This window comes from Actinomadura barringtoniae (assembly GCF_017573505.1).
Taxonomy (GTDB): domain Bacteria; phylum Actinomycetota; class Actinomycetes; order Streptosporangiales; family Streptosporangiaceae; genus Spirillospora; species Spirillospora barringtoniae.
Genome location: NZ_JAGEOJ010000004.1, coordinates 449,725 through 505,385, shown reverse-complemented (window position 1 = coordinate 505,385; position 55,661 = coordinate 449,725). Strand labels below are relative to the sequence as shown.

Below are 55,661 nucleotides of genomic sequence, written 5' to 3'. Positions count from 1 at the left end.
CCCATGGACAGCGCGCCGCCGCGGTGCACGCACAGGTCGGACAGGCACACGACGTCGCCCGAGCGCTTGCGGTAGAGCACGAAGTCCTGGCCGAGGCAGGTGACCTTGCGCGGGGAGCGGGTGACGGCGTGCGCGAACTCGACCGCGTACCAGAAGTTCTTGAGCATGGGGCTCCTTAGCTGCCCGGCCGGCGCCGCACGTCGATCAGGCTCGGGTCGGCGTCCGGCGCGCCGGCGTCAGCCGGAGACGCACCGTCGCCGCGTACGTGGGTGTGCAGGAACGACACGACCAGGTCGGCGTAGGCCCGGCGGGCGGCGCCTGGATCGGACTCGGGGGTCAGGTCGAGGAAGGCCCGCGCGGCGGTGGCGTCGACCGGGTCGGCGATCATGAAGTGGTTGGCGCCCGGTACGGTCGCCAGCAGGTCGTCCGGCCCGGACAGGGCCTCCTGGAAGGTGCGGGTGACCGGGTCCTGGGCCGCGCCCTGCTGTCCGTAGCGGTCGGAGCTGCCCATGATCACCCCGTCCCGGCCGCCGACGCCCAGCAGGACCGGGCAGTCCACCTGGGCCGGGAGCACGGTCCCGGCGGGCCAGCCGAGCATCGTGGCGACCATGGTGTGGGTGCCCCACGCGAAGCAGGCCCGTACGCCGGGGAAGAACCGCGCCGACTGCAGCACGACGGTGCCGCCGGCCGAGTGCCCGCCCAGCGCGATCCGGTCCAGGTCGAGCACGCCCTTCAGAAGGTCGATCTCCTCCAGCGCGTTCAGCACGGCCGGGATGGTCGGGCAGGTCGGCCGCTGCCCGTAGGTCTCGGGCCGCGCCGCCTCCAGATCGACGCCGGGCGTGATCCCGACCTGGCCCCCGAACAGCTCGGCCACGCGGTCGAACGTCACCACGACGAACCCGGCGGACGCGATCTCCGCGGCCAGCCAGCGGTAGGCGTCCTGACCGACGTTGATCCCTGAGCAGAAGACCACGACCGGGTACGGCGCGTGCTCGCCGTCGGCGGGCAGGACACCGGTGAGCCGCTCGGCGTCGGTGTGCTCGGCCTTCGCCGGGTAGTAGACCTTGAGGTGCGCGGTGTCGAACGGTGGTTCACCGCCGGTCCTGGCGGCCCACCACAGCGACCTGACCTTCATGGGCGCGGCAGCTCTCGGTCGCCGCCCCACAGCCCGCGGACCAGCCGGTCGGTGGTCTCCTGGCCGAAGAACCTGACCCCCATGACGTTGGCGGGATCTCGTTCGGCGATGTTGCGGCGGATCGCCAGGTCGGCGGCCGCCAGCGCGGCGCGTTCGGCGTCCGGTACGGGCTCGGCCTCCTCGACCCAGCCCAGCCACCGGTCCACATGCTCGTGCGTGAGCCGCCGCACCAGCGCGATGTACTCCTCCGCCCGGGGGAAGGAGTAGCACTGCGCGGTGGGGGAGAGGCTGGAGCGGATGAAGCCCGCGCGGCTGGTGAACCACTCCAGTTCGGGATGCTGCTCCCGCACCGCCAGCCACTCCTCGTTCAGCGGTTCGTAGTAGCGGTCGTAGTAGTCGCCGTCCTGGAGCAGCTGGGTCCGCGGCACCGAGTCCAGGTAGAACCAGCCCTCCGGCCACACCAGCAGCGCGATGCCCAGGTGCGGGACGCGGATGTGGGGGCCGAGCCAGACCGTCAGGTGCAGGTTGGCGAAGCTCGCCTGGGGGTTGCCGAGCCAGGAGTGCACCATCCAGTCGACCTCGGGCCCGGTGTAGGCCGCCAGCCGCCCGCCCGGGCCGTCCGGATAGGTCCCGTAGGCCTCCAGCGCCTCGCTGGACGGGTCGCGGGCGAGCTCGAAGCGTGCGTCGATCTTGGCCTTGAGCTCGCCCAGCAGCTCCTGGAACTGCCGGAAGGTCTCTGTGACGTCGACGACGGGGGACTGGTCCACCATCTGCTCGACGTGCTGCAGCGTCTCCTTCAACGGGACTCCATTCCTGTCCGCGTGGTGTGCGGCTCGCTCAACGCGGTGTGCGGCTCGATCAGCGCGGAGACCGCCTTCCACGGGCGGTCCTCGACGAGATCGGTGTTCTTGGAGACGCGCCGGTTCACCGCCTGGGCCGGATGAACGGTCGCGACGGTCACCGGGCCGCCCGCGGGCGTCACGAGCGGGTGGCTGATCCGGCCGGTGAACGGGCCGTCCCAGCGGGTCCACAGCGTGAAGTCGGCCGGCAGCGCCAGGACGAGTCCCTCACCGGCGCTCGACGCCACCACGTTCAGGCGGTTCTCGGCGGATCGCTCCAGGAGGCCGAGCTCGGTCTCCCACAATTCGAGCGCCGTGAAGGGGACGGCCACGACATCGGCGTCGGCGATCGCGGCCAGCCTGAACGTCTCCGGATACAGCGCGTCGTCGCCGACGACGATGGCCATGCGGCCCCAGGGAAGGTCCAGGACCGTCAGTTCCTCGCCGAGCGTCCTCGCCCAGGCGCGATGCCGGGTCGAGTCGTGCAGCTGGAGCTGGCGCCCCACCACACCGTCGGCGGTCACCGCCACGCCCACGTGGGCGTGGCCTTCACGGACGCTGGTGACCACGAGCGCACGCGACCCGCGCACCGCTTCGGCCAGTTCACTCATGACGCGTTCGGCGTCCGCGTCCGGGCCGAACGCGAGCTCGGGGAGGACGATCAGCTCGGCTCCCCGATCCACCGCCTGCCGGATCAGCGCGCTCAGCGGCTCGTCGTCCCCGCCGCGTACGACGGCGGCGGACAGCTTGGCCGCACCGGCCGGTGCCGTACGGGCGCAGGGTGGCCGCACGATCGCGCCGTAGAGGCTCGGGCGGCGGGCGGCGAACACGTCGGTGCCGTCGGGCCGGACCTTGTCGTCGGCGGCGTCGGGGTCGATCTCGGCGACCACGACGGCCTCGCCCTCCTTGGGCCCCTTGGCGACGACGGTCCCGTCGGGCGCGACGATCTGGCTCTCACCCGCTCCGTGCAGCCATTCGGGGGGAACGCCGAGGCCCTCGCTGATCGCCGGAAGGAGCTCGGCCGGCAGGAGCGGGCCCACCTTGTTGGCGGCCACGACCCAGACCCGGTTCTCGGCGGCGCGCACGGGGATGTGCAGGCTCGCCTCGTCGACGGCGAAGGAGTTGAGGCTGTTGAGGAGCACCTGGGCGCCGCGCACGGCGAGGTCGCGGCAGACCTCGCTGATCACGCCCTCCAAGCACGAGTACAGGCCGAAGCGGCCGAGCGGGGTGCCGGCCACCGGTCCGGCCGCCGTGCCCGGATCCAGGTGGTCGCCCTCGGCGCCCATCAGGACGAGCTTGTCGGCCTGCGCGGCCAGCGAACCGTCCGGGGCGTAGAGCAGGTTGGTGCCCGTGGTGCGCCCGCCCGGCCGCGCGACGGTCACGTTGACCTTGACGTAGGCGTCGTGCCGGACCGCCCTCGCCGCGATCGCGTTCAGGAAACCGTCGCCGAGGCGGCAGGCCGCGCGTCGCGCGGTCGCGGTCTCGTCGTACCAGGACAGGTGGTTGCAGAACTCGGGGAGCACGATGAGGCGCGCGCCCTCGGCGGCGGCCCGGTCGATCGAGCGCAGGCAGGCGGCCAGGTTGGCGGCCCGATCACGCCCGACCTCGAACTGCACCGCGGCCACCCGGACCCGCCTCATGGAACCTCCCGATTCCCGTAGCGAAACGCCGTTTCCCAAACTTACAATCGCGACCGGCGGCGTGACCAGATGCCGCGGGCAACGAATTGGAGATCGAGGAGGCGCTCGATGCTGACCCATGTGGTCTTGATGAAGTTCGGCGACCCGGCCGACGCGGCGAAGGCCGGGGAACTCCTGGAGGGGCTGGTGGGGACGGTCGAGGGGATCGCCTCCATGACGCTCGGCCTCGACGTGGTCCACTCCGAGGTCTCCTATGACCTGTGCATGATCACCACGCATGACCACCCGGACGACCTGCGCTCCTACCAGAACCACCCCGCGCACCTGGAGGTGGCGGGGTGGCTCCGGCCTCGGCTCGCCGGCCGCGTCAGCGTCGACTTCGAGACCACCGGCGCGGAGTGATCGGCGACGCCGGGCGACCGGCGGCCGAGGCCGGTCTCAGGAGGCGCCGGGCAGGGTCTGGATGGTCCCGGCGCCGAGGAGGCCCTGGTAGTAGCCGCCGCCCGGGTAGTAGTCGGCGGTCCGCGTTCCGTTGAAGTCGTCCCGGGCCCAGCCGACGGCCAGGGTCTGCAGGGCGGCCACGTTCTTGTCCTGCGGCGTGCCGCAGGCGAGGGTGCCGACGCTGTCGGTGCTGGCCCCCTCGGCGTCGGTGTGCGCGCCGGTCGTCAGGCGTACGCCGACGAACGGCCTGTGCAGCCGGGTCTGGAGCGCGTCCGTGCCGCTGCCGCTGTTGTTGCAGATGTAGGGCGGCGAGGCGATCGTCAGGATCGGCAGCGTCGTGCCGTCCAGGCCGCCGAGCGCCGCGTCGGTGTTGTTGCCGATGAACGACTTGACCGGGTCGAGCAGGACCAGCCCGCGCAGTCCGGCCCAGGCGGCGGGATAGGTGCTCCGGACGCGCTGGGCGACGTACTCGACCGCCTCGCCGCCCGCCGAGTGCCCGGCGAAGACCGTCGTGGAGGGCATGGTGACCTCCGGCCGTCCGGCCTTGCTCTTGGCCGCCGCCAGGCTGCGGCCGAGCTTGTCGCTCGGGTCGGAGGCCTTGCCGAACAGGTCGGCGACGTTGTTGAGGAAGTCGGTGTTGTTGCCGATGTTCTGGAGCGTGCAGCCCAGCAGGTTGGCGGAGGGGAGGGCCGGAGCGAAGACCAGGTAGCCCGCCCCCGCGTACTTGGTGGCGAGGTCGGTGACGTTGCCGTTCGAGCGGGCGAACCCGTGCTGAAGCCAGACCAGGCCCTGCGGCCTGCCGGAGGGGAAGTACCAGTCGGCGTTCTGCTTGAGCGTGGTGAAGGCGCAGCGGATGTCGACGGTGGTCTGGATCTTGGTGACGGCGGCGGCCTCGGCGGGCGGCGAGGCCGCGAGCACCAGCGGTGCGGTGGTCAGGGCGGCGATCGTGAGGGCTCGGGCCGAGCGGCGTCTGGATACGCGCATGTGGGCCTCCAGGGGCACCCACACTGTTTCGTTCAGCGAAACAGTGTTTCCATTACTGCGGACATTAAGCGCCCGAGCGCGCCGTGCGTCAAGGTCTTTGCGCAAGCAACTTGCTCAGCCCGGCGGGTAGGCCCCTGCCGCCAGGCCCTCACCACCGGCCCTGAACGGGGCGGGCGCGTGGACCGCGCACGTCTGCGCGTACTCCAGGATCCCCTCGACGCCGTACTCGCGGCCGTGCCCGCTGCGCCGCACGCCGCCGAACGGGGCGCGCAACGCCATGCCCGTGCGGTTGTGGGTGTTGACGAAGGTGAAACCGGCGTCCAGGCGCCGGGCGATCCGGAACGCACGGTCCTCGTCGGCCGACCAGACCGAGGCGGCCAGGCCCAGCTCGCCCGCGTTCGCGCGAGCCAGGGCCTCCTCCTCGGAGTCGTAGACCAGGACGGGAACGAGCGGGCCGAACTGTTCCCGCGCCACCAGCGGAGCGTCGTCCGGCAGCCCCAGGAGGAGCGACGGCCGGACGAAGTGGCCCGCGGACATGTCCACCCGTACGGTTCCGAGCTCGATCGCCTCGCCGCCCGCCGCGAGCGAGGCGCCGGCGAGCCCGTCGAGACGGGCCGCCGCCTCCGCCGAGATCACCGGCCCCACGGTGGTGCCCTCGTCGAGCGGATCACCGAGCACGATCGTCCGCCGCGCGGCGGCGACGTAGGCCGCGATGAAGTCGTCGCTCATCGCGCGCGGCACGTAGAGCCTCTTGGCCGCCATGCAGACCTGGCCGCTGGTGGCGAACGAGGCCATGACGAGCCGGTCCATCGCCTCGTCCGACAGGTCCGCGTCGTCGAGAATGATCGCCGGATCGTTGCCGCCCAGCTCCATCACGGTGGAGGTGAGCATGCGCGCCGCGGTCGCCCCGATCTCCCGCGCGGCGGCGTCGCCTCCGGTGAAGGCCACGCGGAACACCCCTGGGTGCCCGGCCAGGGCCTGCCCGGTGCCCGCATGGCCGTTCACCGTCCGCACCAGATCGTCCGGGAACCGCTCCAGCACCTCGGTGATCGCCAGGGGCGCCAGCGGCGAGGGCTTGACCACGACGGTGTTGCCGGCGGCCAGCGCGGGCCCGACCTTGAGCATCGTCAAGATGATCGGGGCGTTCCACGGGGTGATCGCGGCGACGACGCCGAAGGGCCGCCGCCTCAGCAGGAGCCTGCCCGCGGCGTCGTCGACCTCCTGATCGGCGAGGGCGCGAGGTGCCTGGTCGGCCACCCACCGCAGGTAGGTGGCCGCGAACCGTATCTCGCCACCACAGTCGGCCAGGGGCTTGCCGGTTTCGCGGGCGAGCAGCTCCGGCAGGTGCGGCGAGCCCTCCAGGACGCCTGCCGCCAAGCGCAGCACCTCGACCCGCCGCTCGGGCGGCAGCGCCGCCCAGGACCGCTGGGCCGCGCCGGTGCGGCGCACGGCCTCGTCCACGGCGGCGCCATCGCTGATCGGCAGGCGACCGGCCAGCTCGTGAACGCGCGCCGGATTCCAGCGTTCGATCACCGGCGGTCCCGGGCCGGGCCGCGCAACGAGGCGATCATCGAGGTGCGCAGCAGATGCTCGCGTGCCCTGACCGGATCGGCCGCCAGCGACCGGAGCTCGTCGTGGACGGAGGCGGGATCACCGGAGCGCAGGCGTTCCCAATTGCCGTGCGACACCCGCTGGACATAGGTCGCGGCGATGTCCCGGCGTACGGCGGCGACGGCGTCCACCACACTGTCGTCCGGGCCCGCCATCACCTCCACCAGAGCACCGCCGAGCTGCACCGCGTCGTGGATCCCACTGTTCATGCCCATGCCGCCGAGAGGGTTGTTCACATGGGCCGCGTCGCCGGCCAGCAGCACCCGCCCGCGCCGGAAGCTCGTGGCGATGCGTTGATGAACGCGATAGATGCTGGCGTGCGCCACGGCCCACTCCTTGTCGACCAGCCCGCGGAGCCTGTGCGGCAGGCGCGCCAGCTCCTGGTCGTCGGGGGTGCCGTCCGGCGTCGGGAACAGGACGCGCCAATGGTCGGGGGTACGCAGCAGCACGAGCCATTCGTCGGGATCGAAGACGTAGTTGACCGCCGCGATGCCCGGCATGAGGACGCCCAGATCCTCACGGGTCGAGGCGACGAGGAAACGCTCCGGATAGGTGATCCCCTCGAAGCCGATGCCGAGCGATCGCCGTACCGCCGAATGGGCGCCGTCCGCGCCGATCAGCCAGTCGCCATAGTCGCGCCGCCCGTCGCCGGTCAGCGCGACGACGCCGCCACGATGCGGGAGCACGCCGCGTACCGGCGACCGGAAACGCACCTCACCGCCCAGCGCGGTCAGGTGCCGGCGCAGGATCGGGGTCAGCTTGCTCTGCTCGCACTGCAGGCGGAACGGGTAGGGCGTGTCGTCGGCGAGCACCGAGAGGTCGAGTTCGGCGATGACGGCGCCGCTCCGCTCCCGGTACTGGAACGTGCGCGAGATGATCCCGGCGGCCATGAGCTCGTCGAGGACGCCGAGGTCCGCCAGCATCTCCAGAGTCGGAGGGTGAAAGGTGGAGGCCCGCGACTCCGTCGCCAGCCCGGGCCCCGCCTCCAAGACCGTGACCGGGACGCCGCCGCGAGCGAGCACGAGCGCGGCCGTGAGCCCGACGGGCCCGGCCCCGGCGATGAGGACCCGGCTCATCCGTCCTCCCGCGAGTGCAGGGCGAAGCCGCCCTCAACGCCCACGACCCGGGAGTTGGTGAAGAAGCGGAGAGTCTCGGCGGTCCCCTCCTCACCCAGACCCGAGCAGCCCCACGCCGGACGCGGCGCGAACAGATGCAGGCTCATGACGCTCGAACCGTTGACCTTCACCTCACCGGCTCGGATCTGGCGCGCGATCCGCAGCGCACGCTCCTCGTCGTCTCCGACCACATAACCCTCGAGGCCGTACGGGGTTCCGTTCGCGAGCGCGACGGCCTCCTCGATCGACCGGTAGGCGTGGACGGTGGCCACGGGCCCGAAGATCTCCTGGGTGGCGCGTTCGGCGGGCACACCGGTGACCAGGGCCGGGGTGAGATAGTTCCCCTTGCCCGGGATCTCCGTCCAGGTCAGGACGGTCCCGCCCAGGTCGTCGCGTTGCCGCTCCACCAGCTCCCGGTGACGGGAATGGACGAGCGGGCCGAAGTCGGTCTCCTCCGACCCCGGCGGACCCGCGCGCAGCGCCGCGAGCCGTTCGCCCACGGCCTCGACGATCTCGTCGTGACGTTCGGCCGGAACGATGAGCCGCCCGAGCGCCCGGCACCACTGGCCGTTGAGCGTGGTGAGCAGATCGGTGGCGGCGCGCGCGGCGATGCCGGCGTCGGCGTCGGGCAGGACCACCAGGGGATTGTTGCCGCCCAGCTCCAGCTGCACCGGCTTGACGCCGAGAGCGCAGGCGGCGGCCACCCCGCGCCCGCCCTGTTCCCCTCCGGTGAACGAGACCGCGCGGATCCGAGGGTCGCCCACGAGCCGGGCGCCGACCTCGGCGTCGCCCAGCACGAACTGGAAGGTCCCGGGCGGTGCCCGGTGCTCGGCGAGCACGGAGCCGATGGTCTCGGCGAGCAGCAGGCTCCCGTACGGGGCGTACTCGCTCGGCTTGAGGATCACCGGGCAGCCCGCCGCGAGCGCGTTGGCCACCTTGTGCGCCGCCATCGGCGCGGGCGCGTTCCACGGCACCAGGCAGGCCGCCGGTCCCCACGGCGCCCGGTGCACCTCGGTGGTCCGTCCGTCGTCGCGGGTGAGCGTGGCCGGAGCGAGCAGCCCCTCGCGCAGCTGCGCCGCCGCCAGCGCGAACGACCCGCTGATGATCATGCCGAGCGGCCGGGCCTGGCGGACGGGCACCCCGGTGGCGAACGACTCGACGGCCACGATCTCGGCCAGCCGGGGCTCCAGCGCGGCGGCGACGGCTTCGAGCGCGCTCGCGCGTTCGGCCACGGAGGCCTGGCCCCAGCCGCCCGCCGCCGACTCCGCCGCCACGAGAGCCTGCTCGACCCGCGTGGCGCTGGACGTGGGGGAGGGCATCACGGGGGCGCCGGTGGCGGGGTCTTCGAGGGTGAGATCCAGCTCGGCATCGGTGCCGGCCCAGTCACCGGCGACCAGGTCCGCCGGGCCGGGCAGCCGGTCGGGGAGCCTCATGAGGGAACGCTCGCGAACAACTCGTTCTCCTTGGCCATCGTGATCATCTGAGCCGCCTCCAGCCTGCCGCGCTCGGCCGGAAAGGTCATCACCAGGCCCATCGCCAGATCCCGCAGGCCGCGCCCGATGACCCCGTCCATCGTGGCCGCCGAGGTTCCGCAGGCCTTGAAGGCGTCCACCGCGACCTGGAAGCACGCCTCGGCGATGTCGCCCTTGGCGATGCGCCACTGCCGGTACACCTCCGGTTTGGGGAGCAACGGCGGCTGCGAGGTCTCCAGCTCCAGCTGCCGCCGGATCCACAGGTAGGCGGTCTCCAGCCGCTCGGCCATCCGGCCGATGATCACCTGGTGCATGGGGGAGGAGGCGATCGGCCTGCCCGAGTCGGCGAAGGTCTTGCGCGTGAGCCGGTCCACCGCGACGTCGTAGACGTTGTGCGCCGCGCCCAGGTAGACGGCGGAGATGGCGAGCTGGTTGCCGACGAAACTGCCGCGGCTCACCTGCAGCATCCGCACGAACGCCCCGGGGATCGTGAGGGCCTCCTCGGACGGGACGAACGCCTCGGTGAGCGTGATGCCGTGGTTGGCCGAGGCCCGCATGCCCAGGCCGTTCCACGGGTCGCGCGACTTCACCCCGTCGGCGTCGCGCGGGACGAGGAACAGCGCGAGCCCGTCGGCGTCGTCGGTACCGTCCAGGCGCGCGGTGACCAGGTAGGTGTCGGCGACGCCGGTCGCGCAGCCGAACGACTTGGTCCCGTCCAGCAGCCAGCCGCCCTCGGTCCGGCGCGCGGTGGTGGCGATGGCGATGTTGGCCCCCGAGGTCTTGGCCTCCTCACTGGCGAAGTTGGCCATCCAGGTGCCCTGGGCCATGCGCGCCAGGACCTTCTCGGCGAAGGCGCGCACAGCCGGAGTCTCCTCCGCGGTGAACAGACCCGCGTCGATCGCCTCCAGGGGAAGCAGACCCCGCGACGCGCTGGTGTTGTGGAAGAAGAAGGCCAGCGCGGTGGACGGACACGCGGTGCCCATCGCGTACGTCGCGGCCGCGAGGTCGCGAAGCCCGCCGCCGAGCCCGCCGAACCGATCGGGCACGACGAGGCCGAGCAGCCCGGCCTCGCTCAGCAGCGACACGTGCGCCGAGGGGAACTCGGCGGCGGCGTCGGCCGCGATCGCGCTGTCGCGGAGTTGCGGCAGGATCGACTCCACCCGTTCGGCGCGCGAGCGCTCCGCCTCCGTCATGGTCTCGATGAGCCGCTCGCCCGTCAGCCTCATGGTGTCCCTTTCTCATCGTCTGCCGTAATGAGGGCCGGTCCGGCGGCGACCCGGTAGGTCCGGCCGGGCAGCACCGCGCCCCACAGCCGTTCCAGTTCCGTCGCCGCCGAGACGAGCCCGGCGCGGTCGACCGGACTGGTGATCGCGAGCTGGGTCGCCAGGAAGAGCAGGTCCTCGGCGCACAGCCCGCCGTCGATCCCGCCGAGGGTGACGTCGAAGCGGTGCACGCCGCTCTTCAACGCGGTGAGGGCGTTGACCAGCCCGAGCCCGTACGCCTCGTGCAGCCGCAGGCGCAGCGGCGTCGGCCTGGCTCGTGCCACCGCCTCCTGCAGCAGGTTGCGCACGTGCAAGGGGGAGGCCGGGGCCGAGCCCTCGTCGAGTGCGATCTCCGTGCAGCCAAGACCGGCCAGGCGCTCGACGGCGTCCAGGACCGCGGACGTGCGGGCGGGGGCGAACGCGTCGGAGATGCGGGCGACGGTGGCGAGGCCCCTGCGGCGGGACTCGTTCACGATCTCCCTCGTCACGAGGTCCGGGCGTTCGGCGGCCGCGTGGACCTCCACCACGCCGTCACGGGCACCGGCCAGCCTCGCCACCTGGGCCGGATCATGCAGGACCACCGACCAGTTCCCGTCGGTCACCGCCGGGGGAATCCCCGACAGCGCCAGCGACTCGATGTCCAGGCGGGTCCGGACTCCGGCGGAACGGAGCGCCGCCAGCAGCCGGTGCGCGTCGTGTCGCGTCACCCGGGCGGGCGCGGTCCCGTTCGGCTGGAGACGCCGTTGCAGCACCGCGGCCAGGCCCGTGTCGGCGACCGTCATCTCGGCGGGCAGCGGGTCGGCCAGCTGCCCCCACGCGCGGGAGTGGAACAGCAGCGGCGCGGTCCGCCGCGGCGTGCCCGCCGCCTGTACCGCCCCCACGAAGATCGTGTGGTCGCCGCCCGGATAGGCGTGCACCACCCGGCAGTCCAGCCAGCCGACCGCGTCGGCGAGCACCGGTGCGCCGGTCTGGCGGGGCTCCCAGGTGCGGCCGGCGAACCGGTCACCCGCGACGCGGCCCGCGAAGATCTCGCCGATGCGGGTCTGGTCCTTGGCCAGGAAGCTGATGGCGAAGACGCCGCTCTCGGCCACCAGCCGGTGGGTGTAGATCTGTTCGGCCAGGCAGACCAGGACCAGGGGCGGGTCGAGGCTGACGCTGCAGACCGAGCTGGCGGTCATGCCGTGCCATCCGTCGCCCGCGACCGTCGTCACGACGCCGACTCCGGTGGGCCATTGGGACAGCGCCGCCCGGAAGGCCTCCGCGTCGATCACCTCGGCCCCCGTTTCGCTGAAGGAAACAATGTCACGCTCACGGTAACGACGGCTCGTTCGGGGTGTCAACGCGCCAGTGTTTCGCTTGGGGAAACGATGTGGCCTAAGCTCGGGTGAAGGATTTCCCGGGTGAAAGGAAGATGCCGTGGCGCGCATCGCCGCCGACGCCGACCCGCCGGCCCCCGCCGGCGACGAGGAGGCAGGGCAGAGCCGGTCGATCGCCGCGGTCGAACGGGCGATGGACGTGCTGCTGCTGTTCGGCCGCACCTCGCGCTCCGACCTGGGCATCACCGAGATCGCCACCGAGCTCGGCATCACCAAGGCCGCCGTGCACCGCATCCTCACCGCGCTGCGGAGCCGCGACCTGATCTCGCTCGACACCGCGACCCGCCGCTACGCGCTCGGCCACGCCGCGATCGGGCTCGGCCGCGCCTACCTCGCCCGTACCGACGTGCGCGCGATGGCCGCGCCCGAGCTGCGCGAACTGTCGCGGCTGACCGGTGAGACCGCGACCCTGTCGATCCGGCGCGGCGACACCCGCATGTACCTCGACCAGGCGGTGCCGAACCAGGAACTGCGGATGGAGGTCAGCCTCGGCATCCCCTACCCGCTGCACGCGGGCAGCTCGTCCAAGGCGTTCCTGGCCTTCCTCGACGAGGCCGAGGTCGACGGCTACCTCCAGCGGCATCCGCTGAAGGCGCTGACCGACAAGACCATCACGACCAAGCCCGGCCTGCGCAAGGAGCTCGCGGCCGTGCGCAAGCGCGGCTACGCGATCTCCTACGGCGAGCGGCAGGAGGGCGCGGCGTCGATCGCCGCGCCGATCCTCGACCACGACGGTCATGTGATCGCCACGATGAGCGTCTCGGGACCCATCACCCGCTTCAAGCCGCGCCTCACCCAGAACGCGCCGCACCTGCTGGAGGCGGCCGCCCGGGTCTCGGCCCAGCTCGGCTACGACCCGGGCCGCTAGCGGGCTCCGGGCCGTTAGAGGTCGGCCCCGGGCTTGAAGACGCCGAGCGCGGCGGCGGCCAGGACGCACGTCCAGATCGCGATGACATACGGCAGGCAGCCGTCGACCGAGCGCTTCAGCGTGCGTTCGACGGCGTCGTCGGAGCCGGTGGTCATCAGGATCCCGAACGCCGCGCCGAAGGGGCGCAGGGTCAGCCGGATGCCCAGCCCGCACGCGATCGCCGCCGTGTAGAGCGCGAGCTTGCCGCCCAGCCAGCGCGGATCGGTGGTCACGCCGAACGGGCGGTCCGCGCTCAGGGTGTAGACCGCCACCGCGGCGAGCGCCGCGATCAGGGCGAGGCGGATCGTCCAGTCGGCCCGCCGCACCCAGCGGAACCGGCCGTGCGTGCGGTGGTCGGCGATCGTCGCAGCCAGCCAGACGGCGGCCAGGAGCCAGACCAGAGCGGTCTGCCACCAGGTGAACAGGGGCATGCCGAACAACCGGGCGCCGTGCGGCTCCAGTGCCATCAGGGTGCAGCCGCTCGGCAGGAACAGGACGAGGCAGATCTTCGGGCCCAGGTCGAGGCCGCTCATGATGTTCAGGGCGGTCGCTCTGGCCTCGGGGGACAGTCCGGGCTTGAGCACGAACCTGCTGGCATAGAACACACCGAGGTCGCCGCCGAGCCAGAAGACGAACAGGATCAGGTGCAGCACGATCCACCAGCCGTGCGTATGCGGCCCCACGCGCGCCTCCAAGCCTTCAAGGGAAACGTCGTTTCGATGGATGGAACGCTAACACGGGTGCGTCAGAGCGATCCGTTCGCCGGATAGGTCGCCTTCAGCTCGGCGAACACGATGAGCCGGTACGCGGCGGAGAACTTCGGGTGGCAGGTGGTGAGCGTCAGCAGCCGCCGCCGTGGCCGCGAGTCCGGGTGCAGCGGGACGGGCGCGGTCACCTGGATCGCGTCGGGCCGGACGACCGTGCGTCCGGTCACCGTGTAGGCGTAGGTGGTGGTCGCGGTGTCGATGAGGATCTGATCTCCGCGCGACAGTTCACCGTTGCGGTTGAAGGGCGCGCCATAGGTGGTGCGGTGGCCCGAGATCACCATGTTGCCGACCTCTCCCGGGCCCGCGGTGCCGGGGTAGTGCCCGGGGCCCTTGCGCAGGTCGGAGGCGGTGACGCCCTCGACGATCGCGTAGCGGTAGGACGGCCCGAAGCGGGGAACGCGGATGACGGCGAAGGCGTGCCCGATGGCGCGCGGGGCTGGATTTGCCGATCGGGTGGTCTGCCGGTCGCGGCTGGTGGCGAGTCGCGACCGGGTGGCCTGCCACTGCTGCTCCAGCTCGTTGCTGAGGCTCTTCTGCTGCCGGCGGGTGTAGTCGCCGGTGCCCCAGACCAGGTGGGCGACCAGCAGCGCGAGGATCAGCCCGGCGGTCACCGTCAGCTCGGCGAGCACTCTGATCGCGCTGCGCATGAGATCGGACCGTAGCCCACCGGGTGAGCCGGACGGAAGGGAAACGGCGATCCCCTCAGCGGAACATTCGCTTGTTTTCGACGCGTCGCGGGCCTTGACAGCCGGGTGGCATCCGGAGTTGCCTATGGGCACATTGCGAAACCTCGTTTCCCTAGACGAAACAGGAATCGAGGTGTGCGACGGAAGGAGCGGCAGCTCGGATGGCGAGGCATCAGACAGACCGGCCGCACGCGGCCGTCCGCGGCCCCGCGCCGGTGATCGTGGCGGTGGCCGCGATCGCGGGCACCGCCACGATCCCGTTCACCACCGCGACGGCGGCGCAGGCCGCGCAGGCGGCACGGGCGGGAACCGGCACGGCCACCTACGACTGCGCGATCTTCTCGACGCACTTCGACTACGAGCCGACCATCACCGTCACCGCGCCCGCGGACGCGGCGGTGGGCGACCAGGTCCCGTTCGAGGCCGAGTTCACGCCCATGCCCAACAAGGCGCCGCTTCCCGTGGACAAGTGGACCACCACGGGCCAGATCAGTCTGTCGGGCGCGGCGACCGGCGAGGCCGGCATGTCCGCACCCGAGAAGACCGGCCCGGTCGCCCCCGGCACCCCGATCACGATCGGCAAGCTCACGGGCAGGTTCACCGCGGGCAACGCCGGTGACGTGCGGCTGGCGCCCGGCAAGCTGGTGGTGAGCGCGGTCGCCTCCGGCGCCACCGCCGCCATCACCTGTGCCCTCAAGGGATCGGCGCCGACGCTGGCCACCGTCAAGGTCGCGGGAGCCACTGGCCCGGCGGCGACGGTCACCCCGAGCAGCATCCAGCAGGGCGCGGCCATCACGATCGGCGGAACGGGCTGGCAGAGCGGAAACGTCAGCCTGTCCCTCTGCGACGCCAACGGCGCCGCCTGCAAGGACGGCGACCTGACCGACGCGGCCGCCTCCGCGGATGCGACCGGCATGCTCACCGGGCACGCGACGATCGCCGACCAGGCCGGTATCGGGGCGCGCACGCTCAAGGTCACCCAGGGCGCGGTCAGCAAGGACGTCGCGCTGACCGTCACAGAGAAGAGCACGCCGCCGACCGGCGGCTGCGCCGGCAAACCCGCCGACCGGTGCGGCGAACAGAAGGTCTCGGTCACCGTCAACGCCGGGGCGCTGACCATGTCCAGGCAGCCGGGCGAGGTCACGCTGACGCCGGTGACGCTCGACGGCACCGCCAGGACGGCGACCGGCGATCTCAAGCAGGTCCAGGTCGTCGACGCGCGCGGCGGGACGAGCGGCTGGTCGCTTACCGGGACCATCACCGACTTCGCCTCGTCCAGCGGCTTGAAGATCCCGGCGGGGAACCTGTCGTGGACCCCCAAGTGCGCGGCCGCCGCCGGATCAAGCGTCGTCACCACCGGCAGCGCCGGTCCGCTCGACACCACGACCGCGTCCGCGCTGTGCGGTGCGGCCGACGGCACGGGCGCGGTGGTCGGCGGCTCGTTCACCGCCGACGCCGGGCTGAACCTGAAGGTTCCGCCGGTGACAGGGGCCGGTCAGTACGCGGCCGTCCTCACCCTCACCCTGTCCTGATCGATGGCTCTGGTCAGCGGGATCGCCGCCGGCGCGACGGTGCTCGCGCTGACGATGCCCGGCGCCGATCCGGTCCCGCCCCCTGTCCCGGCCCCCGCGGCGGGGAACGGGTCCTGGTCGGTCGGGCCCGCCGACCGCGGCGGTGCGCCGGTCGCCCGGCCGTCGTTCGCGATCGAGGCGCCCGCCGGCTCCACGGTCCGCGACGCCGTGCACATCGCGAACCTCACGGCCAAGCCGCTCACCTTCGAGGTCTACGCGGCGGACGCCTACAACACTCCGCGCGACGCGGGCTTCGCGCTGCGCGGCGCCGCCGAGCCGCGGCGGGACGTGGGCGGCTGGATCAAGCTGCCGTCCGGGCGGCTGACCGTTCCGCCCGGCTCGGCGCGAGACCTCCCGTTCAGCGTGACCGTGCCTGCCAACGCCACCCCGGGCGAGCACATCGGCGGGATCGTCGCGCTCAACACCGCGATCGAGAGCGTCCAGAACGCCGGGGGCGCCCGCATCGGGCTGCGCCGCGCCGTCGGCGCCCGCGTCTACCTGCGCGTGCCCGGTCCCCTCACCCCGAGCCTGCGGCCGCAGGGGCTGACCGTCACACGGCATGAGCCGGCCGTGCCGTTCACCGCGAAGGCGCCGGGCTCGCTTCGCTTCAACGTCGTCAACACCGGCAACCTGCGGCTGGCGCCGATCGTGCGGGTGCGGGCCACGGGCCTGTTCGGGCGCACTCTGAAGGACTGGCCGATCCGGCAACTGCCCGAGATCCTGCCGGGTCAGAGCACGGAGATCACGCTGCCCTGGGAGGGCACGCCGCCGCTGGACTCGGTGACCGTCCGGGTCGAGCTGACGGCGCCCGGCGGCGTGAAGGCGCGGACGCACGCCCACTTCGTGGCGATCCCCTGGGCCGCGTTGCTGACGCTGCTCGGCATCGTGTTCGTGCTGTGGTCGGTCCTGCCGCGCATCATCAGGCGCTGGCGGATCCGGGCCGGTCTGCTGCCCGAGGGGGAGACCGACTACCTCGACCCCTCGTACGCCGATCCCTCCACTGAGGGGGAGGCGATTCGGTGAGGCCCGTTCGCCGCCTGCCGGCCGTGCTCCTGTGCGTCGTCGCGGGCGCTTGGTCGATCACTGCGCCCGCCGCCCTTGCCGCCGGGCCGCCGAACGCGCCGCCTGGGGGACCGGGCGCGACGGCCGTCCCGGCAGAGGCGGCGATCGGGACCGCCGTGCGCGTCCGAGGTAGCGCATGGACGCCCGGCGCGACCGTTCAGGTGCAGATCTGCGGGGCCAACGCCGTGCACGGCTCGGCGGACTGCGACACCCAAGGCGGCGTGACGGCGCTGATCTCGCCCGCCGGTACGTTCGACGCGGGCCTGGCCGCCGGAGCTCCGCCGGCCGCCTGCCCGTGCGTCATCCAGGTGAGCACGCTGCCTGGCTCGCCCGGAGCCCCGCGCACGGTGACCTTCCCCTTTCGCGTGCTCGGCCATCGGGTCGCGGTGATCCTCAAGGACATCACCCCGGTCCGGGCCGACATCGTCGACGTGGAGGTCACCGGCGGCGGGGGATGGGGCGAGCTGTTCGGCGGCCGTCCGCGGCGCACGCTCGTGGTCCAGGTCCGCAACGCGGGCGCCGATCCCATCGTCGGCGCGCCGCTGACGGTCGGCTGGGGCGCCGGGTCCGATCCCGACTCGCCGGTGGACTCGCCTCGCACCGGCACGCTCCGGCCGGGACAGACCGCCACGTATCGCGTCCCGGTGGAGTTGCCCCCGGCGTCTTTCGGCACCTTCGTGGTGGGCGGACGCTACGCCGCCGCGGTGCCGTTCAAGACGACCTTCAGCGCCTACCCGTGGGGGCTTCTCGGCGTGAACGCCGTCGCCCTCCTGCTGTTCCTGCTCGGCCTCCGGCTGGCGTTCGCGCGGCGGGCCGCCCGGCGCCGAACCCGCGCCACCGAACGTGTGCCGGCCCCGATGCGGCCGCCGGTGACTCAGCACATCACCCGGAACGGCGCCGACGAACTGCTGGACTACCTCGACGAGACGGCCCGGGAGCCTTCGGGCGACTACCGCATCGATCGCGAGGCGCTGTCGGATTACCTGCGCCGCCGGACCGCGGGCCCGATCGACGTCGCCGCCCTCGAGGACTTCCTCGCACTCGACCGCTTCAAGCGACAGGAGCGGTGATGGCCGAGGGAGCCGTCGCACGGGCGGGAACGTTCGCCAGTGCCGCAGCCGGGCCGCTCGCCGGGGCCATCCTGGTGCTCCAGGCGGACGGCCTGGGCGGCGTGGTGAAGGTTCCCGGAGACGTCGTGACCTACATGGCGCTCACCGGTCTCACCCTCGGTTGCCTCACCCTGCCGCTCACCCTCTGGCTCGCCAGGAGAGTGCCGCTTCCCGGGCTGATCGCGGTGTCGGCCGGACTGACGACGCTCACCTTGGCGATCGCGGGCCTCGCGCCGGCAGCTCCGGTCTTCGCGACGGCGACGATGGCGGCGGGCGTGCTCGCCGGTCCGTTGCTCCTGCTGCCCCGCGCCTTGACCGTGCGTCTGCACGGACTCGACGCGTTCGCCTGGTGGCACGCCGCGGCACTGGCCGGCCTGGCCGCCGCCGCCCTGCTCGTGGTGACGCGATCTCATGATCCGGGCGGGACGCTCGCCATCGCGGGCCTCGCCGGTGCGGTCCTCGGGACGGCGGCGATCTGCGCGGCGGCCCCCGTCGAACGCGGCGAAGCGCTCGCGGGCCTCCGGGAGACAGTGAGCCTGGTCACGCGGGCTTTGGCCGGGTACGCCACGGCCGGATTCGCCATCGCCGTCTGCGTGACGGCCGGTCTGCATCTGATGGTGTTCCGCTGGAGCGTCCTCGCCTCTGACGCGGTGGCCCGGCTCGCGTGGGCCACGCTGGGCGCGGTGGCGGTCGTCATCGCGTTCCGGCATGCGACGCGGGACGTCCGCACGGCCCCCTGGCTGCTGCTGGCGGCCGCGACCGCCCCGGTGCTGATGGCGACCGCGCCCGGAGCGAACATCCAGGCGATCGGATTCGCCGTTGCGCTCGCCGCCGGGTGCCTTGCCGTCGCGGTGCTCGACACTCAGGTCCTGTCGACCATGCCCGCGCGGCGACGACCGGCCGCGGCGGCGCTGACCGCCGCCGCAGCGGGAGTCGGCGGGCTGATCGGCTGGGGTGTCGTCGCGTCCCTTCGTTCGCTCACCGGCGAGGGCACCGCGCTGACGCTCACGGCCTTGCCCGTGGTCGCGGGAGCGCTGCTCACGCTGCTGGTCGACGCCGACCCCGATCACCCGGACGGCGAAGGCGGAGACCCGGTCGCGCCCGCGCTGGTCGAGGTCCGCGGCCTGTCGGTCCACCACGAGTCGGCGAGCCTGCACCGCGTCAGCCTCCGCGTCGAGGCGGGCGAGACGGTCGCGCTGTTCGGCGGCGGCGCCCAGACGATGCTCACCGCCCTGGCGGGTCATCTGAGGCCGGCGGGCGGCGCCGCGTTCTTCGCCGGAACCGACCTCGGCCAGATCCCCGTCGAGCAGCGGGCGATGCTCGCCCTGTGCCACCTGATCGGGCCGTCCCCGCAGGTGCAGGACGAGCGCACGGTGACCGGCCACCTTCGCGGCCACGCCCGCATGCTCGGAAGGGCCGAACCCGATCGCACGGCCGAGGCGATCCTGGAGATCTTCCCGATCCTGCGCGAACGCGGCGCGGAGCTGGTCGCGGGCCTGTCCGAGAGCGACCGGCGGCTCCTCGGCCTGGCGGAGGCCGTCATCGCGCGCCCGCGACTGCTGCTGGTCGACGCGATCTCGCCCGGCCTCGCACCGGAGGCGGTCGACGGCGCCCTGGCGGTCGTACGGCGGCTGGCGGCCGAGGGAACCGCCGTGCTCCTCACCGACCCCCGGATCCCGATCGCGCTCGCGCTGGCGCAGCGGGCCTACGTGCTCGATCGCGGCCGCGTCATCGCCGAACTCAACGCACCGACGGCCGAGGAAGTCCACCTGCTGCTCCGGCCGGGTCGCCGGAAGCACGGCAAGCCCGTTCAAGGAGGTCGCGCATGGTGATCGGAACCGTCGCCGCGGCCCTCGTCGCCGCCGGACTGGGCGCGGGAACGGCCGGTCCCGCCCTCCAGGTCAGCCAGGTCGCCGACCTCGCCGAGGGCCAGCAGATCACGGTCGCGGGCTCGGGGTATCGGCCCGGCCTGCAGTCCGTCGCGGTCGGCCTGTGCCGGGAGGGCTACACCAACGGCCTCAAGGACTGCGACCTGGGCGGCGGCGCGACGTTCGTCAACATCGACGCCAAGGGGCGCTTCAGCGGCGTCCGGCTGAAGGCCCGTTCGAAGTTCAACGGCATCGACTGCACAGCACGGCAGTGCGTGATCGGGGCCGCGCCGCTCCCGACGTCCAACCCACCCGCGGTCGTCAACGCCAACACCGCCGTCGTCCGGGTCGGCTTCAAGGGCTCCACCTTCACCGGCGGGACGACACCGGCGCCCGCCGCCACGACGGCTGCGCCGTCCGGAGGTGGTGGCGGGCCCTCCACGGTGCTGTGGGCGGTGACCGCCGGAGCCGTGGTCGTGGGCGGCGCCACCATCGCAGCCCGGCAACGCCGCCGGTAGCTCCACCCCATCCCGAGCAAACACCCGCAGGAGGTGCACGATGCGCAGAACCCGCAAGCAGGCGGCCACGGTGGCGGCCATCACCACGGCGAGCGTGCTCGCCCTGGGACCGCCCGCGCTGGCGGCCCCCACTCTGAAGATGAGCAAGACGACGGGGCTGAAGGCCGGAGACAAGATCGATGTGGTGTCGCTGACCGGCCTCAAGCCCAACCTCGCCTCGGTGGCGATCGGCCAGTGCAAGCCCGTCGTCACAGGGACGGCCGACTGCGACATCTCCGGAGCGTTGCTCGGCACAGCGGACGGCTCCGGCAAATGGAAGCCGGGCGCCAAGGGCAGCACCATCACCCTCCTGGCCAAGATCGGCAGCACGTCCTGCACCGCCAAGGCCGGGGCCTGCATCATCGGCGTCACCAGCCTGACCGACCCCACCAATGTGCTGGTGAAGGTCCCGCTGACGTTCTCCTCGAGCGGGGGGAACGGCTCCGGCGGCAACGGCGACGGCGGCAACGGTGACGGCAACGGCGGCGACGGCAACGGCAGCAGCGGCCAGAACCTGCCGCACACCGGGAGTCCCGATGGTCTCCCCACCTACGCGCTCGTCGCGTCCGCGCTCGTCCTGAGCGGCGGCGCCGCGCTGCTGATCATCCCGCGCCGGCGGCGGAGGGCGTCCAGATGACCGTTCGCGCCAAGCTCGCCGGAGCCCTCGCCGCGGTGGCCCTGTTCAGCCTGGGAGCCGGACTCGCGCCGAGACCGGCCTCCGCCACCGCCACCGCCTCCGCGCCGATCGCCTACTCCAGCACCGTGCACGGAGACCCCGCCGACGTGTATGCGCCGCCGTCCGATCAGATCCGAACCCGCCTCCCTGTGGCCCTGCTTCTCCAGGGCGCCAACGTCGACAAATCCCAGTACGCGGCGTTCGCCCGCGCGGTCGCCGGTTACGGCTTCGCCGTGGTGGTTCCCAACCACACCCGGACCGTCCTCGGCCAGCAGGGATTGTTCACCGAACAGGCGCAGGCAGCGTGGACGGTGGAATGGATGCGCCAGGAAGCGGGACGGGCCGCCTCACCGCTGCACGACAAGATCGACACCGGCTCGCTCGTCCTGCTGGGGCATTCGTTCGGCGGAGCCACAGGCCTCATGGTGACGACCGGCACCTGCGCGCCCCCGTTCTGCGGCGAACCCGCCACCCGGCCCGCGGAGCTGAAGGGCGCCGCGCTCTACGGCACCAACAACGCCTCGCCCGGCGGCGGTGGGAGCCCCCCGGTCGCCAACGCCGTACCGGTCGCGCTCATCCAGGGCACCGCCGACGGCATCGCCGCCCCGTCCGCGGCCGAGACCACCTACCAGGCGCTCCAGAAGCCGCCCAAGATGCTCGTCTCGGTGACCGGCGCCAACCACTACGGGCTGACCGACGCCCAGAACCCCGCCGGGGCCCGGCCCGATCCCTCCGCGCAGACCGCCGGCCAGGACGTCACCGTCGCGGCCGCCGCCAGATGGAGCGGGATGTTCCTGCGCACGGTGCTGGGCGACCGCTGGTCCGGCGTGTGGCTGTACGGGGTGGGCGACGCCGTCGACGACGCGGTGACCGTCGTCTCCACCCGATGACCGTCCACGAGGCGGGGATCGGACGCCACTTCGAGGACTTCACCGTCGGCGACGTCTTCCAGCATCCGTTCGGCCGCACGATCAGCGAGGCCGACAACACCTGGTTCACGCTGCTGACGCTCAACACCAACCAGAACCATTTCAACGCCGACTTCGCCGGGCGCGCGCCGTACGGGCGGATCATCGTCAACTCGGGGCTGACCGTGGCACTGGTGCTCGGCCTGTCGGTCATCGACGTGAGCCAGTCCGCGCTGCTCAACCTCGGCTGGACCGACATCACGCTGGACCATCCCGTGTTCGTCGGCGACACGATCTACGCCGAGTCCCTGGTCGTCGAGGTCCGCGAGTCGAGGTCGCGGCCGTACGCCGGCATCGTCACCTGCCGCACCCGCGGCCTCAACCAGGACGGCGACGAGGTCATCTCCTGGCTGCGGACCGTGATGGTCTACCGGCGGGACGCGCCGCACGACAAGGGCTACTTCCCGCAGGCCAAGAGTGGTCCGATGCGGTTGCCAGGGGACGCGGGGTGAGGATCACCTACGGGCCCTGGGGCGAGACGCTGGGCGAACTGGTCGCCGCAGCCCGCGCCGCCGAGGAGGCGGGGGCCGAAGCGCTGTGGGTCCCCGAGCTGCACCGCAGCGCCACCGTCGCCGCCGCGGCGGTGGCGCAGGGCACGCGGCGTGCCCGGATCGGGACGGCGATCACGCTGGCGTTCACCCGCAGCCCGATGGTGACCGCGCTGGAGGCCCTCGACCTGGACGAGCTGTCGGGCGGCAGGTTCGTGCTCGGGCTCGGCTCGGGCGTCAGGCGGCTGAACGAGGACTGGCACAACGTGCGCTGGGGGAGCCCGGTGGCGCATCTGCGCGAGAGCGTCGCCGCCGTCCGGCACATCGTCGCGCACGCGGTGGACGGGGCGCCGATGGTGCTGGACGGCGCGCACGAGAGCCTGGCCGTACGAGGCTTCCGGCGCCCCTTCCCACAGGCCAGGGCCGAGATCCCGATCTACCTGGCGGGCCTGGGCCCGGCGATGACGCGGCTGGCCGGCCAGATCGGCGACGGCTGGATCTCGCACGAGCTGTGCTCGCCCGAGTGGCTGCGCGAGCGCGCTCTGCCCGCGCTCGAGGACGGGCTCGGCGCGGCCGGCCGCGAGCGCGAGGCCCTGGACGTCGTGGTGTCGGCCGTCTGCTCGCTGGACCCCGATCCGGTGGTGGCGCGCGGGCGGGCGGCCGGTGTGGCGGGGTTCTACGCCTCGGTGCGCTCCTACGCCGACTTCTTCGCCTTCCACGGCCTGGCCGATGACCAGGCGTGGACGATCACAGCCCTGCGTTCCGGCGCGGGCGCCGATGATCTGGCGTCGGCGGTCTCCGGCCGCATGGTGGACGCGCTGACGGTGACCGGCACCGCCGAGCGGGTGCGCGACCGGCTGGCCGCCTACGAGGGCGTCGCCGACACCCTCAAGCTCACGCCGCCCGTGTACGGCCTGCCCGCCGCCGAGACGCGCGCCGCGCAGGCGCGCCTCATCGAGCTGATCAGGGAGCTGACATGAAGCCGTTGCAGGACGTCCGGATCGTGTCGCTGGAGCAGTACGGCGCCGGACCGTTCGGCTCGCTGCACCTGGCCGATCTCGGCGCCGAGATCATCAAGATCGAGGACCCGCGCACCGGCGGCGACGTGGGCCGTTACGTGCCGCCCTACGCCGAGGGCGAGGACTCGCTGTTCCACGAGGCGTTCAACCGCAACAAGCGGTCCCTGTCGCTGGACATCTCCACCCCGGCCGGCCGCGAGGTGTTCGAGGACCTCGTACGGCGAAGCGACGCGGTGTACTCCAACCTGCGCGGCGACGTACCGGCCAAACTGCGCATCACCTACGACGACCTGAAGCACCTGAATCCCGCCATCGTCGCCTGCTCCCTGACCGGGTTCGGCATGACGGGTCCCCGGTCCGCCGAGCCGGGATACGACTACATCCTGCAGGGGCTCGCCGGCTGGATGGATCTGACCGGCGAGCCGGACGGGCCGCCGGCCAAGTCGGGGCTGTCGCTGGTCGACTACTGCGGCGGTTTCGTGGCCGGCCTGGCGCTGCTGGCCGGGCTGCACGCCGCCCGCCGCGACGGCGTGGGCATGGACTGCGACGTGTCGCTGTACGACACCGCCATCGCGATGCTCACCTACCCGGGCGTCTGGCACCTCAACGCGGGGTTCACGCCGGTGCGGACCCGTCACTCGGCGCACCCGTCGCTGGTGCCGTTCCAGGCGTTCGAGGCCCGCGACGGCTGGCTGGTGGTCGGCTGCGCCAAGGAGAAGTTCTGGCGGCGCCTGACCGTGGTGATGGGCCGTGCCGAGCTGGCCGACGACCCGCGCTTCGCCACGTTCGCCGACCGGCAGCGCAACGCGGCGGACCTGCTGCCGCTCCTGGAGAAGGTCTTCGCGGGCCGCACCGTGGCCGCGTGGCTGGAGGCGCTGTACGCGGCGGCCATCCCTTGCGGGCCCATCAACGACGTCGCGCAGGCCCTGCGGGACGATCACACCGCGTCGCGCGGCCTCATCGTCGAGACCGACCATCCCCGCTACGGCAGGCTCAAGAACCTCGCCTCGCCGGTACGGGTCGGCGCCGTCCAGCCCGAACATCGCCGCGCGCCGCGCAGGGGCGAGGATCTCGCGGAGGTCATGCGCGACCTGCTCGGCTACGACGACGCCCGGGTCGCCGCGTTGACCGAGGCCGGAGCCTTCGGAGAGCCGCGATGACGATCGCGGGTGAACTGGCCGGCTGGGCGCTCTCCCTTGACCTCGCCGACGTTCCCACCGAGGTGCGGCATGCCGCGTGCCGGCACGTTCTCGACGGGATCGGCTGCGCGGTCGCGGCGGCACGATGCGGGGCCGCGTCCGCCGCCAGAGGGACCGTCGGCCGCGCGTTCGAACTCGGAGTGCTCGTCCACGCGCTGGACTTCGACGACACGCACGCGGGCGGTCTCGTGCACGCGACCGCACCCGTACTGCCGGTAATGCTGTCGGAGGGTGTTCGGCTCGGCGTCTCCGGGGCCGAGGCGCTCACCGCCGCGATCGCCGGCATGGAGACCATCTGCAGGCTCGGCGCCGCCGCGCCACACGCCTTCCATGCCCGGGGGCTGCACGCCACCGCGGTGTGCGGTGTGTTCGCCTCGGCGTTGACCGCCGCCAGGCTGCGGGGCCTGTTGGTGGAGCAGACGGTGAACGCGCTCGGCATCGCCGGAAGCCGTGCGGGCGGCCTGCTGGAGTTCCTCGACACCGGCGCCTCGACCAAGCAGCTGCACCCTGGCTTCGCCGCCCAGGACGGCATCGTGATCGCCGCGCTCGCCGCCGCCGACGCCACCGGCCCCGCGACCGTCTTCGAAGGGCGCTACGGGGTCTACCGCGCGCTGATCGGGCGGGATCCCGACCGTGCGGCGCTGCTGGGCGGGCTCGGAGAGGACTGGGAGATCACCCGCATCACCGTCAAGCCCTATCCGGCCTGCCAGCTGCTGCACGCCCAGCTGGACGCGGCCCGGGAACTGCGCGATTCCGGGCTCTTCGACGGGCCCCCGATCCAGGAGATCGTGGTGGAGGTGCACCCCGATGCCGTTCCCATCGTCTGCGGGCGGGGGAAGGAACGCCCGCGCAGCTCCTACGAGGCCAAGTTCAGCCTGCCGTGGAGCGTGGCCGCGATGATCGTCGACGGCGCGGTGACCGTCCGCACGTACGACCACATCGATCGGCCGGACGTGCTCGAGATGGCCGCCCTCGTCCGGCCTCAGGCGGCCGAGTTCGGGGGCGCCGCCGCCGATCAGCCCGGACGGGTGCGTGCCCGGCTCGGCGACGGGCGGTGGGTGATGGCCGCCGTCCCGCGCAGCCGCGGCGGTCCGGGTGACCCCGGCATCGCCGCGACGGTCCGGGACAAGGCCCTGGCCAACCTGGGCGGGGACGATCCGGAGGGCATCGCCGAGATGGTGCTCGCCCTGGACGCGCAGCCCTCCCTCAAGCCGCTGATGAAGGCATTGGAGAGCCATGGACTCTGACACGACGAGACTCGGGGCCGTCGCGGGCTCGGTCGAGACCGCCTACCGGTCGGCGTTCGCGCTGCTCGCCGAGGTCGGACTCGGACCCGCCGACGTGGTGCACGTGGCGGAGTACGCGACGGCCGGCGCCCTCGGGGCGCGCGATCGCGTCGAGGCGGTCCGGCGCGGCGAGATGGGGGAGCGGCGCGTTCCGGTGGCGACCATTCCGGTCGAGGGGCTGATGGAACCGGCGGCGGAGCTGGCCGTCGAGCTGACCGCCCATCCCGGTGGCGGCAGAGCCGTGGGTGAGCTGCGCATCGCCGACGGGATCGTCTACCTGCCGGGAATCCACCCGGACGACGCGGCCCACGGCGACTTCCGCGCCCAGTACCGTTCCTGCCTGGAGCAGGCCGGCGATCTCCTCAAGGCCGCGGGCCTGGGGCTGGACGCCCTCGTTCAGACCATCGACCACACCGCGACCTCCACCCGCGCCGAGTATCCGCGCTGTGGCCGCCCGCGCCGGGAACTGCTCGGCGGCACCGGGACCGACGGCCGGGCCGTTCACCCCGGGGCGGCGGGCATCCTGGCCGACCGGCCGGTGAGGCCCGGCGCGATGGTCTCGCTCGACGCGCTCGCCTCCACCGAGCCTCTGCGCGCGGTGAACCCGGGCTGGCGCCGCTACGACACCCTCACCTACACACCGGGCGTGCTGGCCGGCAAGACGCTGTTCATGTCGGGCTTCGGCGCGCTGGAGCCCGCCACCCAACGGGCCGTCTTCGAAGGCGATCTGCTCGCGCAGGCCGAGTTCGTCTACGCCGGGATCGCCGCCGTGCTGCGCGAGGCCGGGCTGGGCGACGACCTGCCGTACGGCTGCGTTGAGCGGCTCGTGGAGTACGTGACACCGGCGGGCGTGGAGCGCTATCCGGAGGTAGCCGAGATCCGCCGCAGGTACTTCGGCGACGGGCCCGCGCTCACGTCGGTCGTCTGCTCGGCGTTGCTACGGCCGGAGTTCCTCATCGAGGTCGTCCCGACGGCGGTGCTCCCATGAGCCTGCTCACCGAGGAGATCAAGGCACTGATCGGCAGCGAGGTCTCCTACACCGCGCCCGAGGAACTGGGCCGCGCCGCCATCCGCTACTTCGCGCAGGCCACGGGCGACGACAACCCGCTCTACACCGACGACGCTTACGCCCGCGAGCACGGCTACGGCGGTGTCGTCGCACCGCCCACCCTGATCTGCGAGACGAACCAGTACGCGGGACTGCCGCGCGATGACGATGGCCATGCCGGGCACACCTGGCGCCTGGAGGTTCCCGGCACGCGGCTGGTGCGCGGCGGCAACGACTACGCCTTCCATCGTCCGGTCCGGCCCGATGACGTCATCACGGCGACTTGGCGGATCGACGACGCGAGGGAACGGACCGGCTCGGGCGGACGGTCGATGCTGATGATCACCTCCACCGCCGTCTACACCGACCAGAACGGCGAACCGCTCGCCACCAACACCGAGACCTTGATCTACGTGGAGGTCCCGTCATGAGCGTCGCCGCGCGAAGCGTCACCGTGGGGGAGGGGCCGCCTGTGCTGGAGCGGCGCATCGACCTGCCCGACATGATCGCGTACGCGGGGGCCACCTGGGACTGGCATCGCCTGCACTACGACCCGGAGTACGTGAACGCCCGAGGGCTGCCCGGACCGGTCGTGGACGGGCAGGTCTTCGGGGCGCTGCTGGCCGAACAGATCCAGGACTGGCTCGGCCCGCGCGCTCGGCTGAGGAGGCTGCACTTCCGGTTCAGGAACCCGGTGTTCGCGGGTGAGACCGTTCGCTGCACCGGCGCCGTCAGCAAGATCGATATCGGTGGGCTGATCGTGGTGGAGCAACGCGTCGAGGTCCCGGCGGACGGCCGCGTCGCGGTCGCTCCCGCCGGTGCGACCGTGGAGTTCGGCCCGTGACGGTCGCGATCGCCGGCGCCGCCGAATCCGATCTGGGCATCACCGGCATGTCGATCCTGGCGCTGCAGGCGCAGGCGGTCACGCGGGCGCTGGCCGACGCCGGGCTGTCCCTGCGCGACGTGGACGGCCTGGCGACCTCTGGTGTGTCGCGATTCTCCGCCTCGCTGGTCGCCGAGTACCTCGGAATCTCACCGTCGTGGACGGACTCGACCTTCGCCGGGGGCTCGGCGTTCGAGATGTACGTGGCGCGGGCGGCCCAGGCGATCGAGGCCGGACAGTGCTCGACGGTCGTCATCTCCTACGGCTCCAACCAGCGCTCCGCCGGGTCCCGGAGGCTGGCGGGCGTAAAGGAGACCCACACGCCGCAGCAGCAGTTCGAGGCACCGTACGGGCCGCTCTTCCCGATCTCCTACTACGCGATGGCCGCCCAGCGCTATCTCCACGTGCACCGCGCCGAACGCGAGCACCTCGCCGAGGTGGCGGTCGCGGCGCGCGAGTGGGCGCTGCTCAACCCCCGTGCCCACAGGCACTCCGCCGGGCCGCTCACCAGGGATGACGTGCTCGATGCCCCGATGGTCTCCACGCCCCTCACGGTGGCCGACTGCTGCCTGGTCACCGACGGCGGCGGCGCCCTCGTGCTGACCTCGCTGGCGCGGGCCCGCGACCTGCCCAGGCCGCCGGTCGTGCTGCTGGGGTACGGCGAGGCGACCACCAACGACGGCATGATCGCGGCCGGGGACCTGCTCCGGCCCGGATCCGCCGACTCCGGGCGGCGTGCGTTCGCCATGGCCGGTCTCGGTCCCGGCGACGTGGACGTGGCGCAGGTCTACGACTCGTTCACGATCACAGTGCTGCTGACCCTGGAGGGGCTGGGATTCTGCGGGCCCGGTGAGGCGGCGTCGTTCGTCTCCGACAGGCGGACGCGGCCGGGCGGTGCCTTCCCGCTCAACACCTCGGGCGGCGGCCTGTCCTACAACCATCCCGGCATGCTCGGGCTGCTTCTGCTCGTGGAGGCCGTACGGCAACTGCGAGGCGAATGCGGGCGGCGGCAGGTGCCGAATGCGCAAGTCGCGCTCGCCCACGGAACGGGCGGCGTCCTGTCCACGCACGCGACCGTGCTGCTCGGGGTGGACCGGTGACCGAGACGTCTCCGCCTTTCGACGAGATCACCGAGCCCTGGTGGGACGCCACCCGGGAACGCCGGCTGACCGTTCAGCAGTGCTCGGCGTGCGGCGAACGGCAGCACTATCCGCGCGCGATCTGCACCGGCTGCGGCGGCACGGACCTGGAGTTCGCGGAGGCGTCGGGACGGGGGACCGTGGACTCCTTCACCGTCGTTCACCGGGCGGCGCATCCCGGCTGGGAGACCCCGTACGTGGTCGCCCGCGTCCGGCTCGCCGAAGGGCCGATCCTTCTCACCGACCTGGTCGGCGCCGACCCCGATCACTGGAGCTGTGACATGCCGGTGCGGGTGACATGGCGTCCGCTGGCCGACGGGCGGCACCTGCCCCTCTTCACGAAGGAATGACCGCATGGACTTCGAGTTGAGCGACGAGCAGCGGATGTTCCGCGACACGATCCGGGCGTTCGCGGAGAAGGAGATCCGGCCGGTCGCCGTCGAGTGGGAGGCCGCCGGCCGCTATCCCGCCGAGATCGTGGAACGGATGAAGGAACTCGGCCTGTTCGGGCTGACGGTCCCGGAGTCATACGGCGGGCTCGGCGCCGACATGGTCTCGTTCGCGATCGTGTTCGAGGAGATCTCCAAGGCCTGGATGGGGGTCGCGGGGATCCTCGGAAGCCATTCGCTCGCCTGCTGGATGATCGCCCGCCACGGGACGGACGAGCAGAAGCGCAGGCTGCTGCCGGAGCTGGCGACCGGCGTCCGCCGCAGCGGCATCGGCCTCACCGAGCCGGGCGCGGGCACCGACCTGCAGGGCATCGCGACCACGGCCCGCCGCGACGGCGACCACTACGTGGTGACCGGCCGCAAGACCTGGATCACCAACGCCCGGCACGCCGACCCGCTGCCCGTCCTGGTCAAGACCGACCCCGCCGCCGAGCCCGCACATCGCGGCATGTCGGTGCTGCTGGTGAACGCGGGGACGCCCGGTTTCCAGGTGCTCCGCGACCTGCCCAAGCTGGGTTACCGGGGCACCGAATCCTGCGAGGTCGTCCTGGACGAGGTGGCCGTACCGGTGGACGACCTGCTCGGCGGCGTGGAGGGACGCGGCATGCAGCAGGTGCTGTCGGGGCTGGAGACCGGGCGCGTCAACGTCGCGGCCCGTTCGCTCGGCATCGCCCAGGCCGCCTACGACGAGGCCCTCACCTATGCGAGCCGGCGCGAGGCGTTCGGCCGGCCCATCAAGGACTTCCAGGCCGTGCAGCTCAAGCTCGCCGACATGGCCATCAAGGTGCAGGCGGCCCGGCTGCTGGTCTACTGGGCCGCCTCCCAGGCCGACGCGGGCCGGCGCGTGGACCTGGAGGCGGGCATGGCCAAGACCTTCGCATCCGAGGCCGCCATCGACTGCTCCCTGATGTCCATGCAGGTGCACGGCGGCTACGGATACTCCAAGGAATTCGTCGTCGAGCGGCTCTACCGGGACGCCCCGCTGATGAGCATCGGCGAGGGCACCAACGACATCATGCGGATCGTGATCGCCAAGGCGCTCACCGGCGGGGAGGGACGGATCGGATGAGGTCGGCGCTGTACGTTCCCGGAGACGCCCCCGGCAAGCTCGCCGGTGCCGCCCGGTGGGGCGCCGACGAGCTGATCGTCGATCTGGAGGACGCCGTCCCGGCCGCGCGCAAGGCCGAGGCCCGCCGCGCCGTCGCCGACTGGCTGGCGGGCGCTCCGCAAGGCCCGCGATCGTGGGTGCGCATCAACCCTGGCGAAGCCGGAGCCGCGGACCTCCATGCCGTCACCTGGCCCGTCCTCGCAGGCGTGTGCATGGCCAAGGCCGAGACGTACGCGCAGCTGATCGCCGTGAACGATCTCCTGTCGGAGCTGGAGAAGGCACGCGGGATCGAACCGGGCACCTTCGGGATCGTTCCCCTGCTGGAGTCGGCCTCCGCCGTGCTCGACGCGCCCCGGCTGGCCCGTGCCCCGCGCGTCGTACGGCTGCAGATCGGCGAGGCCGACCTGCGCGCCGACCTGGGTGTGGAGCCCGGACCGGATGAACGTGAGCTGCTGTTCGCCCGTTCGCAGGTGGTCCTGGCGTCGGCCGCCGCCGGGATCGAGGCGCCGATGGCGCCCGTCAGCACCGACTTCCGTGACCTGGACGGGCTGCGCGCCTCGACCGCGGCGCTCAAACGACTCGGGTTCGGCGGGCGCGCCTGCATTCACCCGGCCCAGATCCAGGTCGTGAACGAGGTCTTCACCCCCTCGGCCGACGAGGTCGCCCGCGCGCATGATCTGATCGTGCGCTATGAGGCCGCGGCCACGGCGGGGGACGGCGTCTGCGTGGACGCGGACGGCCGGCTCGTCGATGAGGCCGTGGTCAGGTCCGCGCGCCGCCTGCTGGCGCGACGCGGGCGAGATGGTCGAGGGCGTCGGTGAGCGAGACGACCTCGGCGTACTTGGCCCGCAGATCGAACAGGGCCGCCTCGTGGGGACGGCTGTCGCGATCACCGCACGCCTCGCGGACGACCGCGGGGACGAAGCCGTGCTGGAGGGCGTCCACGGCCGTCGCCCGGACGCACCCGCTCGTCGACAGCCCGGCGATGAACACGGTGTCCACCCGGAGTGCGGTGAGGGTCGCGGCGAGCGAGGTGCCGAAGAACGCGCTGGCGTACTGCTTGACCACCACGGTCTCGGCCGCAGTGGGCCGCAGACCGGAGGAGAAGTCGCCGAGCGGGCTGCCCGCGTCGAAGCATCGCAGCGCGGGGACCTTCCGGTAGAACAGGCCGCCGTTCACCCCGCCGGGCCCGAACTCCACCCTGGTGAAGATCACGGGCACGCCGTGGCGGCGGGCGCCGTCGACCAGCCGGGCCGCCGCGTCCACCGCCTCCTCCACCGCCGCGTACAGCGGGGACTCCGGCTCGAGATAGGCGCGCACGACGTCGACGACCAGGACGACCGGGCGCGAGCCGAGCGGCAGCACCCCACCGAATCCCGCGGCCGCGTAGTCGGCGTCCACGTCCTTGTCGTTCATGACCCCTGCCTCGCGCTCAGACGATGCCGCCGGACGACAACCGGGTGAGCTCGGTGTCGGTGAGCCCGAGCAGTTCACGGTAGATCTCGTCGTTGTGCCTGCCGAGCTCGGGCCCCAGCGTGCGCACGGATCCGGGCGTGCCCGACAGCTTGGGAACCACGTTCTGCATGGGGAAGTCCCCGAACTCCGGATGCGCCAGCCGGATGATCGCCTCGCGGGCACGGTAGTGCGGGTCGTCCAGCATGTCCTTGGCGCGGTAGGTCAGGCCTGCGGGGATCCCGTTCTCGTGCAGCGTCTCCAGCAGCGGGCCGCTCTCGTGGCCGGACGTCCAGAGGCCGATCATGTCGTCCAGCTCGTCGGCGTTGGCCCCGCGGGCGCCGTGCGTGGCGAAGCGCTCGTCGTCGGCCAGCTCGGGGCGGCCCATGATCTCGGCCAGGCGGCGCCAGATGGTGTCCCGGTTGGCGGCGATGAGGATCGGCCCGTCCTTGGTCGGGTACACGTTGCTCGGGGCGACGTTGGGCAGCACCGAGCCGGTGCGTTCACGCTGGTAACCGGCGAGCTCCCATTCGGGGACCAGGGACTCCATCATCGCGAACACCGCCTCGTACAGCGCCGAGTCGACGACCTGGCCGCGGCCGGTCCGGCGCCGGGCGTGCAGTGCCACCAGCGTGCCGAGCGCCGCGAACGTGCCGGCGAGCTCGTCGCCGAGCGAGATGCCGGCGCGCGAGGGCGGATTGCCGGGATCCCCGGTGACGTACCGGATCCCGCCCATGGCCTCGCCGATCGATCCGAACCCGGCGCGCGGCGAGTAAGGCCCGGTCTGCCCGTAGCCGGTGACCCTGGTGACGATCAGCCCGGGGTTGTCCTCCCAGAGGGTCTCCGGGGCCAGGCCCCATCGCTCCAGCGTGCCCGGCCGGAAGTTCTCGACCAGGACGTCCGCCTCGGCGGCGAGCCTGCGCAGCAGGGCCTGCCCCTCGGGCTCGCGCAGGTTCAGGGTGACCGACTTCTTGTTGCGCGCGAGGATCGGCCACCACAGGGACTTGCCGTGCGGCTTCTCGCGGCCCCAGTCGCGCATCGGATCGCCCGAGCCGGGCGGCTCGACCTTGATGACCTCGGCCCCGAAGTCGCCGAGAAGCTGACCGCAGAACGGGCCGGCCAGCAGCTGTCCGATCTCGATGACGCGAAGGTCGCTCAAGGGGGTGTCGGGCATGCGGTTCTCCTCAGTCGCGCTCGGCGGCGCGGATCAGATCGATGAGGTGATCGGCCGCCGCACGGATGTGCGAGCGCATCACCGATTCGGCCCATTCGGCGTCGCCCGCCCGCAGCGCCGCGACCAGTTCGCGGTGGTGGCCCATGCTGCGGGTCAGTGACGCCTCGTCGTAGCGTTCGAACGTTCCAAGGACCAGCGGTACGTGCACGACCGAGCTGACCAGCGCGGGCAGGCGCGTGTTGCCCGATCCCTCGACGATGGCGGTGTGCAGCCGGTCGTTGAGCTCGGTGACGCTCCGGAAGTCCCGGGCGGCGACGGCCCGTTCCATCTCGTCGCACAGCCCGGCGAGCTCGTCGAGCCGTTCGGCCGCCAGGCCCCTGCGCGCCGCCCGCGCGGCCCCGTAGGGCTCCAGCTGGGCGCGCAGCTCGAAGATCTCTTCCAGGTCCGCCCCGGTCCAGCGGACGACGCGGGCTCCGCGGTGGGGGAGCACCTCGACCAGCCCCTCGGTCCCCAGCCGTTGAAGGGCCTCGCGTACGGGCGTGCGAGACAGCCCGAGGGTCTCGGCGAGCTCTACCTCTCCGAGCCGGCTCCCGGCATCGACGCCGCCCGAGAGGATCATCTCCCGCAGCGACCGGTAGGCCACGTCCGCGGCGCGGGCCATCTCTTCTCCTTCATCCGGATTCGGACTACATTGCATACAATATAGAGCTAATCGCATCAAAGAACCAGACAGGGAGTCGGTCTTGCATACAACCCTGGTGGAAGTGGGGCCGCGTGACGGCCTGCAGAACGAGGACGTGATCCTGTCCACCGAGGACAAGATCGAGCTGATCCGCCGGAGCGTCGCCGCGGGGATCCGCCGCGTCGAGGCCGTCAGCTTCGTCCATCCCCAACGGGTTCCGCAGATGGCCGACGCCGAGGAGGTCATGGCGGGCGTGCCGCGCCGGGACGGCGTCTCCTACATCGGGCTGGTCCTCAACCGGCGCGGCCTGGACCGGGCACTCGCGGCGCGGGTCGACGAGGTGAACGTCGTCGTGGTCGCCACCGACACCTTCTGCGTACGCAATCAGGGCTGCACCACCGCCGAGGCGCTGGACGCCTGGGACGACATCGCCGCTGCCGCGATCGAGGCGGGCGTTCCGGCGAGCATGACCATCGCCGCCGCGTTCGGGTGCCCCTTCGAGGGCGAGACCGCCCCGTCCCAGGTCGTCGAGCTGGCCCGACGAGCCCGCGACGCCGGCGCCGTCGAGATCGCACTGGCCGACACCATCGGCGTGGGCGTGCCCGGCCAGGTCCGCGAACTCACCCGCCGAGTCCGCGAAGCCGCCCCCGCCGTGCCCCTGCGTTTCCACTTCCACAACACCCGCAACACCGGCTACGCCAACGCGATCGCCGCCGTGGAGGAGGGTGTGACCGTTCTGGACGCCAGCACGGGAGGATTCGGCGGCTGCCCGTTCGCCCCGGCCGCGACCGGCAACATCGCGACCGAGGACCTGCTCTACTCTCTGCATCGGATGGGCATCGACACCGGCGTCTCCATGAGCACCGTCGTCGACACGGCCGACTGGCTGGGCGACCGCCTCGGCAAGCCCACCCCCGCCCTGCTCGGCCGCGCCGGCACCTTCCCCGCTCCCTCTCCGTGAACCTTCTGGGCCGCAAGGGCCGTATGCCTCTCTGATCAGTCCTGGGGTCAGGAGGGACTCATGTGGCATCGGAAGGTTCTTGGACGACGACGTGTGCGCACGGCGGTTACGGCGGGCGCGCTGGCAGTCGGGGCCACCGGCCTTGCGGCCGGGTCGCTGTACGTGGTGCAGGGCGGCGAGGCGTCGGGCGGATCGGCGAAGAACGCCGCGCTGGCGGGTGACACCGCACGAGGCCGAGCGAGTCAGCCTCCCGGTGGCGGTGGTCCCGACGGCGGTGCCGGTGCCGCTGCGGCCAGGCTGGTCCGTCAGCTCGGCGCGCGTACGTCGGGCGCCTACCTCGACGCGTCGGGCCGTCCGGTCGTCACGGTCACCAACGCCGCGGACGCCGCCATGGTCCGTGCGGCGGGAGTGACGCCCAGGATGTCGGTCCGCAGCCCGGAAACGTTGCGGGGGATCACCAAGACGCTGCGGCGCACGATGGCCGTACCGGGCACCGGCTGGACCGTCGATCCCGCCACCAGCCGGGTCGTCATGTGGACCGACGGGACGGTCACCGGAACACGGCTGGCCGCCGTGCACCGGATGGCGGCGCGGATGGGACCTGCCGTACGGATGGTGCGCGTTCCAGGGCGGCTCAGCACGCTCGCGCGCGGCGCCGACGCCATCTTCGGGCAGGGCGTGCGGTGCTCGCTGGGCTTCAACGTGAAGCGCGGCCAGGAGAGCTTCTTCCTGACCGCCGGGCACTGCGGCAACGTGGTGAAGAACTGGACCGCCGACCAGCAGGGAGCGCAGGCGCTCGGCACGACGGTGACCAGCAGCTTCCCGGGGAACGACTTCGCCCTGGTGCGTTCCGAGGACGGCGCCGCGGGCGAGGGCGAGGTCAACCTGTTCAACGGGCAGACCCGCGACATCACCCAGGCCGGCGATGCCGTCGTCGGCCAGCGGGTCACCCGCAGCGGCAGCACCTCTGGAGCCCACAGCGGCCAGGTCACCGCGGTCGACGCCACGGTGAACTTCCCCGAGGGGACGGTCACCGGCATGATCCAGACCACCGTGTGCGCGGAACCGGGCGACAGCGGCGGACCGCTGTTCGCCGGCACCACCGCGCTCGGGCTGACCTCCGGCGGCTCCGGCGACTGTCAGTCGGGCGGCGTCACCTTCTTCCAGCCGGTCACCGAGCCGCTCCAGGAACTCGGCGTCGACGTCTTCTAGCCGGCGGCGGGGCCTGGGCCTTTGTGCGGCGGGTCAGGAGGCTCGGGGCTTGAGGAGGGTGATCTTCGAGGCTCCCATCTCGGTGAGGTAGAGGTAGCCGGTGGCGGTGTCCTCGGTGACGTCGAGGGGCTGCTGGAACCCGGTGAGGCCGGTGATGCCGGTCGTCCGGTTCGACAGGCTTCCGCTGGAGGAGACGTCGAAGGTCTCGATGTCCTGGCCGTTGCTGTAGCGCACGATCAGCAGCTTGCCGTTCAGGGCGCCGTTGAACGCGCTGCCGCGGTACTCGATGGCGCCGTCGGCCGAGGAGTGCAGGCCGGCGTCGTAGATGCCGGCGAGGTCGAGGTTGCGGTCGGGCCGGGTGCCGGCGGGATAGGCCGTCACCTCGAACGGGTCGGCGCCGCTGGTCGGGTTGGCTCCGGCCAGGGCCCATTCGCAGCGGGACGGGTTCGGGTGGCCGTAGTAGCGGTTCTTCTTGACGTCGAAGACGTAGTCGGTCTCGGCCTGGGCGTTGTTGGTGATGGCCGGGACCGAGGGGCCGGTGTAGGTGCCGTTGGCCGCCTTGTCGATGCGGTTGGAGCACGCGGCGGGCAGCGGGCTGGGCGTCGCGGGGGTGTTGCCGCCCGCGGCCGAGCCGTTGGTCGGCGTGTACAGGTGGCCGTTGCTGTGCCACACCAGGTCGAAGGCATTGCGGACACCGGTGGCGTAGATCGTCAGCGGTGCGTTGGCGGCGAACGGGTTGTAGGTGCCGGGCGTCTCGGTCCGTACGTCGAGCGGGAGGGAGGCGGGCAGCTTGGCGGGGTCGAGCCGCAGGACGGCCGCGTTGAGGAGATGCTCGGGCCGGTTGCCCCAGGTCGGGTCCGCCGCTCCCATGGCGTTGTTGGCGCCCTGCGTGAGGTAGAGGGCGCCGTCCGGGCCGAACGCCAGTGAGTTGGTCTCGTGGTCCTTCACCGACCGGGGCAGGCCGGTGATGACCTCGGTGTAGGTCGCGAGGTTGGCGCCGCTGAGCTTGGCGATCTTGCTGGTCCAGTCGGGCTGGCTCGGCGGGTTCTCCCCGCGGTACATCGTGTTGGAGGTGATCCAGAGAATCAGGTTGCTCGCCGTCGACGCCGGATCGAACGCCAGCCCGATGATGGTGCGGTCCGGCGCCCCGGGCAGGCCCTGCGCGGTCGCGTTGTCCCGCACGGTGGTGATCGTCTGGCGTCCGGTGAGGGTGCCGCCGGAGGCGATGGTGTAGCGCTCGATGTAGCCGTCCAGGGTGGCGGCGTACAGCTTCCCGTCAGGCCCCTTCACCACCGAGGTGAACGTTCTGCCCGTGGCACCGCTGTCGGCCTTGTCGAAGGCGATCGTTCCCGGCGGCGTGGTACTGCCGGTGGTGAAGATCGAGCTCCACGGCACGAACGCCGTGCCGTTGACGTCCTTGACGCCGCTGGTCACGGTGAACCGGTAGCGCGTGTTCGCGGCGAGCGGTGACGTCGGCGACAGGTTGATGACGTCGCCGCCTCCGCTGGTGATGACGTTCGCCGCTACCGGGCTCCCGCCCGCGGCGGGGACGAGCGTGGCGTTGCCGCCGGCCAGCGTCGAGGCGTTGACGCCGCCCGCGATCAGCCGCAGATCGGCCACGACGCTGGTCGTCGGGGACACGCCCGTCGCGGTGTTGGCCGGGGTGACCGCCCGGATCTGCGGCCGGGTGTCGGCGCCGGTGAGCGGCGCGATCGTCAGGTAGGTGAGCTTGGTGTTCGAGCCGCCCGCCGCGCTGACCGTCAGCCGGCCGTCGCTCACGGTCGGGGTGACCGTGCCGGTCGCGTACCTGGTGGCCGACGTCGGGGTGAACGCCGCGACGGCGTTCTGGTCCTCCACCTGGACCGAGTGCACGCTGTCGACGGAGGTGGCGTCGCCGACCCCGACGGTGACGGTGTAGGTCCCGTTCGGGACGGCGATCTCCCAGGTACCGGTGACGTGCACGCCCGCCGAGCCCGCGGGCAGTTGCATGTGCATGAGGGTGGCGAGCCGCTGGTCGGGTTCGCCCGCGCCGGGGTTCCGGTTGCGGCCGTTGCCCACCAGACTGACCGGCGCCGTGGTCCCGGCCGTCAACCAGCCGTAGGTGAGGCCGGTGCCCTGGTTCGGCCCGGTGCGCGCCCCGTACGCCTGCCCGTAGTCGGTGACGTAACCGGAGGCGGGCGCCGTCGCCTGATCGCCGAAGTCGACCTTGGCGGTGAACGTCGGCTCGGCGGCGGCGGCCTGCCGTGCACCCCCCACGACACCCACCGTCACCAGCGCCGACGCCAATCCGACCCCGAGCATTCGCCTGAACCGCGGAAGGCTGGCCACCATCACGATCCCCCACCTGTCGGAGCTCCCAGAGACCTTGAGGGGATCGTCAACGCCGCATCGTCCTGCGGCAACAGAGCGGGCCTTGACCGGACACCCCGCGTCCAGTCCTGGCCGCCCGGCACCGCGCCCACTCGATCCCGTGTCGTTCCTCAGCTCCCGGCCGGACGGCGCCGGAGCCCGAGGATGATCACGGTGCCGACCAGGAGGTGCAGGCAGGCGAGCGTGATGCCGGCGGTGGCGCTGGTGGCGCCCAGCGGACCTGTCAGGGACAGGACGAGAACGATCACGGCGGCGACGGTCCAGGCCGGGCGGGCGCTGCTGGTGAAGCGTTCGAATGCCAGCAGGAGGATCCAGGCCGCCAGGCCTGCGAGGAGGCTGGCGATCACGACCTGAGCCAGGCCTACGTGCTGGCTATTGCGTACCTGCAGGTGCAGCCCGGCTACAGGTCCCGCCACGGTCCAGGCGAGCGTGCCTGCGAGGACGGCGGCGGCGACGGTGAGAGCCCGGCTTCGGGTTCGAGTGTTCATGCGACACAGCTTCGGAGGTACGCCTCGATCCCACATCGGCCGCCGGACGGGGCGACCCCCTACTTTGGTCGCTGTCGCCAGAGCGGGGGCCCACAGTTCACAGTTCACTGTGCGCTCGGGATGGACGAGCCCGAAGGGCGGAGGGTCCCGAAGATCCCGGACCTTCGGCCCTGCGCCCGGTCGCCCGTCGTTGATGGACTGAAGATCGCCAGCCAACGTCAGGGAGGCATCGTGTCCAGGTTTGACGGCGACCTTGAACTGATCGACGCCTATTGGAGAGCGGCCAACTACCTGTCGGTCGGACAGATCTATCTCCGGACCAACCCGCTGTTGCGGGAGCCATTGCAGGCCCAGCACATCAAACCGCGGCTTCTCGGGCACTGGGGGACCTCACCCGGGCTCAACTTCTGTTACGCGCACCTGAACCGGACCATCAAGGCGCGCGACCTGAACATGATCTACATCATGGGCCCGGGCCACGGCGGTCCGGCGGCGGTGGCGAACGCCTGGCTTGAGGGAACCTACAGCGAGGTCTATCCGGAGGTGTCGCAGGACGAGGCCGGACTGGCCCGGCTGTTCCGCCAGTTCTCCTCTCCGGGCGGCATCCCGAGCCATGTCGCTCCCGAGACGCCGGGCTCGATCCACGAGGGCGGCGAGCTGGGCTATTCGCTGGCGCACGCGTACGGCGCGGCGTTCGACAACCCGGACCTGGTCGTGGCGTGCATCGTCGGGGACGGCGAGGCCGAGACCGGGCCGCTGGCGACCGGCTGGCACGGCAACAAGTTCCTGGACCCGGTGGGGGACGGGGCCGTGCTGCCGATCCTGCATCTGAACGGCTACAAGATCGCCAACCCGGCCGTGCTGGCGCGGATCCCCGAGGACGAGCTGATCAGGCTCTTCGAAGGCTACGGCTACCGGCCGCAGCTGGTCAGCGGCGACGACCCGGAACGGATGCACCGGGAGATGGCGGCGGCCCTCGACCAGGCCCTGGACGAGATCGCCGAGATCCAGTCCATGGCCCGCGACGGGCGAGGCCACGGCCGCCCCCGCTGGCCGATGATCATCCTGCGGTCGCCGAAGGGCTGGACCGGCCCCAAGGAGGTCGAGGGGCTGCCGGTCGAGGGAACGTGGCGCGCGCACCAGGTGCCGCTGGCGGCCGTACGGGAGAACCCGGCCCACCTCGCGCAGCTGGAGGAGTGGCTGCGGTCCTACCGGCCCGAGGAGCTGTTCGACGCCGACGGCCGCCCGGCCGGGCGTCTCCTCGCTCTGGCGCCGTCGGGTGAACGCCGGATGAGCGCCAACCCGCACGCCAACGGCGGCGTACTGCTGCGGCCGCTGAAGCTGCCCGACTTCACCGCGTACGGCGTGCCCGTCGACAAGCCCGGCACGACCGCGACCGAGCCGACGCGGCGGCTCGGCGCGTTCCTCCGCGACGTGATCACCGCCAACCCGGACAACTTCCGGATCATGGGCCCGGACGAGACGGCGTCCAACCGGCTCGGCGACGTCCTGGAGGTCACCGACCGCGTCTTCGTGGGGGAACGGTACGAGACCGACGAGCACCTCGGGCCGCGCGGCCGGGTGCTGGAAGTGCTGTCAGAGCACCAGTGCCAGGGCTGGCTGGAGGGCTACCTGCTCACCGGCAGGCATGGGCTGTTCAACAGCTACGAGGCGTTCGTGCACATCGTCGACTCCATGTTCAACCAGCACGCCAAGTGGCTGAAGGTGACCCGGCACCTGCCCTGGCGGGCGCCGCTCGCCTCGTTCAACTACCTGCTGTCCTCGCACGTGTGGCGCCAGGACCACAACGGCTTCACCCACCAGGACCCCGGCTTCCTGGACGTCGTCCTCAACAAGAAGGCCGAGATCGTCCGCGTCTACCTGCCGCCGGACGCCAACACCCTGCTGTCGGTCGGCGACCATTGCCTGCGTTCACGCGACTACGTCAACGTCGTCGTCGCCGGGAAACAGCCCGCGCTCAACTGGCTGGCGATGGACCAGGCCATCACGCACTGCACGCGCGGCATCGGCATCTGGGAATGGGCCAGCACCGACGGTGGCGGCGACCCGGACGTCGTCATGGCCTGCGCCGGCGACATCCCGACCCTCGAGACGCTCGCGGCCACCGACCTGCTCCGCCGCCTGTTCCCCGAACTGCGCGTACGCGTGGTCAACGTCGTCGACCTCATGCGCCTGCAACCCAGCGACGAACACCCACACGGCCTCACCGACCCGGAGTTCGACGCACTCTTCACCCCCGACAAGCCCGTCATCTTCGCCTTCCACGGCTACCCCTACCTCATCCACCGCCTCACCTACCGCCGCACCGGGCACCACAACCTCCACGTGCGCGGCTACATAGAGGAAGGCACGACCACCACCCCGTTCGACATGGTGATGATGAACGACCTCGACCGCTTCCACCTGGTCATGGACGTCATCGACCGCGTCCCCTCCCTAGGAGCCCGTGTCGCCCACATCCGCCAACGCATGGCCGACAAACGCCTAGAGTTGCGCGCCTACACTCGCCAGCACGGCGAGGACGCCCCCGACATCAGCGACTGGACCTGGCCCCACTAATAAAAGCCCTGGACACGCCACCGCCGGTCGGACGGTGTGCGGGATCAGGCAGTGGTCGCGCTACCGGTGGGCGCTTGCCCTTGCGGCCCGTTCGATCTCCTGGGTGACGGTCTTGGGCTCGGACATCAGGCCGAGGTGCCCGCCGCCGTACTCGGTGATGGTGGACCCGGCGCGTTCGGCCATCGCCCGCTCGGCCTTCGGCGGGATGATCTTGTCCTTGGCCCCGATGAGGTACCAGGACGGGATGGTCTTCCAGGCGGGGACGCCGGACTTGTCGTTCAGCCCTCCGAACGCGGCGGCGCGCTGGGTGGCGGCCACGAGCGCCTTGTCGCGTGGGCTGAGGCCGATCGCGAACGAACTGAAGACGGTCTCCTTCTTCAGGTACAGCTCGGTCGTCGGGGTGGGCGGGAAGGTGGCCGGAACGAAGTCGAACACGGTGGCCGGGTCCGCCGACAGCGCGGAGTCGGGTCCGGCGAGCGACACCGGGCCCTTTAGCGATTCCAGGCAACACCCAGGACTACCCCGTCAACTCCTCCCGCGACTACTCGATCATCAAGCTCAACCCCGAGGTCGTTAAAGCAGGCAACACCGCCCCTGACGGCACCAAGTTCGACCACCTCAACACCGCCCCGCCCGTCGTAGGCCACGACATCATGTGCAAGTACGGCCAGGTGACCCAACGCACCTGCGGCGTCGTCACCGAGTTCACGGACAATGTCATGTACTCATGGGCCGGCATCTTCCCCGGCGACTCGGGTGGCGGCGTCGTTCTCAAGGGCGGCTTCGCGGGGGTGAACAGCGCCATCAACCCCAGTCATGCCAACGGGCCGTTCCAGTTCACGAATATCGCGGGCATTCTCGCCGACCTCAACAAGCAGGGGCCGCAAACGGTGGGCATCGGTTTCCAGCCGCTGCGCGACGGTGACTCTGCGATGAGCTGATGAGATGAGGTCGCGCAGACCGATCGGTCCGTTCTCTGAGCCCGTCCAGGCGATGAAGCCGCAGGGCACTCAGGCCGTTAATCGACATTTTCCAGATCTGCCGATCTGGGCTGTGGCGCCAGGCGATCCAGGGGGAGTAGAGCGGCGACGGTGAAACCGCCTTCCGGTCCCGGCCTGGCCGTCACCGTTCCCGCCACCAGCTGGGCGCGCTCGGTCATGCCGTGGATGCCGTATCCGCCGCCGGACGGCTCGCCGCCGCGGCCGTCATCGCTGATCGTGAGGCGGACTCCGCCCGGCTCTTGCCGCATGTCGATCTCGACTCGGCGGGCGTCCGCGTGCTTGACCACGTTGGTGAGCGCCTCCTGGGCAATGCGGTAGGCGGTCAGGCCCGCCGCCGGCGACAGGGCGCCCTCACTGCCGTCGCTGGTCAGCTTCACCTCGATCCCCGCCGCCCGTACGGCGTCGGCGAGGTCCGCGATCCCGGCCACGTCGGCGACGGCCTCGCCGGGACCGTCCGGAACGCCGGCCGTGGTGCCGCCGCGCAGCACCGTGAGAGTCGCCCGCAGTTCGGCTCGGCATTCGCGGCATGCGTTGGCGATGGTGGTGAACGACCCGGACAGCTCGTCTCGTTCGACCGGACGATCATGGTCGGCGAGCTTGTGGGCGGCGGCTCCTGCCTGGACGCCGATCAACGTGATGGTGTGCGCGAGGAGGTCGTGCAGGTCCCGGGCGATGAGCAGGCGTTCCTCGGCAGCCCGCCGCAGAGCCCGGTCCTCGCGGGACTGTGCCTCACGTTCGGCCTGGTCGAGAAGCGCAGCGACGTAGCCCCGGTGTGCGCGCAGCGCCTGCCCGGCCACCACCACGGCCACGATCCAGCCCAGCGTTCCCAGGGCCTCCCGCGGGCCATGATCGGCGGAGATGAGCACGGTCATGACGAACACGATCACTCCCGCGAGCGTTCCGGCCACCAGCACCGCACGCCACAGCGGGCCGGTCGAGGCGACCGTGAACAGCGCCACCACCCCGGCCGGGATCGTCGACTCGTGACCGTACTGCAGCAGGTGATACGGCACCGCGGCCACCAAGATCACGCACAGCACCGCCATCGGCCACCGTCGCCGCGCCGGGAGGACCAGATAGCAGCAACCGAGGAGCAGCACGCCCGCCGCATCCAGCGCACGCCCGTCCGGCCACAGCGCCGCCGCACCGATCGCCCCCGCCAGCAGCACCACGGCCAGCAGCGAGTCTGCGGCGATCCCCTCCGGCCGCCGGCCGTACCCCAGCACGCCCGCCGACACACGCTCCCACACCAACACCGGCCCGCTCCCTTGCTCGACGCCCTGAGCATGTCAAAGAAGCCGCGACGGCGAGCGAGGCGGGAGCCCGCGGCGAGCGTCTCCAACGACGAGCAGGTGGCTCCCGCGGTCAGAACGTGGCGATCGGGTTGACCGGGCTGCCGGACGTACCGGCGAAGCGGACCGGCGCGACGGTGAGGTGGAAGTCCCACTGGCCGAGCTCGGCGGCCGTGGTCGCGCAGAGCTCCAGGTCGCAGTTGTCGAGCAGCCATAGGCCCATCGCGACCAGGCCCACGCTGTGAACCGGCATCAATATGTCCTCGTAGCCGGACGGCTGAACGTCCTGTGGGGTGTCGGCGGCGATGAGCGCGACCTGGCGTTCGCGCAGCCACGGCAGGCAGGACGCGTGCCAGCCGGCCTGCGTGACACCGCCGCTCGGACCGGCCTCATGCCGGGCACGGCCGTAGCCGGTACGCAGGAGCACCGCATCGCCGGGTCGCACCCGCACGCCCTGGCGGCGTTCGGCCTCCTCGAGGTCTTCGGGGTGCACGCCCTGTCCCGGTTCCAGCCACGGCACGTCGCGGACCTTCGCGATGTCCAGCAGGACGCCACGCGTGTTGATCCCGTTCGCCGCCGCCGTGACGGCCGCCCACGCCGATCCCGTTGCCTCGTCGACCAGCGAGTGCGGCCGCCCGTTGTACATCGTGCCGTCCCAGAAGATGTGGCACGGCGAGTCGAGGTGGGTGATGGTGTTGCCGTGGAACAGGATGCCGAGCCGCTCGTTCGAAAAGCCCCAGCGCCGGTCCCTGTGGAACGCGGCCGGCATGTTCTCGGCACCTGGCATGTCGACGGCGCACGGGCACGCCGTCGTCGACCGCTCCATCTCCTCCGGTACGGCGATCTCCCACGCGCACGACACGCTCCTGCCATGCCGCACGGCCCGCGCCGCCGCCAGCCGGATGTCGTCGGTGATGTGATTCAGCGTGCCGAGCTCGTCGTCCTCGCCCCACCGCCCCCAGTTCGACAGCGTGTCGAAGTACCCGAGCACGTCGTCCTGCGTGGGCATCTGTCGCCCTGCCGTCATCCCAGCATCGACTCCTCCGGTCACGCGGTTCGAGACACCGCAGGCAGGCTATCGGCCCTCTCCTTTGACACGCCAAAGCCTGCGGCCCCGCAGAACGCATGCTGGGACCGCGGCGGCAGCTTGCCGCCGCGTTTTGGGTGTCGGTCTTACTGGCCGGTGGGAGTGAGTAGGACGCCGAAGGTGGTGCGGTGGGACACGCCGTCCTTGGTCGCCATGCCGACGATCTGGCCCTTGTTGTTGATCCCGGTGGCGCCCACGATGCGGAAGCCGGAGTTCGCGGGGATGAGTGTGTTCAGGTCGGTGGCGACTCCGTTCTGGTAGACGAACGCGTCGAAGCCGTTGACCGAGCCGACGATCGTGCCGTCGTCGTTGATGCCGTTCGCTGAGCCGCCGGTCTGGTCGGCGCCGGGGAAGTGGAGGTCGGTCACGGTGCCGCCGGCGAACATGACGGCGTGGTCGGTGCCGGTCTCCATGCCCCCGGTGGTGGTGGACACTCCGACGGCCACGCCGGCGGAGTTGACCGCCTTGGCCTCGGCGAACGTGCCGCCGGGCAGGGTGCCCAGAACCTTGATCTGGCCGTTGACCCATTCAACGGCGGGGAAGGTGGTCGCGGTGGTGGCCGAGCCCACGACCAGGCCGTTCTTGTTGACCGCGTCCGTCCGGGCGTTGTTTCCCGTGCCGGGAAGGTTGGGGAGCCTGGTGAACGTGCTCCCGTTGAGCGTCCAGGCGGTGGTCCGGTCGTCGGTGGTCAGGGTCTTGCCCGCGATCAGGCCGTTGTCGTTGATCCCGGTGGCCTCCACATCGGAGGTCGGGCTCTGGTCCACGCCCAGGTCCACTCCGTTGCCCGGGGTCGTCCACTTCATCGGGCGATTGAGCTCCGGTTCGGTGGTGCCTGGAGGCTGGCGGAATCCGACCACCTCGCCGGTGTTGTCGATCGCGTGCGGCGCGGTGAACTGTTGGGTGTTGCCGGGGTCGTCCGTGGTGGACAGGAACTGTGGCGTGTTGGTGCCCGCCTTGATGACGAAGCCTTCCCCCGACACCTCGGCTCCGGGCTCGAAGCCGGCGCCGATGATGTCTCCGTTGTCATTGATCCCTAGGTAGCGCTGCGCCCCGGCCGGGCCGACCGTCAGCGTGTAGTGCGTCGTGGCCGCGTGCGCCGTCCCGCCACCGACGATGGCCAGCATTGCCGTACCGGCGACGGCCGTCGCAGAGAAGCGGGACATGAAGGCGTTGCGTGACATGTGAACAAGCCCCTCGTGTTCGTGCCGGCCCGGGGGCCGGCGCCCCTGTGGAGGCGTCCTGGCCCCCTCGAACGGAGATACGCCGGCGGGTTACACGGTGGCGAAGGCGCACGTGGGGGACTTCAGTGGTGGCGGGCGCCTGCCAGGCGTCCTAGCAGGCGGTCTTCGGCTTGGTGCCAGATGAGGCGGCGGTCGAGGCGTTCCGCCGTCCAGGGGGTGGTGATGAGCTTTCCGGCGTCGCGGAAGTCGCGGACCACTCGGCGGTGGGCGGCGGACTGGACGAACCGGCGTAGGTCGGCCGGGTCCCGCCAGAGGGAGACGGAGATCTGGCGGCGGCCGTCGGGGGTGGTGGCCATCCACAGGCCGAGCGTTCCCTCGGTCTCGGGCCAGGCGCGGCGGAGGCGGAGGCCCGCCATCGCCACGCGCGGGACGTCACGGAGCCCGAGGATCAGGTAGTCGTTCATGCTGACGTGCACCGGGCCGTCGGCGGCCGCGAGTTGCCCGTCCTTCCAGAACCGAATGAACCGTGTCACGAGCGAAACGATACGACCGCATTAATTCCGATACAAGTGTATTGGACTAGGTGGACAGGCCGCGGCGGTACAGCTCGGTGGTCGCGGTGTTCCACCGCTGCAGCTGGTCGGGGGAGAAGAACGGTCCGGGCAGGTGGCGGCTGATCGCCGGCTCGAAGAACACGCAGGCCAGGTTGAACAGCACCACGTGGATCGCGGCCCAGTCCCGGTCGGTGTCGGTGCGCAGCCGTCCGTCGCGGTCGAGCGGGTCCAGCCAGCGGGTGCCCGCGATCTCGATCAGGGCGTCGAAGATCTTCGCGGCCCCCTCGTCTCCCTCGGCGAGCCCGCGTGCCAGGTAGCGAACGGCGGTCGCGTTGTCGCCGACCCAGGACGTCACCGTGTCGCCCATCGCGTCCCAGGCGACGGCGCCGTCGCGGACCAGGTCCCGGAACGTCTCCACGGCGACGGCGATCACGTATTCGTCGACCGCCTCGCGCAGGCCCGACTTGGTGCCGAAGTGGTGCTGCACCAGCCCCGGCGACACTCCGGCGGCGGCCGCTACATCACGAATGGACGTGGCCGCGACGCCCTTGGCGGCGAATCCCTGCAACGCGGCGTTCCGGATGCGCGCGTAGGTACTCAGATCTTCTTGCCGCACCGGCACCTCAGAGTCACTCACGCCTGCAGAGCTAATCACAGCCGAGCGGCCGGAACGGCGGAGACAGCTCTTCGCCTGGATGGCTCGCCTCGTCTAGCTGCAGTGGTGCCCAGTTGCGGATCGCGGCGATGAAGTCCTCGGGCGCGTCGGATTCAACGTAGAGGCCGGCGTCTTCGAAGATGACGGTCTCGTGGTTGGGGAAGGCGGCTTCCAGGCGTTCGCGCTCCTGGGGACGGAACCCGACCTGGGCGTTGGCCCACACGATCAGCGTCGGCAGGTGGGCGAGGTCGGCCAGGCCGGCCTCGACCTTGGTGAAGAAGGCGCGGCTGGCGATGATCCGGCTGGGGAGTACGGCGGAGGCCTGGCGTCGTTCGGGGGTGTCTTGCGCTCGGCGGTAGTGGGTCGCCTCGGCTGCGGTCGGCTTCCGCCGATGGTGGCCCATGGGGATGAACGCCTTGACGAGGAGGTTGAGCCGCCGCGCCAGGAAACGGGTCGCGGGCCCGCCTCCGAGGCGGGCGAAGGCCTCGAAGTAGAGGTCGCCGTTGACCGGCCAGGCCCAGGTGTTGGCGAGTACGAGCCGATCGAAGACGTCCGCGCGGCGCGCGGCGGCGGCCAGGCCGATCGGGCCGCCCCAGTCCTGGCCGACCAGGGTGACGCCCTGGAGGTCGAGGGCGTCGACGAATCCGGTGACCACGTCCGCGTGGTCTTCGGGCAGGTAACGGTAGCCGGGCTTCGGAGTGGACAGCCCGAAGCCGGGGTAGTCGAGGGCGACGCACCGGAAGTCGTCGCGGAGTGCGCGGATCACGTCACGCCACAGGAACGACCAGGTCGGGTTGCCGTGCAGGAGCAGGAGGGTGGGGCCCGATCCCTCGTCGACGTAATGCACCGTGTGCCCGTCGATGTCGACGAAGCGGCTCTCGAAGGGGAACAGGTCGTCGTCGACCCAGGCGGGCCGGACGTTCTCGATGGCATCGGCCATGGTGGTCCCCTCGCTCGGCCTCACGGTACACTTGAGACTGTCACGCACACTTGAGAAACTCAAGTAGGGGGAATGATGCGCGGCTACGGCCAGTACTGCGGGCTCGCCCGGTCCCTTGAGGTCGTCGGCGACCGGTGGAACCTGCTCATCGTCCGCCAGCTCCTCATCGCCCCCGCGCGCTACCGGGATCTGATCGACGGCCTGCCAGGGATCGCGACCAACCTGCTCGCCGACCGGCTTCGCGACCTGGAGGCCGCGGGCGTGGTCGAGCGGCGGACGGCCGCCACGGGCAGCGTCGTCGAGTACGCCCTCACGCCGTGGGGCGCCGAGCTGCGCCAGCCGATCGAGAGCCTGATGCGCTGGTCAACGCCGTTGATGATCCGTGGCCCCGAGGGCGACGCCTTCCGTCTCGAGTGGCTCAGCCTCGCCGTTCCCGCGCTGCTGGGCGCCCGGGTCAAGGTCCGCGCCTCGGTGACGGTCGGTCTCGAGGTCGGTGATGCGCCCTTCCAGCTCCGCGCGACGCGTTCAGGCTTCGAGGTCGGCCCGCATGACGGCCGCGACCTCGACGCCACCGTCCGTGCCGACCCCGCCTGCGTCCTCGGCCTCGCCGCCGGCGCCCTCGGTCTCGACGACGCCCTTACCCTCGGGCTGGTCGAGATCGACGGCGACGAGTCCGTTGTCCGCACCGTCTTCTCCGCATGACGAGGCTGCTCAGGGCTGCTTGGGCCACATGTTGGCGGTCAGCTTGAAGCCGGGCATCGCGTCGAACGGCACCATGTACTCGTAGATGCGCTGGTACTGGGTCGAGGCGATCTGCCACTCGCCGTCCCGGCGCCGGTAGGTGTCGGTGTAGTAGCAGGCGCCTCGGATGAGCAGCTTGTACTCGTCGACGATGACGGTGTCCTCCAGGCACCAGGTCCCGCTCGCGGTGTCGCCGTCGACGGTCAGTTCCGGGTTGTGTACGACATGGACGGTCGTCATGCCGTCGCCGAGGGCGTTCCTCATGTAGTCGACGACCTGGTCGCGGGTGGTGAAGTTCAGGGTGCGTCCGCCCGACGGCGAGCCGTAGTTGGCGACGATGTCCTCGGCGAGGGTGCCGGCGAACTCGTCCCAGAGCTTCAGGTCGATGGAGCGGAGGTAGCGGGCCTTGAGGCTGCGGATCTCTTCGAGCGCGATCAGGTCCATGGCGGTCTCCCTCTGGGGTGATTCCCCCGACCCGTAAAAGTAGAACGTGTTCCTGTTCCGCACAAGAACGGCCGCCGGACCGAAAGAGGCGTCAGTCCATTTCCTGGCGTGCCTTGGCCCAGAGCCAGCCCGCGTACGTGTGCAGTCCCTCGCCGAGGCGGGCGTCGACCTTGCCGGCCAGGGCGCGGGCGTACGTGCCTTCGAGGAGGGCGGCCAAGCGGAAGCAGGCCAGGACCTGGTACCAGCGGAACGCCGAGACGTCCCGGCCGGTCAGCTCGGCGTAGTGGGCGACGAGTTCGGCTCGGCTCGGCATGTCGTCCCAAGGCTGGAACTGAGGCTCGCTGCCCGGCGGGTCGTCCTTCTCCCTCCAGGCGGTGAGGATCCAGGCCAGGTCGAGGAGAGGGTCGCCGACCGACGCCATCTCCCAGTCGACGATCGCGGCGAGGCGAGGCGCGTCGTGGGCGAACATCACGTTGGCGAACTGCAGGTCGCCGTGAACGATCCCGATCGCGCCGCGTTCAGGAGTGTGGGCGGTGAGCCAGTCCGCGACGGCATCGACGTCGCGGGACTCGTTCTCGCGGTAGGTGACGCTCTCGCGGTAGCCGTGCAGCATCTTCAGGTACTTGGGGGTCTGCCGTTCCAGCCAGCCCTCCGCCCGCCCCAGGTCGGCGAGCCCGCTTGCATCGACCTTGGCGAGCTCGGCGGCGCCGTCGACCAGGTCGAACGCGACCGTACGCCGCCATTCGGGATCGTCGGCGTACCGGCCGGGCAGCCGGCCGCGCGGCGTGAAGCCGTCGATCTTCTCCAGCACGGAGAAGGGGGCGCCCAGGGCCGACTCGTCCTGGACGCCGGCGTACAGGCGCGGGTGCGGTACGCCGGTGTCGGCGAGAGCGGCGAGCACTCGGCTCTCGCGGCGGAACGCGTCGGAGGCTCCGGCGCTCAGGTGGCGTCCGGGGCGGCGAAGGACCAGCTCGGTGCCGTCGGTGCGGCGGAGGACGAACAGCAGGTTCTGCGCGCCGCCGGTGATCGGGGTGAGCTCGGCAATGGGGCCGTCGCCGGGGAGGTCGGCGAGGCCGGGCCAGGCGTTCAGCCGGTCAAGGTCGGAGTTCATGAGGTCACCGCCATCTCCTTCAGCCGCCCGGCGTACTTGGTGCGGGCGGCCTCCAGCCGGGCGGGCAGGTGTTCGGAGCCGAAGAGCGGGTCCTCGGCCGGTACGGCGTCGGCGAGGAGGAGACGGGCGACGACGTCCTGGTGTGCTTCGGTGGGGCCGTCGGCCACGCCGAGCGTGGGGCCGGACTGCCACATGCGGGCCAGCGGCAGTTCGTTGGAGACGCCGAGGGCGCCGTGCAGGTGAAGGGCCCGGTAGGCGACGTCGACCAGGATCCTCGGGGTGGCGACCTTGACCCCGGAGACGTGCAGGCGGGCGCGGCGGGCGTCGTCCGGGTCTCCGGTGCGGTCGGCCCGCTCGACCTGCCAGGCGGCGTGCAGGACCTGAAGGCGGAACTGCTCGATCTGGATCCAGGTGTCGGCGAGCTGGTGGCGCACCGCCTGCTGGTCGGCGAGCGGGCCGCCGCGCGTACGGCGGGCGGCGATGCGTTCGGTCATCATCTCCAGGGCACGCCGGCACTGGCCGATCGACCGCATCGCGTGATGCAGGCGGCCGCCGCCGAGCCGGGTCTGCGCGATGCGGAACCCGGAGCCGGGCTCGCCGAGCAGGTTCTCGGCCGGTACGCGGCAGCCGGTGAACCGCAGGTAGGAGTGCACGCCCTCGCCGAGCGGCTCACCGGCCAGGCCGGTGGCACGGATCATCTCCATGCCGGGCGTTCTGGCCGGGATCAGGATCATGGAGGCGCCGCGGTGCACGGGCACGTCCGGGTTCGTGATCACCATGGCGATGACGAACGCGGCGAGGGGGTAGTTCGAGGCGAACCACTTCTCGCCATTGATGACCCACGCGTCGCCGTCCCGTTCGGCCCGGCAGGTGAAGCCGCCGGGGTCGGCGCCGCCGGTCGGCTCGGTCATCGCGAACGTGGAGACGATCCGGCCGTCGAGCAACGGTTCCAGATACCGTTCACGCTGCTCGTCCGTACCGTAGTGGGCGAGGATCTCGGCGTTGCCCGAGTCGGGGGCCTGCGTGCCGAACACCGTCGGGGCCCAGCCCGACCTGCCGAGGATCTCGTTCAGCAGCGCCAGCTTCACCTGGCCCATGCCCATTCCGCCGAGCGAGGGCGACAGGTGAGCGGCCCACAGGCCTTCCTCGCGCACGCGCCGTTGCAGCGGGCGGATCACCTCGGTGAAGACCTCGCCGTCCCGGTCGTACGGATCGGCGTTGCCCGGAAACAGCACGTCGAGCGGCTCGCACTCGTCGCGGACGAAGCGTGCGGCCCAGTCGAGCTTCTCCTGGAACGCGGCGTCGGTACTGAAGTCCCACATGACGCACCCTCCTCAGAATCCGATTCTGAAAATACCAGAACGGCATTCTCGCAACCAGTGAGTGCCGCTATCGGCGTCGAGGGTCGGGCGCCCGTACGCCCGCGAGCAGGAAGCCGACCAGGTGCTCGATCTCCACGGAGCCGGGCACCTCTCCCGCGAAGAGCCAGTACTGGAGCGCGGCGACCGCGGCACCGGCCGTGGTCCGCGCCGCCCGCATCGGGTCTCCCGCTCCCATCTCCGCCGCGGGCTGGGCGAACAGCGCGGCGAGTCCGTCCACGAGCGTGACGATCACATGGCCTGCGCGCGGGTCGTGGGCGCTCGCGTTGGCCAGAACGGCCCGCGTCTGACCCACCAGGTCGGTGTCGGCCGCCTGCCGCAGCACTGCCTCCAACCCGGCGCGGAGCTGAGCCTCGGCGCCCTGCTCGGCCGTACGGCGGATGCGGTGGCGAACGTAGCCGACCACCGTGCGCGCCCCGCGTTCGACGATCGCCTCGACCAGCGCGTCCTTGCCGTCGAACGACCGGTAGAAGGCGTCGTTGGACAGTCCCGCCGCCGCCACGATCTCGGCGACGCGCGGCCTGCGTCCGCCGCCCGCCACCATCAGCTCGAGCCCGGCGTCCAGGAGCAGCTCGGTCTCCGATGCAAGAATCACATTCTGCATGAAAGGGAATGCTAATCCCGAACTGGAGAGGGCGCCACCAACTGGTCGAGCCCCTCCTCCTGGCGGTGCCGCGCGCCGGTCTTCGATCGGCGCATGAGCAGCGGTCCGGAGACGACCAAGGCCACTCCCAGGACGAGACCGATGGGCTGGGAGACGGTGAGCAACGTCAGGCTCCGCATGGCGCTCCTCGCCTTGGCGGTCAAGGAGAGGACGCTCGCGTTCGACATGTGGAGGTCCAGCGCGGCGACCACGAGCTGCCCCTGACCCTGCCTGGGCACCATGGTCGTGCGCACGTTCTGCCGGACGTCGACCGAGACGCCGGTGCGCGGCTCCACCCAGAAGACGTTGTCGGCCTGGTAGTGACGGTCCACCTGGATCGTCGCGGCCGCATCCTTGCCCTTGAGGCCGAGGAGCTTGCCCGGCATTCCCGTGCTTCCGCCGGCCATCACCGTGTCGGGAATGTGCTGGACGAACCTGTACAGGCGGAGCCCGTGCAGCATCTCCTGGCCTTCATAGACGGCCGGCCACGCCTTCTTCGTCGCCGAGTCGAAGATCGGGTACGTCCTCTTGCCGACGTTCAGGGGCCAGAACATGTCGATGCCCGACATCTGAGCGTCATCGTCCCCGTCGATGTTCGCCCCGCAGCAGTTGACGAGCCTGCCGGTGCGCCGGTCGAACGCGATGCGGATCTTCGAGTAGCCCACGGTCGTCGTCCGCGGCAGGTCCTGCATCATGATGAACGAATCCCACGTCGCGATGTGCCCGCTGCTCGCCGTCGTGTCGCCGCGGACGGTCGAGGTCACGGTGACCGTGGCGCCGGTGCGCTGCTGCAGCGATGCCGCGTCGAAGTACGTCGCGCCGTCCGCCCGCAACGTGACGACCTTGTAGACGTCGGGCGGCGCCTGCTTCAGCCGGGGCGCCACGTAGAAGTGCAGGAGGACCACGGCGGCGAGCAAGAACGCGCCGATGCCCGCCATCACATAGCCGATCACGTACCGCATGAGGGCTCCTCGTTGTCGTCCCCCGACACCGCGGCGACCGCTGTCGAACGTCTGATGGAAGTTACATTCTCACTATTGGAGAATCAAGATCGCCCAAGGCGGCGGGTGGCATCGGAGGGAGAGACCCCGAGGCGGCCCCCGCTTAACGATCTTGGCTATTCGGGGGTGGCCGAAAACATGGTGAGGCGACCCGGGCGCCTGCATGCTCTGCGTGTTCCGGTCCGTTCAGACCTGCAGGAAGAGGCCCGATGAACCGATCGAAGACCCTGAGGATCGCCGGCACGCTCGGCGCCGCCGTCGCGCTGGCGGCCGCCCTGGAGGGCACGGCCAGCGCCGCCCCCGCGTGGAGCTCGAGCTACCCGACGTGGGGCGACGCGAAATGCTCGAGCCCGACGTCGCTGTCCGACTCCAAGCACGTGATCATCACCTGTTTGAGGTACGACAGCAATTGGGCCGAGCCGTACACCATCGTCATGAACTCGAACAGCTCCGACCGTCTGCTTCCGAAGTCCCAGCCGGGGTACTCGCTGCTCGGCCACTCCGTGTGCGACGCGGGGGGCATCGGCAAGCAGAGCACGAAGTACTGCCTCGGCCCCAAGCTCTCCCTCGCGAAGGGCTGCAACTCCTGGCCCGCGTACACGTACTACACCTGGTACACCGACAAGTACCAGTACTCGCCGGAAGTCAACCTCTGCGGCTGACATGAGCGGGCCGAGGCGCTTCGGGGGCGCCTCGGCGGTCCGCCGGGCACGGCGGCACGGGGCGCCGGACAAGTAAATCAAACGCTTGTTTGGTGCGGATGCTAGCTTGAAGCGTGCACCTGGCGTTCGATGCCGAAGACGTCGCCGAGACCCGCTTCACCATCTCGCCCATGCGGCACGCGGTGTTCGCCGCGCTGTGCGCCCACCACCCAAGGCTGGCGGCCCCGGGCAGCCTGTGGCGTGAGGTCGGCCGCGCTGTCGAGGGGCACGCGGTCCCGCTGCTCGAACTGATCGGCGTCGTCGGCGCGCGCAGCCGGCTGTTCGGTGAGCTGCTCCTGATCGACTCGCCAGGCCCCGACACCGGGCGCATCTCCATGGGCGACGAGCTCGACGCCGTCATGGATCTCGACCGCGCCCCCACCGCCTGGGAGTTCGGCGGCGACCTGTGGCAGCTCGCCCGTGGCGAGCTCTCGCCCGCCCTCGTCTCCTCTCCCGAACGCATCACCCGCGTCCTCGCCGACGGCCTGTACGTGTTGTTCCACCGCTTCATCGCCCCGGAATGGCGCTCGATGCGCCGGCAGATGGAAACGGATCTCTACAAGCGGGCGGAGCTGGCCTTGAGCCGGGGGATGGGCGCCGCGCTGGCCTCGCTCAGCCCCCGCGTGTGCTGGGAGGGCTCCGCCCTCCACATCAGCGGCGCGGGCCCCGACACCGCCCGGCTGCGCGGCAACGGCCTGCTGATCAGCCCGATCGTCTCCGCCGCGCCGGGATATCTCGGCTTCACGCTGTCCTGCGACGGTCGCCGTTCCCTCATGTCCTACCCGGTGCCGGGGAACCGCTCGGCTCCCGAGCAGATCCCCTCCATCGACAGCCTCGGAGCCCTCGTCGGAACGTCTCGCGGCCGTGCCCTGCGCGCCATAGGCACCGGCTGCCGGACCGACCAGCTCGCCTCCCGTCTCGGCGTCTCCGCCTCCACCGCCTCCGAGCACGCCACGATTCTCCGCAACGCCGGCCTGATCGTCACGCGCCGCGAGGGCCGCTCCGTCCGCCACGCCATCAGCCCCCTCGGCGCCAGGCTGCTGGCCTCGAACGACGCCGCGTTCAGCTGAACCCCGCTGGAGTAGGGCCAGGCAGCCGCCGGGATGATAGATTCCAACCAGTCGGTATGAAAGGACCGAATCATGGGCGACGCGCCGCCGTTCACCGACCTCAACCATGTCCTCACCACGACCCGCGCGGTCAGGCTCCGCCTGGACTACGACCGGCCGGTGCCCCTCGACGTGATCGGGGAGTGCCTCCAACTCGCCCTTCAGGCCCCCACCGGCGGGGACGCGCAGGACTGGCGCTGGGTCGTGGTCGCCGATCCCGAACGCAAGGCCGCGCTCG

Annotated in this window: 57 protein-coding genes (2 of these 57 only partly in view); 28 read left to right on the top strand and 29 right to left on the bottom strand. The window is 71.5% G+C overall.

Annotated elements, in window-relative coordinates; all coding sequences use genetic code 11:
• The 4 genes in view from J4573_RS12280 to J4573_RS12265 are tightly spaced (at most 8 nt apart) and all read right to left on the bottom strand, a layout consistent with a single transcriptional unit that may run on beyond the window.
• Nucleotides 1-167: the start of an aromatic ring-hydroxylating dioxygenase subunit alpha gene (locus J4573_RS12280; protein ID WP_208255495.1), read on the bottom strand. Its footprint begins 961 nt before the window's first position; 167 of the gene's 1,128 nt are visible here — the first part of the coding sequence; it begins with the start codon at nucleotides 165-167; its stop codon lies beyond the left edge, outside the window.
• A gap of 8 nt (nucleotides 168-175) precedes the next feature.
• Nucleotides 176-1,135 (bottom strand): alpha/beta hydrolase family protein, encoded by a 960-nt coding sequence (locus J4573_RS12275; RefSeq protein WP_208255494.1) that lies wholly within the window; start codon nucleotides 1,133-1,135, stop codon nucleotides 176-178.
• Complete coding sequence (locus J4573_RS12270) at nucleotides 1,132-1,935, bottom strand: oxidoreductase (RefSeq protein ID WP_208255493.1); 804 nt, start codon at nucleotides 1,933-1,935, stop codon at nucleotides 1,132-1,134. The genes J4573_RS12275 and J4573_RS12270 overlap by 4 nt, the downstream gene beginning before the upstream one ends.
• Nucleotides 1,932-3,614: a nitrilase-related carbon-nitrogen hydrolase gene (locus tag J4573_RS12265; RefSeq protein ID WP_208255492.1), complete on the bottom strand. Its 1,683-nt coding sequence runs from the start codon at nucleotides 3,612-3,614 to the stop codon at nucleotides 1,932-1,934. Before J4573_RS12265 ends, J4573_RS12270 begins: the two co-directional genes overlap by 4 nt.
• Before the next feature lie 108 nt (nucleotides 3,615-3,722).
• On the opposite strand from J4573_RS12265, the gene J4573_RS12260 reads away from it, so the two are divergent.
• The gene (locus J4573_RS12260; RefSeq protein WP_208255491.1) at nucleotides 3,723-4,016 is read left to right on the top strand and encodes a Dabb family protein; all 294 of its coding nucleotides are present in this window, start codon (nucleotides 3,723-3,725) and stop codon (nucleotides 4,014-4,016) included.
• Between the two features lie 36 nt (nucleotides 4,017-4,052).
• Here the strand turns inward: J4573_RS12260 and J4573_RS12255 are convergent, their stop codons facing one another.
• The 6 genes from J4573_RS12255 to J4573_RS12230 form a co-directional block, all read right to left on the bottom strand.
• On the bottom strand, nucleotides 4,053-5,039 hold the full coding sequence (locus tag J4573_RS12255; RefSeq protein WP_208255490.1) for an alpha/beta fold hydrolase: 987 nt from the start codon (nucleotides 5,037-5,039) through the stop codon (nucleotides 4,053-4,055).
• 114 nt (nucleotides 5,040-5,153) lie between these two features.
• Nucleotides 5,154-6,572 carry an aldehyde dehydrogenase family protein gene (locus J4573_RS12250; protein WP_208255489.1) on the bottom strand — a complete coding sequence of 473 codons (1,419 nt, stop codon included), beginning with the start codon at nucleotides 6,570-6,572 and terminating at the stop codon, nucleotides 5,154-5,156.
• Complete coding sequence (locus tag J4573_RS12245; protein ID WP_208255488.1) at nucleotides 6,569-7,726, bottom strand: FAD-dependent oxidoreductase; 1,158 nt, start codon at nucleotides 7,724-7,726, stop codon at nucleotides 6,569-6,571. The genes J4573_RS12250 and J4573_RS12245 overlap by 4 nt, the downstream gene beginning before the upstream one ends.
• A complete protein-coding gene (locus tag J4573_RS12240; protein ID WP_208255487.1) occupies nucleotides 7,723-9,198 on the bottom strand; it encodes an aldehyde dehydrogenase family protein in 1,476 nt (491 codons plus the stop codon). The genes J4573_RS12245 and J4573_RS12240 overlap by 4 nt, the downstream gene beginning before the upstream one ends.
• Nucleotides 9,195-10,463: an acyl-CoA dehydrogenase family protein gene (locus tag J4573_RS12235; protein WP_208255486.1), complete on the bottom strand. Its 1,269-nt coding sequence runs from the start codon at nucleotides 10,461-10,463 to the stop codon at nucleotides 9,195-9,197. Before J4573_RS12235 ends, J4573_RS12240 begins: the two co-directional genes overlap by 4 nt.
• Nucleotides 10,460-11,770, bottom strand: a complete 1,311-nt coding sequence (locus J4573_RS12230) for a flavin reductase (RefSeq protein WP_208255485.1) — start codon at nucleotides 11,768-11,770, stop codon at nucleotides 10,460-10,462. The genes J4573_RS12235 and J4573_RS12230 overlap by 4 nt, the downstream gene beginning before the upstream one ends.
• Nucleotides 11,771-11,915: 145 nt before the next feature.
• Between J4573_RS12230 and J4573_RS56045 the strand changes: the two genes are divergently transcribed.
• Entirely contained in the window at nucleotides 11,916-12,743 is an 828-nt protein-coding gene (locus J4573_RS56045; protein ID WP_307796600.1) for an IclR family transcriptional regulator, read from the top strand.
• Between the two features lie 14 nt (nucleotides 12,744-12,757).
• Here the strand turns inward: J4573_RS56045 and J4573_RS12220 are convergent, their stop codons facing one another.
• A complete protein-coding gene (locus J4573_RS12220; protein WP_208255484.1) occupies nucleotides 12,758-13,465 on the bottom strand; it encodes a hypothetical protein in 708 nt (235 codons plus the stop codon).
• Nucleotides 13,466-13,527: 62 nt separating this feature from the next.
• A complete protein-coding gene (locus J4573_RS12215; RefSeq protein WP_208255483.1) occupies nucleotides 13,528-14,196 on the bottom strand; it encodes a class E sortase in 669 nt (222 codons plus the stop codon).
• A gap of 200 nt (nucleotides 14,197-14,396) precedes the next feature.
• Here J4573_RS12215 and J4573_RS12210 point away from each other — a divergent pair, with 200 nt between their 5' ends.
• From J4573_RS12210 to J4573_RS12125, 18 genes are read left to right on the top strand one after another with little or no spacing between them, the layout of a single operon-like run.
• On the top strand, nucleotides 14,397-15,767 hold the full coding sequence (locus J4573_RS12210; RefSeq protein ID WP_208255482.1) for a WxL domain-containing protein: 1,371 nt from the start codon (nucleotides 14,397-14,399) through the stop codon (nucleotides 15,765-15,767).
• Between the two features lie 3 nt (nucleotides 15,768-15,770).
• Complete coding sequence (locus J4573_RS12205) at nucleotides 15,771-16,829, top strand: hypothetical protein (RefSeq protein ID WP_208255481.1); 1,059 nt, start codon at nucleotides 15,771-15,773, stop codon at nucleotides 16,827-16,829.
• The gene (locus tag J4573_RS12200) at nucleotides 16,826-17,938 is read left to right on the top strand and encodes a hypothetical protein (RefSeq protein ID WP_208255480.1); all 1,113 of its coding nucleotides are present in this window, start codon (nucleotides 16,826-16,828) and stop codon (nucleotides 17,936-17,938) included. Before J4573_RS12205 ends, J4573_RS12200 begins: the two co-directional genes overlap by 4 nt.
• Nucleotides 17,938-19,809: an ATP-binding cassette domain-containing protein gene (locus J4573_RS12195; RefSeq protein ID WP_208255479.1), complete on the top strand. Its 1,872-nt coding sequence runs from the start codon at nucleotides 17,938-17,940 to the stop codon at nucleotides 19,807-19,809. Before J4573_RS12200 ends, J4573_RS12195 begins: the two co-directional genes overlap by 1 nt.
• Entirely contained in the window at nucleotides 19,803-20,363 is a 561-nt protein-coding gene (locus tag J4573_RS12190) for a neocarzinostatin apoprotein domain-containing protein (protein ID WP_208255478.1), read from the top strand. Before J4573_RS12195 ends, J4573_RS12190 begins: the two co-directional genes overlap by 7 nt.
• Nucleotides 20,364-20,403: 40 nt before the next feature.
• Entirely contained in the window at nucleotides 20,404-21,039 is a 636-nt protein-coding gene (locus tag J4573_RS12185; RefSeq protein WP_208255477.1) for a neocarzinostatin apoprotein domain-containing protein, read from the top strand.
• On the top strand, nucleotides 21,036-21,968 hold the full coding sequence (locus tag J4573_RS12180; protein WP_208255476.1) for an alpha/beta hydrolase family protein: 933 nt from the start codon (nucleotides 21,036-21,038) through the stop codon (nucleotides 21,966-21,968). The genes J4573_RS12185 and J4573_RS12180 overlap by 4 nt, the downstream gene beginning before the upstream one ends.
• On the top strand, nucleotides 21,965-22,498 hold the full coding sequence (locus tag J4573_RS12175) for a MaoC family dehydratase (RefSeq protein WP_208255475.1): 534 nt from the start codon (nucleotides 21,965-21,967) through the stop codon (nucleotides 22,496-22,498). The genes J4573_RS12180 and J4573_RS12175 overlap by 4 nt, the downstream gene beginning before the upstream one ends.
• Nucleotides 22,495-23,514 (top strand): LLM class flavin-dependent oxidoreductase, encoded by a 1,020-nt coding sequence (locus J4573_RS12170; RefSeq protein WP_208255474.1) that lies wholly within the window; start codon nucleotides 22,495-22,497, stop codon nucleotides 23,512-23,514. Before J4573_RS12175 ends, J4573_RS12170 begins: the two co-directional genes overlap by 4 nt.
• Nucleotides 23,511-24,713 (top strand): CaiB/BaiF CoA transferase family protein, encoded by a 1,203-nt coding sequence (locus tag J4573_RS12165; RefSeq protein ID WP_208255473.1) that lies wholly within the window; start codon nucleotides 23,511-23,513, stop codon nucleotides 24,711-24,713. The genes J4573_RS12170 and J4573_RS12165 overlap by 4 nt, the downstream gene beginning before the upstream one ends.
• Nucleotides 24,710-25,999, top strand: a complete 1,290-nt coding sequence (locus J4573_RS12160; RefSeq protein ID WP_208255472.1) for an MmgE/PrpD family protein — start codon at nucleotides 24,710-24,712, stop codon at nucleotides 25,997-25,999. Before J4573_RS12165 ends, J4573_RS12160 begins: the two co-directional genes overlap by 4 nt.
• Nucleotides 25,989-27,026 (top strand): RidA family protein, encoded by a 1,038-nt coding sequence (locus J4573_RS12155; RefSeq protein WP_208255471.1) that lies wholly within the window; start codon nucleotides 25,989-25,991, stop codon nucleotides 27,024-27,026. The genes J4573_RS12160 and J4573_RS12155 overlap by 11 nt, the downstream gene beginning before the upstream one ends.
• Entirely contained in the window at nucleotides 27,023-27,517 is a 495-nt protein-coding gene (locus J4573_RS12150; RefSeq protein WP_208255470.1) for an FAS1-like dehydratase domain-containing protein, read from the top strand. The genes J4573_RS12155 and J4573_RS12150 overlap by 4 nt, the downstream gene beginning before the upstream one ends.
• A complete protein-coding gene (locus J4573_RS12145; RefSeq protein WP_208255469.1) occupies nucleotides 27,514-27,930 on the top strand; it encodes a MaoC/PaaZ C-terminal domain-containing protein in 417 nt (138 codons plus the stop codon). The genes J4573_RS12150 and J4573_RS12145 overlap by 4 nt, the downstream gene beginning before the upstream one ends.
• Entirely contained in the window at nucleotides 27,927-29,069 is a 1,143-nt protein-coding gene (locus J4573_RS12140; protein WP_208255468.1) for an acetyl-CoA acetyltransferase, read from the top strand. The genes J4573_RS12145 and J4573_RS12140 overlap by 4 nt, the downstream gene beginning before the upstream one ends.
• Nucleotides 29,066-29,458: a Zn-ribbon domain-containing OB-fold protein gene (locus J4573_RS12135; RefSeq protein ID WP_307796599.1), complete on the top strand. Its 393-nt coding sequence runs from the start codon at nucleotides 29,066-29,068 to the stop codon at nucleotides 29,456-29,458. The genes J4573_RS12140 and J4573_RS12135 overlap by 4 nt, the downstream gene beginning before the upstream one ends.
• A gap of 4 nt (nucleotides 29,459-29,462) precedes the next feature.
• Nucleotides 29,463-30,626 carry an acyl-CoA dehydrogenase family protein gene (locus tag J4573_RS12130; protein WP_208255467.1) on the top strand — a complete coding sequence of 388 codons (1,164 nt, stop codon included), beginning with the start codon at nucleotides 29,463-29,465 and terminating at the stop codon, nucleotides 30,624-30,626.
• Nucleotides 30,623-31,486, top strand: a complete 864-nt coding sequence (locus tag J4573_RS12125; RefSeq protein ID WP_208255466.1) for an HpcH/HpaI aldolase/citrate lyase family protein — start codon at nucleotides 30,623-30,625, stop codon at nucleotides 31,484-31,486. Before J4573_RS12130 ends, J4573_RS12125 begins: the two co-directional genes overlap by 4 nt.
• Here the strand turns inward: J4573_RS12125 and J4573_RS12120 are convergent.
• Genes J4573_RS12120 through J4573_RS12110 form a run of 3 tightly spaced genes read right to left on the bottom strand, consistent with a single transcriptional unit; the run spans nucleotide 31,428 to nucleotide 33,952 of the window.
• Nucleotides 31,428-32,081: an isochorismatase family protein gene (locus J4573_RS12120; protein WP_208255465.1), complete on the bottom strand. Its 654-nt coding sequence runs from the start codon at nucleotides 32,079-32,081 to the stop codon at nucleotides 31,428-31,430. The genes J4573_RS12125 and J4573_RS12120 overlap by 59 nt on opposite strands.
• Nucleotides 32,082-32,097: 16 nt before the next feature.
• Nucleotides 32,098-33,291 (bottom strand): CaiB/BaiF CoA transferase family protein, encoded by a 1,194-nt coding sequence (locus J4573_RS12115; RefSeq protein WP_208255464.1) that lies wholly within the window; start codon nucleotides 33,289-33,291, stop codon nucleotides 32,098-32,100.
• Between the two features lie 10 nt (nucleotides 33,292-33,301).
• Nucleotides 33,302-33,952 carry a GntR family transcriptional regulator gene (locus tag J4573_RS12110; RefSeq protein WP_208255463.1) on the bottom strand — a complete coding sequence of 217 codons (651 nt, stop codon included), beginning with the start codon at nucleotides 33,950-33,952 and terminating at the stop codon, nucleotides 33,302-33,304.
• 82 nt (nucleotides 33,953-34,034) lie between these two features.
• Between J4573_RS12110 and J4573_RS12105 the strand changes: the two genes are divergently transcribed.
• A complete protein-coding gene (locus J4573_RS12105) occupies nucleotides 34,035-34,934 on the top strand; it encodes a hydroxymethylglutaryl-CoA lyase (RefSeq protein WP_243772827.1) in 900 nt (299 codons plus the stop codon).
• Nucleotides 34,935-35,027: 93 nt separating this feature from the next.
• Nucleotides 35,028-36,146 (top strand): S1 family peptidase, encoded by a 1,119-nt coding sequence (locus tag J4573_RS12100; protein WP_208255462.1) that lies wholly within the window; start codon nucleotides 35,028-35,030, stop codon nucleotides 36,144-36,146.
• A 33-nt stretch (nucleotides 36,147-36,179) separates the two neighbouring features.
• On the opposite strand, the gene J4573_RS12095 is transcribed toward J4573_RS12100, so the two are convergent.
• Complete coding sequence (locus J4573_RS12095) at nucleotides 36,180-38,402, bottom strand: PQQ-dependent sugar dehydrogenase (protein ID WP_208255461.1); 2,223 nt, start codon at nucleotides 38,400-38,402, stop codon at nucleotides 36,180-36,182.
• A 224-nt stretch (nucleotides 38,403-38,626) separates the two neighbouring features.
• Nucleotides 38,627-39,004, bottom strand: a complete 378-nt coding sequence (locus tag J4573_RS12090; RefSeq protein WP_208255460.1) for a DUF6069 family protein — start codon at nucleotides 39,002-39,004, stop codon at nucleotides 38,627-38,629.
• 231 nt (nucleotides 39,005-39,235) lie between these two features.
• Here J4573_RS12090 and J4573_RS12085 point away from each other — a divergent pair, with 231 nt between their 5' ends.
• Complete coding sequence (locus J4573_RS12085; protein ID WP_307796598.1) at nucleotides 39,236-41,584, top strand: phosphoketolase family protein; 2,349 nt, start codon at nucleotides 39,236-39,238, stop codon at nucleotides 41,582-41,584.
• A gap of 60 nt (nucleotides 41,585-41,644) precedes the next feature.
• Here the strand turns inward: J4573_RS12085 and J4573_RS12080 are convergent, their stop codons facing one another.
• Nucleotides 41,645-42,067: an alpha/beta fold hydrolase gene (locus tag J4573_RS12080; protein WP_208255458.1), complete on the bottom strand. Its 423-nt coding sequence runs from the start codon at nucleotides 42,065-42,067 to the stop codon at nucleotides 41,645-41,647.
• 14 nt (nucleotides 42,068-42,081) lie between these two features.
• On the opposite strand from J4573_RS12080, the gene J4573_RS56655 reads away from it, so the two are divergent.
• Nucleotides 42,082-42,525 carry a trypsin-like serine protease gene (locus J4573_RS56655; protein WP_372442833.1) on the top strand — a complete coding sequence of 148 codons (444 nt, stop codon included), beginning with the start codon at nucleotides 42,082-42,084 and terminating at the stop codon, nucleotides 42,523-42,525.
• A 77-nt stretch (nucleotides 42,526-42,602) separates the two neighbouring features.
• On the opposite strand, the gene J4573_RS12070 is transcribed toward J4573_RS56655, so the two are convergent.
• The 6 genes from J4573_RS12070 to J4573_RS12045 form a co-directional block, all read right to left on the bottom strand.
• Nucleotides 42,603-43,841: a sensor histidine kinase gene (locus J4573_RS12070; RefSeq protein WP_208255456.1), complete on the bottom strand. Its 1,239-nt coding sequence runs from the start codon at nucleotides 43,839-43,841 to the stop codon at nucleotides 42,603-42,605.
• Nucleotides 43,842-43,950: 109 nt separating this feature from the next.
• On the bottom strand, nucleotides 43,951-44,904 hold the full coding sequence (locus J4573_RS12065; protein WP_243772826.1) for a cyclase family protein: 954 nt from the start codon (nucleotides 44,902-44,904) through the stop codon (nucleotides 43,951-43,953).
• A 146-nt stretch (nucleotides 44,905-45,050) separates the two neighbouring features.
• Entirely contained in the window at nucleotides 45,051-46,145 is a 1,095-nt protein-coding gene (locus tag J4573_RS12060) for a hypothetical protein (RefSeq protein ID WP_208255455.1), read from the bottom strand.
• Nucleotides 46,146-46,267: 122 nt separating this feature from the next.
• Nucleotides 46,268-46,678, bottom strand: a complete 411-nt coding sequence (locus J4573_RS12055; RefSeq protein ID WP_208255454.1) for a hypothetical protein — start codon at nucleotides 46,676-46,678, stop codon at nucleotides 46,268-46,270.
• Between the two features lie 46 nt (nucleotides 46,679-46,724).
• Nucleotides 46,725-47,336: a TetR/AcrR family transcriptional regulator gene (locus J4573_RS12050; protein ID WP_208255453.1), complete on the bottom strand. Its 612-nt coding sequence runs from the start codon at nucleotides 47,334-47,336 to the stop codon at nucleotides 46,725-46,727.
• Between the two features lie 10 nt (nucleotides 47,337-47,346).
• A complete protein-coding gene (locus tag J4573_RS12045; RefSeq protein WP_208255452.1) occupies nucleotides 47,347-48,294 on the bottom strand; it encodes an alpha/beta fold hydrolase in 948 nt (315 codons plus the stop codon).
• Between the two features lie 72 nt (nucleotides 48,295-48,366).
• On the opposite strand from J4573_RS12045, the gene J4573_RS12040 reads away from it, so the two are divergent.
• Nucleotides 48,367-48,996 carry a winged helix-turn-helix transcriptional regulator gene (locus tag J4573_RS12040; protein ID WP_243772825.1) on the top strand — a complete coding sequence of 210 codons (630 nt, stop codon included), beginning with the start codon at nucleotides 48,367-48,369 and terminating at the stop codon, nucleotides 48,994-48,996.
• Between the two features lie 9 nt (nucleotides 48,997-49,005).
• Here the strand turns inward: J4573_RS12040 and J4573_RS12035 are convergent, their stop codons facing one another.
• The 5 genes from J4573_RS12035 to pgfA all read right to left on the bottom strand — a co-directional run bounded on the left by J4573_RS12035 (nucleotide 49,006) and on the right by pgfA (nucleotide 53,574).
• On the bottom strand, nucleotides 49,006-49,479 hold the full coding sequence (locus J4573_RS12035; RefSeq protein ID WP_208255451.1) for a nuclear transport factor 2 family protein: 474 nt from the start codon (nucleotides 49,477-49,479) through the stop codon (nucleotides 49,006-49,008).
• A gap of 91 nt (nucleotides 49,480-49,570) precedes the next feature.
• The gene (locus tag J4573_RS12030; protein ID WP_208255450.1) at nucleotides 49,571-50,590 is read right to left on the bottom strand and encodes a phosphotransferase family protein; all 1,020 of its coding nucleotides are present in this window, start codon (nucleotides 50,588-50,590) and stop codon (nucleotides 49,571-49,573) included.
• Nucleotides 50,587-51,912: an acyl-CoA dehydrogenase family protein gene (locus J4573_RS12025; RefSeq protein WP_208255449.1), complete on the bottom strand. Its 1,326-nt coding sequence runs from the start codon at nucleotides 51,910-51,912 to the stop codon at nucleotides 50,587-50,589. The genes J4573_RS12030 and J4573_RS12025 overlap by 4 nt, the downstream gene beginning before the upstream one ends.
• Nucleotides 51,913-51,979: 67 nt before the next feature.
• Nucleotides 51,980-52,573, bottom strand: coding sequence for a TetR/AcrR family transcriptional regulator (locus tag J4573_RS12020; protein WP_208255448.1), 594 nt, complete (start codon nucleotides 52,571-52,573; stop codon nucleotides 51,980-51,982).
• Nucleotides 52,574-52,584: 11 nt separating this feature from the next.
• A complete protein-coding gene (gene pgfA, locus J4573_RS12015; protein WP_208255447.1) occupies nucleotides 52,585-53,574 on the bottom strand; it encodes a cell envelope lipid trafficking protein PgfA in 990 nt (329 codons plus the stop codon).
• A 248-nt stretch (nucleotides 53,575-53,822) separates the two neighbouring features.
• On the opposite strand from pgfA, the gene J4573_RS12010 reads away from it, so the two are divergent.
• The 3 genes from J4573_RS12010 to J4573_RS12000 form a co-directional block, all read left to right on the top strand.
• Nucleotides 53,823-54,275 (top strand): hypothetical protein, encoded by a 453-nt coding sequence (locus J4573_RS12010; RefSeq protein WP_208255446.1) that lies wholly within the window; start codon nucleotides 53,823-53,825, stop codon nucleotides 54,273-54,275.
• A 113-nt stretch (nucleotides 54,276-54,388) separates the two neighbouring features.
• On the top strand, nucleotides 54,389-55,384 hold the full coding sequence (locus J4573_RS12005; RefSeq protein WP_208255445.1) for an ArsR/SmtB family transcription factor: 996 nt from the start codon (nucleotides 54,389-54,391) through the stop codon (nucleotides 55,382-55,384).
• A 72-nt stretch (nucleotides 55,385-55,456) separates the two neighbouring features.
• Nucleotides 55,457-55,661, top strand: the start of a protein-coding gene (locus tag J4573_RS12000) for a nitroreductase family protein (protein ID WP_208255444.1). 551 nt of this gene lie beyond the right edge of the window; 205 of the gene's 756 nt are visible here — the first part of the coding sequence; the start codon lies at nucleotides 55,457-55,459; its stop codon lies beyond the right edge, outside the window.

Coding starts and splice junctions, on each gene's coding strand:
- J4573_RS12275 (WP_208255494.1), bottom strand. CDS start 1,135: ATGAAGGTCAGGTCGCTGTGGTGGGCCGCCAGGACCGGCGGTGAACCA.
- J4573_RS12265 (WP_208255492.1), bottom strand. CDS start 3,614: ATGAGGCGGGTCCGGGTGGCCGCGGTGCAGTTCGAGGTCGGGCGTGAT.
- J4573_RS12260 (WP_208255491.1), top strand. CDS start 3,723: ATGCTGACCCATGTGGTCTTGATGAAGTTCGGCGACCCGGCCGACGCG.
- J4573_RS12255 (WP_208255490.1), bottom strand. CDS start 5,039: ATGCGCGTATCCAGACGCCGCTCGGCCCGAGCCCTCACGATCGCCGCC.
- J4573_RS12245 (WP_208255488.1), bottom strand. CDS start 7,726: ATGAGCCGGGTCCTCATCGCCGGGGCCGGGCCCGTCGGGCTCACGGCC.
- J4573_RS12240 (WP_208255487.1), bottom strand. CDS start 9,198: ATGAGGCTCCCCGACCGGCTGCCCGGCCCGGCGGACCTGGTCGCCGGT.
- J4573_RS12235 (WP_208255486.1), bottom strand. CDS start 10,463: ATGAGGCTGACGGGCGAGCGGCTCATCGAGACCATGACGGAGGCGGAG.
- J4573_RS12215 (WP_208255483.1), bottom strand. CDS start 14,196: ATGCGCAGCGCGATCAGAGTGCTCGCCGAGCTGACGGTGACCGCCGGG.
- J4573_RS12210 (WP_208255482.1), top strand. CDS start 14,397: ATGGCGAGGCATCAGACAGACCGGCCGCACGCGGCCGTCCGCGGCCCC.
- J4573_RS12205 (WP_208255481.1), top strand. CDS start 15,771: ATGGCTCTGGTCAGCGGGATCGCCGCCGGCGCGACGGTGCTCGCGCTG.
- J4573_RS12195 (WP_208255479.1), top strand. CDS start 17,938: ATGGCCGAGGGAGCCGTCGCACGGGCGGGAACGTTCGCCAGTGCCGCA.
- J4573_RS12190 (WP_208255478.1), top strand. CDS start 19,803: ATGGTGATCGGAACCGTCGCCGCGGCCCTCGTCGCCGCCGGACTGGGC.
- J4573_RS12185 (WP_208255477.1), top strand. CDS start 20,404: ATGCGCAGAACCCGCAAGCAGGCGGCCACGGTGGCGGCCATCACCACG.
- J4573_RS12180 (WP_208255476.1), top strand. CDS start 21,036: ATGACCGTTCGCGCCAAGCTCGCCGGAGCCCTCGCCGCGGTGGCCCTG.
- J4573_RS12175 (WP_208255475.1), top strand. CDS start 21,965: ATGACCGTCCACGAGGCGGGGATCGGACGCCACTTCGAGGACTTCACC.
- J4573_RS12165 (WP_208255473.1), top strand. CDS start 23,511: ATGAAGCCGTTGCAGGACGTCCGGATCGTGTCGCTGGAGCAGTACGGC.
- J4573_RS12160 (WP_208255472.1), top strand. CDS start 24,710: ATGACGATCGCGGGTGAACTGGCCGGCTGGGCGCTCTCCCTTGACCTC.
- J4573_RS12155 (WP_208255471.1), top strand. CDS start 25,989: ATGGACTCTGACACGACGAGACTCGGGGCCGTCGCGGGCTCGGTCGAG.
- J4573_RS12150 (WP_208255470.1), top strand. CDS start 27,023: ATGAGCCTGCTCACCGAGGAGATCAAGGCACTGATCGGCAGCGAGGTC.
- J4573_RS12145 (WP_208255469.1), top strand. CDS start 27,514: ATGAGCGTCGCCGCGCGAAGCGTCACCGTGGGGGAGGGGCCGCCTGTG.
- J4573_RS12130 (WP_208255467.1), top strand. CDS start 29,463: ATGGACTTCGAGTTGAGCGACGAGCAGCGGATGTTCCGCGACACGATC.
- J4573_RS12125 (WP_208255466.1), top strand. CDS start 30,623: ATGAGGTCGGCGCTGTACGTTCCCGGAGACGCCCCCGGCAAGCTCGCC.
- J4573_RS12120 (WP_208255465.1), bottom strand. CDS start 32,081: ATGAACGACAAGGACGTGGACGCCGACTACGCGGCCGCGGGATTCGGT.
- J4573_RS12115 (WP_208255464.1), bottom strand. CDS start 33,291: ATGCCCGACACCCCCTTGAGCGACCTTCGCGTCATCGAGATCGGACAG.
- J4573_RS12110 (WP_208255463.1), bottom strand. CDS start 33,952: ATGGCCCGCGCCGCGGACGTGGCCTACCGGTCGCTGCGGGAGATGATC.
- J4573_RS12090 (WP_208255460.1), bottom strand. CDS start 39,004: ATGAACACTCGAACCCGAAGCCGGGCTCTCACCGTCGCCGCCGCCGTC.
- J4573_RS12065 (WP_243772826.1), bottom strand. CDS start 44,904: ATGACGGCAGGGCGACAGATGCCCACGCAGGACGACGTGCTCGGGTAC.
- J4573_RS12060 (WP_208255455.1), bottom strand. CDS start 46,145: ATGTCACGCAACGCCTTCATGTCCCGCTTCTCTGCGACGGCCGTCGCC.
- J4573_RS12045 (WP_208255452.1), bottom strand. CDS start 48,294: ATGGCCGATGCCATCGAGAACGTCCGGCCCGCCTGGGTCGACGACGAC.
- J4573_RS12040 (WP_243772825.1), top strand. CDS start 48,367: ATGATGCGCGGCTACGGCCAGTACTGCGGGCTCGCCCGGTCCCTTGAG.
- J4573_RS12035 (WP_208255451.1), bottom strand. CDS start 49,479: ATGGACCTGATCGCGCTCGAAGAGATCCGCAGCCTCAAGGCCCGCTAC.
- J4573_RS12030 (WP_208255450.1), bottom strand. CDS start 50,590: ATGAACTCCGACCTTGACCGGCTGAACGCCTGGCCCGGCCTCGCCGAC.
- J4573_RS12025 (WP_208255449.1), bottom strand. CDS start 51,912: ATGTGGGACTTCAGTACCGACGCCGCGTTCCAGGAGAAGCTCGACTGG.
- J4573_RS12020 (WP_208255448.1), bottom strand. CDS start 52,573: ATGCAGAATGTGATTCTTGCATCGGAGACCGAGCTGCTCCTGGACGCC.
- pgfA (WP_208255447.1), bottom strand. CDS start 53,574: ATGCGGTACGTGATCGGCTATGTGATGGCGGGCATCGGCGCGTTCTTG.
- J4573_RS12010 (WP_208255446.1), top strand. CDS start 53,823: ATGAACCGATCGAAGACCCTGAGGATCGCCGGCACGCTCGGCGCCGCC.